This is a genomic window from Dasania marina DSM 21967, assembly GCF_000373485.1.
In the GTDB taxonomy this organism is placed as follows: Bacteria; Pseudomonadota; Gammaproteobacteria; order Pseudomonadales; family Dasaniaceae; genus Dasania; species Dasania marina.
The window spans coordinates 461,372-506,754 of record NZ_KB891586.1; the positions used below are offsets into that span (position 1 = coordinate 461,372).

Genomic DNA, 45,383 nt, shown 5'->3' on the forward strand with positions numbered 1-45,383 from the left:
ATCTCTAACTCTAGATTGCTGGCAGGTAGGCCGGTGCGCTGCAGTATTTTACGTACTAAATCGGTAATGTTTTTTTCTTTAAACTGGCGGGCCGCGACATTAACTGCCATTTTGGCATCAATCAAGCCCTCATCCAGCCAGCGCTTGGCCTGCACACAGGCGGTTTCCAGCACCCAAGTGCCCAGCTCGACAATTTGCCCAGTATCTTCAGCAACTGAGATAAATTGATCGGGCGGAACCATGCCTTTAACCGGATGAAACCAACGCACCAAGGCTTCGAAACCGCATATGGACTGGTCTACTGTTGATATTTTAGGCTGATAAAATAATTCAAACTCGTTGGTATCCAGCGCGCGACGCAAGTCCCCTTGTATGGATAAATGGTTGGAAACCTTGGCCACTAAGTCGCCGCTGTATTGGCGTATCTCATTGCGCCCTTCGGCCTTGGCCTCATGCAGCGCTAAATCAGCCTGTTGAATGATGGTTTCGGCGGAGCTACCGCCTGATTCAGAATAGGCATAGCCTATACTGGCGGTAACGAATAGCTCTTGGCCACGATAAATAAAAGCCTGCTGAAAGCTGGATTTTATCTTGGCGGCAAAATCGGCCACCTGGTGACTTTGTCTGTCCGCCAACGGCAATATGGCGATAAAGGTATCGGAGGCTATGCGCCCTATAATCTCGCTATCGCCAGAATTAATGGTTTCTTTGGTAGTAGATAGGTTTTCTAACACCACGTCCGGGGCAGCAACCTTAAACATCAGTTTTAGACGCTCAGCTAACTGCAACAACACCTCATCACCGGCAGCGTGACCCATGGAGTTATTGATACGGCTAAACATGTCTAAATCTAGCACCATCACCGCCACGCATTTGCCACTGACATGGGCCCGCGGTATCGCTTGATCCAGCATGGGCTCCAATAGTGAACGGTTGGGCAGGCGCGTAAGCCGATCAAAATAAGCTAAGCGTAGGATTTCTTTTTCAGACTCTTTACGGGCAGTGATATCAACACCCAGACCCAGCATATGGCTTTCGTTATTGCGCTCATCACGCATCAGATTTAAATGCAGCTCTATATAGTGCACCTGCCCCCGCGGGGTCACAAAGCGGTGCTCTATACGGGCTTCTTTGCGCTGTTTGATCGCCCTGGCCACCGTGGCCTCTACCCACTCTTTATCATCGGGGTGGCAATGCTTATCTAACAGCGCTTTATCATCAGGGCTACAGCCCTTACCCAGTTCGTATAAACTGAACATCTCATTGGTAATCGTAAAGCGCTCACGGCCAAAGTCGTACTCCCAGTAGCCCAGTTTGGCGATAAGCTGGGCATTTTCCAGCGACTGGGTGCTAACCCGCAGCTTATCCATCATCGCCCTAGAGCGCAGGTGGTAACGTATGCGGTGTATCAGCATATTGTGATTGATAGGCTTGGTGAAAAAGTCGGTAGAGCCTACCTCATAGGCGCGGTTAATCGAGTCCACATCATCTAGGCCAGTAAGCATCAATATGGGCAGATAATAACCCTTGGGGTGTAAGCGCAACTCGCGACAAACATCAAAACCGTCAATGTCCGGCAGCAAAGCATCTAATAACACTAAGTCGGGCTGGTAGGCTTCCATAGTTTCCAGCACTACGCCACCACAGTCTACCGCTACCACCTCAAAGCCGGCATTGCGCAGGATTTTGCTCACTAATTGACGTTCAACAGGATTATCTTCTACAACGAGGATAATCGCTCGATCCTGTTCGCTGGTGGTAGCTGATGGAGTGATATCGACCAATGGAAACCTCAAAAAAACGCCTATTAAATAGGCTGTTATACCTTCTACTGAAAAGCCTGAACCAGAAGCATAGATGACAGAGCCTCATAGGGCTAATTTATTCCTGTGCAGCAGCCCCGTTTATTGGAAAAACCGCCCTATACACAAATAGTTAGCTTAACAGCTTTGGGGGTTATTAAGCTGCCCCAGCAGACTAACAAAATCGTATTCCAAATCATCAGCTAAACCTATCCAGTCCTGACGCTGTTGAGCATATAACATGTTCATTGAAATTTGATGAAACTGCGGTAAACAGACTGGCGGCACCGTTAACAGCAGCGCTTCAAAAGACTCAGTATGACTAATAATTCTATTGCTAGCCTCCAGGTGCTTACCTAGACGATACAAATGTGCTGTTGCTATTAACTGCTCAGCTAGCTCACCGGTATCTATCATAAACTCACCTCATCTAAATAACAGGTTCCAGCGATAGCCGCCCCTAAGCGAGAACTGTTATAAACCTTAAGATGCTTATGCGCCTCCAAATACAGCTCTAAACTTGACAGATAGCTAGCCAAATTGGGCACGGATTGTACTCGTTCGCCATGGCCGTTTAGCAAGTAACAGCTAGACATGGCCTGTTGCGTATGTATGCCCAACTCTTCATCGCCCCAATAACTATGAGTTTTATTATCAATAAAGCAAAAATCACAACCAAATAAAACCAACTCTTGCACCGCCATTTGTTGGGCCAAATCGATAGTCGGGTGAATCACGCTGCCCCCTAGATACAAACGACCTTTGGGGTATAGCGCGCACAAGTCATGGTATAGAGAAATATCCCCATATGCTGCATAGCGAGTCCCCTGCCACGCTGTCAGCAAGCTGTTTTGCACCACAGGGAAATAAACTAAATGGCATTGCTGACTGCTCGCTATAGCCAAGTGATCCTCGTGTATATAACGATCTATGCAACAGACAATATCGGGAATAACCCCAGCGCCATGCAGCGCCCGCATGGCCGTATCAACAGCAATTACCAGCGGAGGATTCCCCTCCTCCTGTAGCAAGGACTGCAATTGCGCAATATTCCGCTCGAAGGACGGCCCGGCGCCAACAATAATGGCTCTTGAGTAACGCCCGCTATACTCGGCGATCAATTCACGTACATCACCATCCTGCTGTAATAGCGGTGTGTTTTGCTGAAAACGAGCCTGCACCACGTTCTCATCCTCTATGGTTTTACGCTCTAGCCAATACTGCTGCAAGTGGGCGCCTACCCTATTAGCTAGCGATATATACCTGTCGGAAGCCAGTTGCATATCGGCTGGCAAAGCAATAAAAGGCCTATATATCCTAGCTGAGATATCAGCGAAATGCAGTTGAACCCTGGGGTTAGTTAACCAAAAGCGTTGATCGGTATGTGATATAAGCAACTTAAAGACCGCTTCGCTTAAGATATAGACATGCAGTTGCTTAAGTCCTGGCCGCGCCAATAAAACACGCTGAACATCCCCCATGCCAGTGCCGTATAAATAGACATGGCTAGCATTTTCCGGTACTGCCAGTGCCTGCAACTGCGCTTCTGCCTCACGATTATGGCGGCTACACAGCTGCACCTGCTCTATGGCAAGGGTTTGCTCCTGCCCCTGAATAACATTGGCGTTAAGCTGAGTACCGCCACTCTCATTAAGTAAAGCAAGTAGCGTCGGCCAGCGATTTTCAATAACCGCAAGATTCTCTGATAACATATTCATTATTATTTATTTTTAGCGTAGTTATTATGTTTACAAACGCCTTACTATACGACATTCCATCGTGCAGTCTAAGCAGATAAAACAAAAAAACGATTTTGATAACCGGCACAGATTATGCATCTGGCGAGAAGGTCGTTTATTTTTTTGACTATGCACCACCACAATACTTAGGAACAGTAATGACAGCGGCCTCGAATATACTGCAAAAAACTCACTGCAATCGCTTTAGTGATACTTATATACCTGCGATTACCCCCGAGGAGCTTGAACGTGAGGGAGCCCAGCACGTATTCCAAAAACATTTCAAAACACAACTATGGCTAACACATAGCTTGCATATAGTAATAGGTAGTGATTCAGGCCTATTAATTAAACACCTGATTAAGCAAGGCTTGCCCAACAGCGCTGTTTATCTGTTTGTTGAGTTAGATCACCTTATAGATACCGTTAAAGCCATTACTCCGGAGCTGCAACAATGGCCAGAACATATTACTTTATGCAAGCTCAGTGATTTCATTCAACAGACCGACAGAATTTTTATTGACCAATATATTTTTAACAACGCAGTACATGTACACAACTCCATAGCTGCTGCCGACAAATTAGACCCAGGCTACCACCAGCTGACTACAGACTTAAACGAGCAGCTACAAGAAAAAATATACCAAGTTGAATATGTATTGTGCGAAGAGCTTTATACCGCCTGCCAATTAAAAAACCTTTCCGAAAATAATATTTCGGCAAAGCTACTCAGTAATCAATACAATGGTGAAACCTGCTTAGTGCTAGGTGCAGGCCCATCATTAGAGCAGCATATAGCGTGGATTAAAACGCATAGAGAAAAACTCACTATTTTTGCCGTATCACGGCTATCAAATCGCTTGCTTAATGAAGGCATCATACCCGATATCATAGTCTGCGCCGACCCCATGGCCATCAGCTTTGATATCAGCAAAGAACTACTACTATTCCCCTCTGACACACTATTTATTAACGCCTATCATGTAGTTCCCACCCTACTGTCACAATGGCATGGCAAAAACGCATTTTTAGGGAGTCGCTATCCTTGGGAAAACACTATGGATGCAGAGGCCGCAGCTCTCGCAGGGCCTACAGTGACTAACACGGCGCTGTGTGCAGCAGCCGAAATGGGTTTTTCCCGCATATTACTGGCAGGGGTAGACCTGTGTTTTGCGGCCGATGGCAGCAGCCATGTACAAGGGGGTAAAGAGGGTGTCATGACTGCCCACCTGGGCTTTGAAGGTGTAAACGTGACCACCTATGCCGGCAACCAAGCAACAACCGACAGGCAAATGCAGCAAGCCGTACAACACCTCGAGAAGCAAGCTGACATAATTGCGCAAATGGGGAAAACCCTGATCAACATTTCATCAAGTGCGGCTGCCGTAAGCGGCATAGAACATATAAACACTGCAAATATAGACTTAACAACAAGAACAACCCTTAGACCCTGCCAATTAGTTCCTGATATTAGTCGCGAAGCGTATATTCAAGATAATCTGGCAGTCATTTCAGAACTAGAAAAAACAGTAAAAGAACTTGATAAAATATTAAGTCTCTGTAAAGACGCTATTAAACACAATAAAAAGATATTTAAACTAGACCAGAATGGTAATTACAACCTCAAAGCCAAACAAAAAGTTGATAGCATACAACGCACTCTAGACAACAATTTTCAGCACCTAACAACGCTCTTAAAAACTATGGGGGTAAAGTTTTTTATTGATTTTTTAAAGCCAGACGACCAAAATACCAGCAGCGACAAAGAGCTAGAAAACAACGGCAAGTCTTATTATCAAGCCTATATGAAAAGCGCTGAATCTTTAAAGTGGCATATTAATTCCAGCATTATCAGAGTAAATAGTCGTCTGCAAGAATGTAATAAATCAGCCAATGTTGAGCAACTCATTAACCAGTGGCAAGCTGACCAACAACCCGGCAGAGCACAACTTTGGATAGACAGAAATCCTGAAATCTATAAACAGCTAAGCCGGCAACAACAGCAAACCTTGCAACAACTTTGCGCAGAGCTTCAGCAGACTATCAACGCAACAGAAACCAGCTATTCAAAAGCCTATGCTGCTGTCGACCACACGACCGGCACCGAGGATAAAATATACAGCATGGCGTTTAAAAACGATCATGGTGAACTACTAAAAATTGCCAACGAATTAAAAAGTAATAGCTCGCTTGATGCGAATAGCATAGAACAACATTTGTATTTCTTAGCTCTAGCCTTTTATCACTTATGCTTTAACGAACCACAAAAGGCACTGGCCTCTTTTTCAGAAACCAAACCGGAGCAACTTAGAGAAGACGCCTTAAAAGCCATTTTGAATCTAAGCTTAGGGGAGCAAGACACAGGAAAGGCGGAAAACGCCTTACTGCTGCTCTCTAATATTTCTCACCTATATACGCCACACTATGCCAATATTTTATATTTAAATAATAAAATCAATGAATCCATACAAATCTATACTAGCTATTTGCAAGAGCACCCCGACGACGTACCTTGCTGGATTAGCCTAGGCAAGGTTTATATAGCCATAAAGGAAGACGACATGGCCGACATGGTGCTCAATCATGTGCTAGAGATAGATCCTGAAAACACCCTAGCCTTAGAATTAAAAGCTTAATGAATATACGAGAGAAAACCCAACAAGCATTTATTGATGGCGACGAGAAGGCGTTTTTAAGCGCCACTTTTGATGAGCTGTGGCCGATCACAAGAAGTATTAGTGGCCCGGGCATAGAAGAGTCGCTAGCTGTATTTAAACGCCACATGCCTATACAAATAGAAAAAGTCGCTACCGGAACAAAAGTCTTTGATTGGGTGACACCTCAAGAATGGCATTTTAAACGTGCTGTTCTCACCGCCCCAGACGGCAGTATTATCTGTGATAGCAACGACAGTAACTTGCATGTGCTTAACTACTCTACCAGCATAGATAAAAAGCTTGACCTAAATGAGCTACTGCCGCACCTATACAGCCTACCAAACCTGCCTACGGCAATCCCTTATGTCACCAGCTATTACAAAAAAAATTGGGGTTTTTGCATTAGTGACCAAAAAAAGAAAACACTAACAGCTGGAACCTATCACGCCAAAATTGAATCTGACTTTGTAGACGGCGGTATACCTTTTGGGCAGTGCTTATTACCAGGAGAGAGCAAAAAAGAAATATTATTAAGTAGTTATCTCTGCCACCCCTCTCTCGCCAATAACGAGCTGTCTGGGCCGCTGGTACTACTAGCCCTATACCGACGCATTCAAAAATGGCCGAAGCGGCGCTATAGTTATAGATTTTTGCTCAATCCAGAAACTATAGGCGCACTATGTTTCTTACACACGCATGGGCAGAAACTTAGCCAAAACATAATCTCCGGCATGGTACTAACCTGTCTAGGCGGCCCTGTAGAGCAACTGCGTTACAAAGCGAGCCGCAACGATAACAGCTTATTCGACAAGGTGGCCAACGCTATCACCGGTAAAGACCTATCCATAGCTGAACCTTTAGACTATGAGCTTTATTCACCATTAGGCGGTTCTGATGAACGGCAATACGGTTCACCAGGCTTTAATTTGCCCGTTAGCCAAATCGCCAGAACTTGCTACGGAAATTATGATGGCTACCATAACTCTTTAGATGATAAAGCTTTTATGGATATCAACAGCCTGATTAAAAGCGTTGATAGCATTGAACAGTTTTTATTGTATGCAGAGGTTTGCGGCAAGCCTATCAACCTAGCCCCCTATGGCGAACCTCAGCTAGGCCCCAGAGGGCTGTACCCCAATGTTAATGCCGCCAGCACTCGAGCAAACTCTGATGATAAAGAAGTAGATGGCCGTACTCGCCTGCACCATATTTTACAACTACTGAGCTTAGCTGACGGCCAGCATGATTTATTTTATATTGCTGAAAAATGCCAATGCAGCATTGATGAACTTAAGCTGGTTGTAGAGCTATTAGAACAACATCAATTAATGAGTTACTAACAAAAAAATATGAATATATTATTTTTAACCGGCTCCCATCCTAGGCACAGCCATATTGCACGCCAATTACATGAAGCAGGCATGTTAAATGCCCTAATCATAGAGCAGCGAGAAGAGCACTTACCCTCACCACCGGCAGACTTAGCCGATCAGACCGCCAAGCTTTTTAGCCATCATTTTTTACAGCGAGCCAACACAGAAGATAAATTCTTTAGCTCTAAAGAATTCCCTGCGGTAAAAACCTTAAACGTCAGTATGGATGAACTTAATGGCAACAAAACTGCTGAATTTATCAAACATATTAACCCTGACATCGTCATCAGTTATGGCGTGCACAAACTAGAGCCACATATACTAGCCTGCGCCAAAGGCGAAAAGTGGAATATTCATGGCGGCCTTTCCCCTTGGTACCGAGGCGCTATCACCCACTTTTGGCCTAGTTATATGTTAGAGCCACAAATGACTGGCATGACCGTACACGACTTAAGCCAACAATTAGATGCCGGCTCCGTTATACACCAAAACGCCGCCCCCATGGTGCGTGGCGACAAACTACACGACATAGCCTGCAGAGCCGTTAGCGATATCGCTTATGAGTTACCCAAAGTCATAGAAAAATTTTACCGTGACAAAACGCTAATCAAAAAACCACAAACAAGCTCTGGCAAGCTCTGGCTGGCTAGCGATTGGCGGCCCGCTCACTTGCATATGATTTATGATTATTACAACGATCAAATTGTCGATGCTTTTTTAGATGGTAATTTCCAAATAAAAAACTACGAATTACACAGGCAATTCGCACTTTAATGTTGATCTAACAAGCCAGCAATAATATCAACAGTACGCTTAACGCCACCACCTATGGTAAAATCGGCCATGGCAGCCACTATTTCTTGCCTAACACTACCTTCCAGTAGTAACCCATTGATTTGCGAAAAGTCCTGCCTCTTAATCAATAATGCTAGTTTGTTATTAACTACCACATCAATTTCGGCTTGGCTCACCATACCCTCGGGCAACAACACAGCAGACGGCACTTGGGCTGCCAGCAACTCAAAAAAACTAGCGCCATAAACACTTATCGCCGCATCGCATTGCTCCATTAATGGCTGCAGAGTATCGGGGGATTGTATTAACTGCCAACGCAACCGCGGCTGTTCGGGCAGCTTGGGCCCTTGCGCATAGGGGCCCTGCACCCACACCACCGTCGTGCCGGCGGTAAGCTGCTCATCCAATAAGCAAGGTAAAAACTGGCCGTAGTGAAAAGCATCACTCCCCCCCGTTAGCACCAGCAAATTATTCGATTTAATAGTGGCATGATTAGTAGGGCTAGACTGTGAAAAAATATACTCTGGGCCAGCATATATATGGGGCAATTTTTCACCGCCATAGGCCAAGGTAGGCACCATGATCGCGTCAAAATATTGCGGCCATTGGTAGAGCTGATCTAGACCTAGTAGCTTTATGTTGTTGGCTTTCAACGCAGTTAAAACATGCTGCCACTGCTGCGGCTGAATTAAGCGCTGCGGGAATACATCGACAATAACAGCACTAACATCAACATTGCTCAAATGCTCACATAGCGCCGATTCACAACTAAACCATGAAACATGATTAAATCGTAAACTTGGTAAATCCAATTTATCACCCAGCACCAAAATCTCTGTGCCCAGGCCCGTCTCTTCTTGTAATCGCTGTGCAATACTAAGCGTACGAGTAAGTTGACCTAAACCTTTTTGGCTAGAAGCCTCACAAACAAATACAACTTTACCGTATTTTTTATAGCCACTTTTTTGCATAACATGCTGATTGATATTTTTAAAACTTGGGTCGGCAGCCAGCTCTGCCTTTAACCAAAGTAAGTCCACCAAACTATCCACGGGGTTGCTTGCATACCAACGCTGATAGACTTGATTCATAAATTGATAATCAGCCACCGTATCTACCGATATTCTATGCTTAAAACAATAACGCTCATCAACGGTAATAGATCCTACATTCAGAATGTCGCCCCCCGCAACAGCTAGGGCCACATGCTCTCTATGTAAGGGTGTAATACTATGCTGCACAACTTTTTTCCAGCCTGCATAGCTAAAAGGTAATATGCCCTCATGTATCAAACGATGATGTATGGCAGGGTCTATAGCTACACCTTCCCAATCCTTATGTGCTGATAAAGTTTGCAGCAAACTATCGGTAAAGTCTGGGTCTACCAGTGGGCAGTCACCACAAACATAAACCATACGTTTAGGCTGATAGTGCTCAACCACAGCATCTACTCTGGCCACCAAATCATTAACATCACCTTGATAGGTGAACACCTCTACACCAAATTCTCTAGCCCAGGAAATTAACGGTTGGTTATAATCATCTGCCGTTGTCGCCAACACTAATAGAGGCTTACTCTTGCAGGCTTGCAGACGCTTAAAAACCTGTTCTATTAATGGCCGCCCCGCCAAGGGCAGTAAATGTTTTTGCGGTAGTCTACTGGAATTGAGCCTGGCCCCTACCACAATTAACTCCGTAGTCATGGCTCGCCCCGCCATGCTTCTAATGAGAAGCTAAAATCTAACAGCTTACCCCCAGCTTGCAGGCTTTCGTCAATTTCTACTAAAGAAAAAAACAAACGCGTCATTCTTTCTTGGCCTATTTTTTTGTTGTACAACATGGGGATGGCAGCGCAAGACTCTTGAGGCCAGGAAACCTTAACTCCCCGCCCCGGCCAACCAAACCACAACACCCCCTCTGTTGCCCCTAAGCAGTTATTAGCAGACACCAAGGTTGAAGCGCCTTGGCCATAATCCACATCCTCTGCCAGCACCATCGTTTCCGCATATTCACCGCCGTGGTGACAAACCACTGTAGTCTGCTCAGGACTCGTATCCAACAAGGTCAACCAGCCTAAACGCAAGCTACCTACGGGACGCTGCCAACCCGAAAAATGATAGTGGCAATGTAGTGCGGTGGCGGTAACTTGATAACACTTTACCAAGGGGCCCAACGCTGTTGTTAGGTTCATCTCCAACCACAGGCTATTGGCCTGCTGGTAAAGGCAAAACTGCACAGGTTGTAAATCCGTTACGCGCTGCCTTTGCGTAGGCAGCTCTACCACGAGGTGATTACTGTAAAAATCGGCCCCCAGCTCTATGCGAGAAAAATGGCCATGCTCTAAAGTCCCCAAGACCGGCTGTTCTGCCTCAGAGAAAGACAAACTCACCAAACTACCGCCTCTGGATAAATTAATAACGGCAGTTAAACCTTGATAATTAACATGTAAAAAATTTCTTTTTTCATCTAAGTAACAACCATGCTCAGCGTATTGATTTTCGCTAATGACTGACTTTTTTTCGCCTACAGCTTCTGTTATTACCTCAGCTTCCATAGCAGCCACGTCTGCCAATAAAGCCTGATAACGTGTCTCGGTAAGATGGGTACGATAATCACTAGCCCATAGCCGACACAAATGCTGCCATGATTTTTCATCAGACGAATCTTGCGCCAGTAGCCGTTTGTATTCGGCAAAGCACAGGGTGTTAAGCCATAAATCATTTCTACCGGTTATTGCCCAACGGCTTAAATTATATTTACGCTGTTTTTTTACCGCTACCGGGTGGGCGCTATTCACCAATTCAAGCAGCGGCAATGCCGTCTGGTTATCGGCTAATAGCTGACTAGGTAAGACCCAGCGGTAGCGCTCAGCTAAGGCTTTAAAGGTATGGGATATTAGCGACCACTCTGAGCGTTTTTTTAATGCCGCCTCCTCACCAAAGCGCCCCGGTCTAAAGTCAAACACCTCGGCATCATTACCATAAATAGGGAAGCATTTTACATCTACATGGTGCGCAATCGTATCGTCAACAAAGGCCAAATAATCATCATTAAATAATTGACCATGGGCGACTCTTTGTAATTTCTGGAAAGCAATACTCCAATTCCATAAAACAGCAATAGCTCTACCACTAGCCGCTTTTGCCTGCACTGGTGAAAACAACCACTGCTCTGGCCACTCGGGGTTTAACGCTCGAGCATTATCCCACTCAACAACTACCGCCTTAAAACCACAATCAATATAAATATCTAACAAGCCATTTGATACCGCCTGTTCATTAATATAGGCGATAGAGGGTTGGTAATTTAAAAGCTCACGGTACTGTTTTAAACCCAGTAATAAATTTTTGCGGTTAACCGCTGCGGGTACTAAAGGCCCTATGATTTGACTGTCGCCACTGGCCAACAACTCACAACGCCCTAGCTCCAACAACTGTTTAAATTTACTAATCCATAAGGGGTCTGCATTAGCGATACATTCTAAGGTGTAGGCCGTTAACTCTAGCGCCAAAGGTATTTCGCTTTCTTCAACTAAGCGCAACAACGGCCAATAGCAATGCTGAATAACCTCTTCATGCTGCTTTTCATCTATGGATGAAAATGCCAGATTTAAATGAAAGATGGCATATAGCGAGGGCATTAGCTCTCCACCTCAAACGTTATCGCTTGCACCGCACCCTCGACGCGTTGTTTTGCCTGTTGATAATTATCCGCCTCACAAATAATAGTTCCTGCTCTCGCACCATGGTTATCAATAGTGGCCTGCATATCACCCACCTGCGCATAAATATCTAACATATTGACATAGGGTAGCTGCAAAACAGTGTCTACATGTTTAATAGCGGTAATTTTGCCTGCTGGCGGGAAAAAATAACGCACCCCTAGGTATCTTTTATGCTGCTCAGTTAAGCGTTCCCGGGCTATGGCTTTACCCATACACAAATCAATTAATACACCTACCAAGTCTATGCCATAGGCCATAGGTATATGATGCGTCGCTAAGTAATTACCCGACAAACGCCCCGCTAATTCTATAATTTCTGGCCCCTGCTCGGATAACACAATATCGGCCTTAACTGTGCCCCACTGCAAACCTAATGCTAAAGCACCGCGCTCTATCAGATCCCGAATTTGTTCTAACAACTCACCCTCAAACCGCGAGGGGATAATACCGCCGTCTTCGACTATATAAGGCTTGGTTGCCTGCATGTTTTCATAATTACGGTCTGCATAGGCAACAGCTTGATAACTATCACCCACAAACATACCCTCTACACTCAATTGCGGACCAGCAACAAAGCGTTCCAGTATCAGATAGCCATTAGCACATGACTGCATCGCGTGAGCAAAAGCCCAGGCTAAATCGCAGCCCGGCTCCAAATACAACACCCCTCTAGAGCCTCTGCCATCACTGGGTTTTAATATTAGCGGGGCAGGAAACAACTGCTGCACTTGCAGCTCTAATTGCGCCAAGGTTTGTATAGGCCAAAACTCCGGGGTTGCTACCCCCGCCTGTTGAAAGTCGGCTTTCATATGCAATTTATTGGTTAAGCGCTGCACCCCTGCGCTGGCGGCACAAGGTAAACCCAAAGACTCAGCCACTCGTGCCACGGTATAGGGCACGTCATTGGCAATAGTCATCACCCCGTTGATTTTATGCGTTTTATCGAATTCGCTAACAACGGCCAAGGTTTGCTCAACATTTCTAGCGCTACAAATAAGGGCATGGTCTGCCGCTTTCAAGCCCGGTGCATTGGGGTCTATATCGGTACCCACCACCGTATAACCTTTTTGTTTTGCCAACGCATAGGCTGGCACTTGTTCACGGCCAGCGCCGATAATTAAAAGTGTTTCCATTATTCTTAAGGCTCTAGTGACATTAATGTTGCACTGAATAGCGGTTTGCAGTTCATAATACACAGAAAAGTTGCTACTATCGACACCGATTATCAAGGCTAACTATTTAAAAAATATGGAGTTTTTATAGCCTTAGCTAAAAATAAATGGCCAAAACTAGTACCCATACGGCCCTTTGTTTAGACGAATTGATTACATAGATTTAGCTTTCTGCCGATGACTACTCTATCGGCAGCAACGACAAAACATCCATTAAATAGCTAGCCCTCAACCCGGCAACTTTTAACCCACAAAACGGTGAAAAAATGTACAAAGACTACCAGTATCTACAGGAAATCATGACACCGGAACAGGTTAAAGCCGTTCCATTAACTGAGCTGCCGCAGCTTTGTGATGAATTACGGCAAGAGCTTATCGCCATTATTGCCACTACAGGCGGCCATATAGGCGTCAACCTGGGTGTTATTGAGCTCACCGTTGCCCTTTATTACAGCTTCGACTTCCCCAACGATGGCTTGGTATGGGATATAGGCCACCAGATTTATATACAAAAAATGCTTACTGGCCGGCTGCCCCTGCTAAAAGAGATACGCCAAAATGGTGGCTCGCCCGGCTATGCCTATCGCCCTGAAAGCGAATTTGAGCGCGTTACCTCTAGCCATGCCGGCGCATCATTATCATTAGCCTTAGGTGCCAGCATGGCCAACCGGCTAAAGGGTAATACGCAAATGAGCATTGCCGTTACCGGCGATGGCTCTTTGGTTGAAGGCTCTATACAAGAAGCCTTAAACCATATGGCCGCCGACAAGGGCAGAACCCTATTAATTATTAATGATAATGAAATGGCTTTGGATAAAAATTTTGGTGGGCTACATGAACACCTGAAAGCGATTAGCCGCAACCCTGAGAAAAGCAGCAATGTTTTTACCGAATTAGGCCTACAGTACCAAGGCCCTATCGATGGCCACGATGTTATTGCCTTGGTGCAGCTGTTTAAACACTACGACAAGGAGCTGGACGCCCCCGCGGTATTACATATAAAAACTATTAAGGGCAAAGGTCTGGAAAGCATGGCCGATAACAGCCCAGTACGCATACACTGGAACTTCCCTTTTAATACAGAAACCTTAGAGAATACCGAAGGGCCTAAGTCGCCTTCTCACGCAGGAGCTTTTGCTCAAAGCTTAGGGGAGCTACTAGAACAAGATGACAAGGTTTTTGTGATCACCCCCGCCACCTTACAAAACACCGGTATTTACAAACTATCGCAGCAATACCCTCAGCGCGTTATTGATGTAGGCATGGCAGAGCAGCACTCCATTACCCTGGGCTGCGGCATGGCACTAGAAGGGATTAAACCTATTATTTGCTTTGAATCCACCTTTCTACAACGCGTGTATGATCAAATCATTCACGATGCCTGCATATCAAACATCCCCATACTGATGGTCGCTGCCCGCTCAGGGCACACCGGCCTAGATCATTGCACCCACCACTCACTTTTAGACTTATCTTATTTACGCATAGTGCCCAATTTGCGCGTGCTATACCCTGCCGATCAAGAAGATTTAAAAGCCTGCTTAAAAAGAGAAGCCGCTAATCTAAACGGGCCCACGCTTATTTTATTCCCCTATGGCGGCACCATTGATGACCCACAGAAACCGCTAGAGCTAGATTACCAACTTAGCGAACAAGCCGCTGAAAAGACCCTAATACTCAGCGTAGGTATGCAGCACTTAAATGCGCAAAAAGTGCGGGCCCAGCTGCAAGCACAAAATATTAACAGCCGACATATTGCCGTTACCTGCCTATCCACTATGGAACCTAAACTTAAAGCGCTGCTGCAACAGGTTGAAACCATTATCACCCTGGAAGAAAATATTCTCGATGGCGGCCTAGGCTCTTTTGTTTTTGAAAACATAGAAAATGGCAGCAAGCGCCCCACAATTTTGCGCTATGGTTTTCCGAAGAAATATATTGAACATGGCACCCGCGATTGGATTTATAAAAAATACCATATAGATGCAGAGAGCATCAGCCTATCCGTTAGTCAACATTTTGCCCAACAGCAACAAGGTTAAAATCATGAAAACCCTAGCCGCAAAACTTGTTGCAGCCCATCGCTTTGAAGTAACGGAAGTAGAATTACCTGCACTAAACAGCGATCAGGTTTTAATCGATGTCAGCTCCTGTGGCATATGCTCCTCTGAAGTACCTATTTTTGACGGCTCCACCGTAGGCACTCCCGGGGTTTCATTTCGCTATAAAGAGTACCCCGCTGATTTAGGCCATGAAGTGGTAGGCACAATTATCGACAAAGGCAAACATGTACAAAACTTTGCCCTAGGCGACGTGGTCACGGGTTTAACCTATAGTGGCTGCGGCTTTGCCCAGCACTTTATAGAAAACCAGGATATGCTGGTAAAAGTGCCCGACAATTATTTAACACGCTCGCAGTTTGCTGTAGGCGAACCCTTGATGGCGACCATTAATATTATTAACCAATGCCAGCCACAATACGGCGATAGCGTTTTAGTGGTTGGCGATGGTTTTATGAGCCAATTACTTATTGCCGCACTAGCAAAGCTACCTTTGGCACAGTTAATTGTGGTGGGTCATCATGAAAACCGGCTAGCCATGGCAAAACGTTTTGGCGCTACCGCTGTTATCAACAATAAAACCAGCGATGCTTGGCAACAAGTGATGACACTCACCCAAGACTTAGGCGCAGACATCGCTATAGACTATGCAGGCACCTCCTCGGCACTGGGCTTGGCCGCCAGCCTCTGTAAGGCTAAAGTGAGAGCCAAGTTAGTATTAGCCGCCGCCTACGATAACAACATGCCTATTACCATAGGTAACTACCTGCAAAATCGTGCACCGGTATTAATACCTGCCTACCCCAATCAATCGCAAAACAAGCAATTAGATTTGGAGCGCGCCATGTGGGCATTATCGCAAGATATTTTCCCTATGGAAGAGCTAATCACTCATCAATATAGCTTGAGCGCAGTAGGACAAGGCTACCAGGAGAGTATTGCCCGATCGGGAGATTTCATTAAAGGCATAGTGCTACCGCAACAGGTTTAACTCGGTAGCGGCGCTGTTGATATGGCTATTTCTGCAACCTGCCCCTGCATATGCTGCAATAAAATAGGTGGGTTGGCAGGCCTAGCCATTTGGCCTTTTACCGAATATAAAGAAAAACCAAAATACTGCTGGGGGTCGCGCAGCTGCTCCCCTACTGTTGTCAGCAATTCATAAGAGGCATTGGCATAGGGCAAATGCACAGCATTAATTTTGTTATTTTTTAGCCAGTTGCGCCTAGTCACCGAAGCTTCAAAATCATGGCTAATACCGGCGTCAGTTAAAAATACTTTATACCCCTGCTGCTTAGCTCGCAAACAAAATGCTACTTCTTCTAAACCATAGGGGTAATAATTAGGTTCATAACCGCCCAACTCCCTACGAAAAACAAAACATAAAGCCGAAGCATAATCGACTTCAACAAAATTATTTTTAATCCAAGCACAACGCTGCGGCCCGTTGACATTGCCTACGGGCAACACCCAGAACGGATATTCTAAACCATCGGCATTTTCAGGGTCTGCTAAGGAGAAACAATAACCTCCAGTATAAGCACCCACTATACCCACTTCTGGCTTATCCTCTAATAGCTGCACCAACGGCGCTAATGGGTCTTTTTTTGAAAAAGCCAAGTCATCGGGCATTAGCGCTATATATTTGCCTTTAGCCACAGCTATACCTGCATTCATGCCGCCGCCATAGCCTAAATTTTCACGTGGATACACCAGCTTAAGATCATAAGCTTGTGACAGTTTATCGATAGCCGTATAAACACTGGCATCTTGTGAGCCATTGATAACAATCACTAACTCTAAACTCTTTGATGCGGGGAAATTTTCAGTAAAAGAACTGAGCATATCGACAAATTTATTATTATTATTTAGGCCCGTTAAGATAATAATAGATAATTGCTTCTCAAAATATTGTTGCAGCCCTGAAAAAGCTTTAGGCACCTCAATCCGCGCCATAGCCGCCAGAACATTAGACACTGGCGAACAATAAGAGAGTATAGTCGCGCCGCTATTAATTAAAGCCGATATACGAGAACTAACCGTTTCTGTTTCATTGACACGGTAGCCTCTAGCTCCCATCACCTCATAACTTAAAAAATAAACATGTAGGGCCTTATCGTGCACCGCAGCAAGTAACTCTTCAATACTGAGCTCTTCTAGCACCAATGCATGTTTAAATACTGAATGATTTTCAGCCACAGAAAACGTTTCACAAAACTCCGCCTTTGCTATCAGCACTAGCTGACCAGTCGCTTGACACGCATCCAGTTCGGACAAAATAGCTTCAACATTAACTGCTGCGAGACTATTTTTAAGTATGAGCTCTAATGCCGACATATATAAACCACGCTACTCTTCGGCCAGCATTGCTTTATAGCGCAAGATAGCTGACTCACTTGTATTTAACTGCCCGTATTGGCTAAGTAAGGTCGTATTAATTTTATAACACTGGATATTATTGGCCGCGCCTTCGTTATACACACAAGGATACCCACCCAACGCAGCCAAATCCGCTATGCGAACGCTATTATTAGCGGCCACATTAACAACACCCTTAAAACCAGCATTTAAAAGACGGTTCACGTGCACAGGGATATCATCCGTATAGATAAAATTTAATTTTGACTCGGCAGAAACAAATAACTTCTTATTAGGATTAAAATAATCAAACACGGGGTTTTTAGTTAAACCCGGCCCCAGCAGTCCTGGCAGCCTAACCACCATAGCAGAAGCAGAAAATTTCAGTACTATTTGCTCGGCTAAATATTTATGAAAGCCATAGACGTGCTGCTGCGCAGGATCAATTACCGTGTTTTCTTTGGTGGTGTCGCTACTACCCGGGTGACTATAAACATCAACACTGGAAATCAATACCGTCTTCTTAGCCTTAATAGCATGAACATAGTGCGCCACACTAGCCACCGAGGCCTCAAAATCTTTCGCTGGATGTTGGCCCGCAAAACCTTTATTCGCATTACCTAAGGCCAATACCAGCAGATCACACTCCGCACCGCTAATAGCGTGCATTTGCTCACGGCCAACAGTAATAAGCGCTGGTGATATTTGCGAAAAATACCGACAAAACGCCGAACCGACTAAACCGTTATAACCTACTACGATAACTTTCATACTAACCGACGAAATTGATCGACATATCAAAATCAGGATTAACGACATCCTCTAAAGCCAAATTCATTTGTATGTGCTTACAATACATACCGCAATTACTGGGTTTAACCCAGCTCTCTATATCTTTATTAACGGTATCCTCCCATATTTCTTGCATGGAGTTTTCATTAATATTGCCTATATAAAAATTTTCTTCACCACGGGCATTTTTACAAAATGCCACATGCCCTTCAGCTAATATAGCGATTTGAAAGAAATGCGCATAACAGGCAGAGGGTTTTTCAATTTGATCTTGATACCATACATAACCTGAAGTTAATAACTTAGTTGGCGTTGTTTTAAGATAGAGTTCGGCATTTGTAAAATAACCCGCCGCTAGCGGGCCATCCCAAAACGCCCCTTTGTCAGTAGTAAACTGATCGGGTGCTACTTGTATATAATTAATACCTATATCACCCAACAGCTTGGCTAAATTGGGCACACTGGTAACATTTTCTGGTGTAACTAACATCCTTGCACCGATATTAACCCGGCCAGCCATTTGCTCTTTAGTTGCTTGCATTAGAGCAATATTACCGATTATTTTTTCGAAGTGATTGATACCCTGAACTTTCTCATAACTCTCTTGGTCACCACCCGCGATAGAAATGCGTATCCAAGTCAAATGTTTAACCAAACTCTCAACATTTTTTGAGTGTATCGCGCTACCATTGGTTATCAAGCCGCAATCAAGGCCTATAGTCGCCGCATGCTCTAAGATTTTAATATAATCCTTATGCAGCATGGGTTCACCACCCCCTGTAAAGCTAACCCCTCTAGTACCACAGTCTTTTAGCTCGGTAAGGGTTTTTATAATAACATCGGTATTTAAGGTAGAACGGTCAGTGGCAATATGTTCGGCATAAAAACAAAAACTACAGCGATGATTACACTGGTTAGTTAAATCTATCTCCACAGTAACTGGAAAAGGCCTACCCCCTGACTTGAGCTCATTAACTCTGTCAGGGTGATAAAATATCTTTTTAGAGAAATCAAAATTTTCAAGTTTCATTATCAACTCCCATTCATCAATCTATGCACAGAACACTAACTATTCAACATCTGTGTATAGACCGATACAAACTGTTTTAACTCTTCACTACGGCATGGCTGCGGGTAAATAGAGCTATAATTAAAATCATCTGCTTGATTTGACGAGCCCAACTCAAGTGCCACAGGCGCACCTGTCTCTTTTTCTGCTATTTCAGCACAAAGGCCCGCAAACTCCCCCAAGCTCAACATACTGCTAGCTACTGGGTTGAGCACTTTATAGCCACTGCTCCCAGCTAATAACCATTGTTCAATTTCACCGGCTATGGCATCTGTCGAAATAAAATTTCTTTTAATCGCTGGCGAATTCACAGCTATACGCCCTTCGCAAACAGCCTTTTTTGGAAATAAAAACGGCACCAACTGCCAGCGAGTAAAACGTTTTTGATCAAAGCCCAAACCAAAAACCGCATTGGGCCTAATAATAAGAGCCTCTATACCCCGCTCCCTCACCAATCGTTGTAGAATTTGTTCGCTGGCATAATGCCCTATCGCATAATCAGACAGGGGGTTAACCGCTGTTGTTTCGTTTATTGCACCTACCATAGGGCCATAAACATGTGCAGTAGAGATATAAACAAATTTTGTTATTCCTGCACCTATAGCTTTAGAGAACAGGTCATAAATTCCTGTAGTTGAACGATTATAAGCTTGCGTACTATCAACGGTGAAATCTTCATCGCGAACGCCAGCAGCATGTATAAGTACGTCTAAACCTTGCAATTGCGTAGCGTCTATAGGTTTATTTAAATCCAGGCAACATTCATCCTGAGAGCGCCCTAAATAACGCAAGGTATGACTGGCAAGGCGAACTCTAATTGCAGAGCCTATTAATCCAAAACTACCCAACAGCCCTATATTCATTCGCTTAACACCGTAGGGCTTGACCAACGCAATTGCTCATCTAGCTGGCCGCTTTCTATTAATTGCCGCAAGCTATTTAAACGAATCAATAAGCTGGTTCGAAAATTCCCGTTTGAAAAACCTATCTTTTGAAAGTTTTCGACTAAGTCTTGAATGGTAGCCGGCATATCCCACTGCGGCTGATAATCAGGCGCAAGCCGCTGATAACGGCTAAAGTCTACTTGATAGCTGCGGTTATCTGGCGAAGCATCTTGCGCATAGGTCACTTTGGCATCACTAATAATAGTGGCCGTTAATTCTGCCAAGGCATTAACCCGCAGCGTCATAGCCGCTGAACCTATATTCACAACCTCTATCGCTACACCATCACGATGCAGAGCCCAATCTATAGCCCTTGCCATGTCTTCAACATGGATAAATGGTCGCCAGGCATTGCCCGAACTCAGCAAATAAATTTCTTTATTAGCAATGGATGACGCGACAAAATCATTAACCACTAAATCTAAACGGGTACGCGGCGCATAACCGCAAGCCGTACCAAAGCGTAAACAACTTACCTGAAAACTGTCATCGGCCAGCTGTGCTAATTGCTGCTCACTGTCGACCTTACTTCTGGCATAGGCGGTGAGAGGGTTTAGGATACCACTTTCATCGACCAACTCTTCAGCCGCTGCCCCATAAACACTGCAACTGGAAGCCAGCACAAAGCGCCCTACATGAGCAGATTTGGCTTTAGCCGCTAGCGCTAGCGTACCGGTTAAATTTATAGACTCGGTAGCCTGCTCAAAAGATTTCCCTATAGGGTCATTTGAGACTGCAGCCAAATGCACCACAGCATCAAAACCCTGCAACTGCTCAAGACTAATATCGCGTATATCGCAGCTTAACTGCCTGTCCAACAACAGCTCCGGAGGCGCATCCACGCTAGTCAACTGATCAACAAAGAAACCGCTATCGACACCTACCAACAGCGCCTGAGGATATTTTTCGCGCAGATAGCGAGTCAACACCCCGCCTACATAACCTAAGTTACCTGTAATTAAGATATTCATATTTTTTAGCTATCTTGGTTAGGCCATATACGCCATGGGGCTTGGTTGGTTTTCCATAGCTGGTCTAGCTTTTGCTGATCTCTTAAGGTATCCATGCACTGCCAGAAGCCGTCGTGGTGATAAGCCGATAACTGGCCATCTGCCACTAGCCTATTCATAGGCCCCTGCTCCCACATTTCATCGTCACCCTGCACATAGTCTAAGGCCTTAGGGTCTAGTATAAAAAAACCACCATTAATACGAGGTTTATCGGCTGCTTCAGGCTTTTCTTGAAAACGCGTCACTTTGCCATCTTCTATTTCTAAATAGCCATAACGTGAAGGGGGCACTACGGCTGTTACCGTAGCCAAGCCTTGGCTGCTTTGGTGCTGCGCAAATAAGGCATTGATATCAACATCGGCAACACCATCGCCATAGGTCATACAGAACGCTTGGCCATCTAAATAAGGTGCTATTTTCTTTAGCCTTCCACCTGTTGCTGTTTCTAAACCCGTATCTATCATGGTGACATTCCAGGGCTCGCAATTATTTTTTAAAAAGCTAGCCTTACCTTCAGCCAAATTGACACTAACGTCAGAGTTATAAGCATGAATGTTTAAAAAATAATCTTTAATAACTTCCCCTTTATAGCCGAGGCATAGAATAAAATCATTAATTCCAAACATGCTGTAATACTTCATAATATGCCACAATATGGGCCGCCCAGCCACCTCCACCATAGGTTTGGGGATAGTGCTGGTTTTTTCTTTTAAGCGGGTGCCAAAGCCACCGACTAATATTACTGCTTGCATTAGCCCTGCCTCCACGATTTTTCATGCGCCGGTATATCAAACGTCGGCCAATCGCTGTCTTTATCAGAGATTAATGCTGGCACCACAGGTAGCTCAATTTTTATAAAGGGATCATTGTAGGCAATACCTTGCTCCACACCAGGGCGATAAGACTGAGTTGCCATATATAAAACATCGGTATTATCTTCTAAAGAAATAAACGCATGGGCACAGCCCTCGGGCACGTAAAACATATTGCCCTCTTCTGCGCTGAGATAGGCACCACAAGCCTGACCAAAGGTTGGCGACTGAGGCCTCACATCTACCGCTATATCGTAGATGCTGCCGGCAACACAGCGCACTAGCTTGCCCTCTTGATAAGGCGGCAACTGAAAATGAAACCCTCGCAAGGTATGTTTCTTAGGGTTGCGTGATAAGTTCATTTGTTCAAAATGTGTGGGCAAGCCCTGCTCGGCAAACTCTTTTTCACAAAAAGCTCTAGCAAAAAAACCTCGCTCATCCACCATAGGATCCAGGCTAATTAATTGTACATCTGCAATAATTTCGCGCTTAAATTTCATCTTTAACTCTTTATCCGATATTACTTATTGGATCTTATTATTTATTAACCATGGATTAAATCATTAACAATACTGCGCACGCCCTCTTCACCCCACTCTATAGGGTGTTGCTTTAGCGGCCTAAATTTAAAACGCATCACATTATCAACCAGCTCATCGGCCAAACCTAACAACTGCTCATCAGCCAGCATGGCACTTAAGGGCTTGTTGAATCCCGCAAGGTTAATTAACGATTCTAGGTTTTTATTAAAGCTTGCAGCACTGGCTTGAGCACTGGCAAACACCTCGCTATCAAGACGAGCCAACACAGCACTGGCATGTTTTTCACTATGACGCATAACCGGCATAGTGGTAACCGCCACGGCTATCGCATGCGGCATTTTTGTTAAGGCCCCCAAGGGTTCGGCAATCGCGTGTGTGGTAGTCGTACCGCGATGAGAAATAGCCATGCCAGCCAAGGTGCTGGCATGGGCCATGTGTTGACGCAGATCCTTATCTTTTGGGTTGGCTAATACCGCCGCTAGGTTGTCGGCAATAATTTTCATAGCCTGCACACCAAACAGCTCAGCCATGGGGGCAGGTTTAGAAATATTAATCGTAGCTTCTAAGGCATGGGCAAAGGCATCTATGGCGGTACTGGCTGTTAATGCCTGCGGCATATTAGTCAGTAATGATGCATCAACAATCGCCAGTTTTGGAAAGATGGCCGGCTCTTGTATGGTGCCTTTTTGTTTCGTTTCGTTATTAGCTAATACCGCATAAGGTGTTACCTCTGAACCTGTACCAGAGGTAGTCGGAATAGTAATAACCGGCAAAGGCTGATTAGTAAGCGCTAATGGCGGGCGATTAGATAAATTAGCATACAGCCATATGGGCTCATCATGACTTAGCGCTATAGATAGAGCCTTAGCCAAATCCATAGCACTACCGCCACCAAAACCAACAATAAGATCAAAGCTAGCCTGCTGTTTCAGCTCCGCACTTAACTGATCAATATATTGGCAACTAGGCTCGGCTGGCTCGTGCTCTATTACCGTAAGCTTTGACCGGCTTTGCGTTAAGTTATCTATTATGGGCCTAGCCAAAGCAATAATATCTTTTGGACAGATAAACAGTATGCGATCACCATAAACCGACGCATGCTCTGCGAGTTTATCTATCTCATTAACACCAAATACGATTTGCGTGGGTAAATTAAAACTATAGGACATAAGACACTGCTATTAATAATTAAAAATAAAGGCCGCCATTCACATTAATGACTTGGCCGGTAATATATGAAGAACGGTCGGAAGCTAAATAAACGGCAGTATCTGCCACTTCGCTAGCGCTGCCCAAGCGTTTCATCAACACACTTGCTGCGGCAGCTTGTACTGCAGGACTATTCATTGCCCCTACCGCCATGTCTGAATGAATAAACCCGGCGGCCAAGGTATTAGAGCGCACATTTTTTTCCGCTAAAAACCGGGCAATAACTTGGCTTAAGGATATTAAGCCCGCCTTACTGGCTGCATAATGCGCCGTTCTCGGCCCGCCGTACTGGCCAGACACAGAACCTATATGGATAACACTGGCACTAGCGGCGGCCGTTAATAAGGACAGGGCTTCCTGCGACACCACAAACGGGCCTTTTAAATTAACGGCCATGATGTGATCCCAATCTTCATCGGTGATTTGATCAAAGTCGGTAGGCTTATTAATGCCGGCATTATTCACTAAAACATCTAAGCGGCCATGCTCACTATTAATCATCTGCATTAATGTTTTTATTTCAGCTCGCTTACTCACATCAGCCTGTACCACTCGCGACAAGGGCAGGCCCAGCTCTGATGCCGCCGCCTGGGCTGCCTTAGTATCAGTTGCGTAGCTCAACCAAAGTTCTGCGCCCTGCTGTATAAACGCTGTTGCAATAGCCTTGCCTATACCTTTAGTGCCGCCAGTAATCAATGCCACCTTGCCGTTTAATTCGCCATTAACTGACATCAGCCACCTCTTTATTAAGCAATGGTTTATTAACCAATGATTTTGCTGCCCGCGCCACAGATGCGGCATCGATACCATACATTGCGGGTAATTCATCGTGCTCACCCGACTTACCGAAACTATCTTGCACCCCCACTATCCGCATAGGCACGGGGCAGTGTTGAACCAAGTACTCCGCCACCGCGCTACCCATACCGCCATGCACGTTATGATCTTCAGCGGTAACTATGCAGCCGGTCTCGCGTGCAGCAGCCAATAACTCCTCACCATCTAAGGGCTTAATGGTTGATAAATTTACCACTCGCGCCTCTATACCCTGTTGCGATAAATCAGCTGCAGCTTCTAACGCTCTCGCTACCATTACCCCTGTTGCAATAATGGTGACATCGCTACCTTCTTTTAAGCGAGTGGCTTTACCAATTTTAAACGGCTGTTCAGCAGGCGTTATCACGGGCGCAGGACTTCTACCTATACGCATGTAGACTGGGCCTTGGTGCGCTAAAATAGCGGAAAATGCCTGCATAAATTCATTAGCACAGGAAGGGCTAATAACGACAACACCGGGGATGGCCCGCATGGTGGCAAAATCTTCTAACATCTGTGCGGTGGCACCATCGGGCCCCACATCTAAACCTACATGTGAGCAGCACAGTTTTACGTTACGCCCGGGATAGGCAATAGCCGTTCTAAATTGCTCATGGGCACGCATGCAACCAAATGCAGCAAAGGTAGACACTACAGGGATAATACCGGTATCGGCCATGCCCCCTGCTGCGGCCATCATGTTTTGCTCTGCTATACCAAACTGCTTTACTCTGTCAGGGTACTGCTGCACCAAAGGTTTGGCACCCGTCCCCCCCGCCACATCAGCATCCAACAATAACCAATCGTCTCTGCGTTCAGCCTCATAACATAAAACCCGGCCAAAACCATCGCGCAATGAAACTTCACTGCCTAGCTCAAAGTATTCTAATTCAGACATATTATTCTCCTAAGGCCGCTAGCGAATCAGCTAATTCTGCATCGGTCATCGTGACACTACCGTGCCAACGCAACACGCCTTCCATAAACGAAATGCCTTTGCCTTTTACCGTATCAGCCACAATAAAGGTGGGCTTATTTTTAATTGTTTTTGCCTCACTCAGGGCACTGCGTATCGCCTCAACATCGTGGCCATTAATTTCGATAACATGCCAGCCAAATGCAGCGACTTTGTCAGCCACATTACCTAAATCCATTTGCACTTTAACGCTTTCATCGCCCTGTAATTTATTGGAGTCATAAATAGCAACCATATTATCCAAGGCATGATGAGGCGCTGCCATAATAGCCTCCCAAGTATTGCCCTCCTGCATATCACCATCGCCTACGATAACGTAACTCCTAAACGTTTTTTGCAGATGCTTGGCGGCCATGGCCATACCCAAAGTTTGACTTAAGCCCATACCTAAGGAGCCTGAAGGTGCATCTATGCCCGGTATACGCACATCGGGGTGCCCCTCCATGCGACTATTTAACTTACGTAATTGCAGGGCTTCTTGCTCGGGGAAATAACCTTTAATAGCCAGCGCCGCATATAAAGCGGGGCAAGCATGACCCTTGGACAAAACAAAACGATCTCTATCCGCCCAGTTCGGCCGGGTAGGGTCTATATTCATTTCATCAAAATATAAAACAGCCAATATATCGGCTATAGAAAGTGAGCCGCCGGGATGCCCCGAGCGCGCCTCATACACTGCAGTAACAGCTAAGCGCCTGATATCTTGCGCTATAGATATTAATGACATACACATGCCCTTAGTTAATTAATAATTTATGTTCTATGTGTTTATCGTTTACGACAAACCATCATCATATTACCGCCCGCGGGGCTATTAGCAATAATGACCCGGCCCTGCTTTAGGCCTATCACTTCTTCCACCTCAAAATACGGCTGGCATAAGCCTTGCAACTCTTGGCGGGTATACTCTTTTAAGTGCACGGCATTAACCGGTATATGCCCTAAGGAATTTTGCGGCGTTGATAAAATAAACACTCCACCGCTTTTTAACACCCGTGAAATTTCTGACAAATAGGCTGCATCATCAACGTGCTCTATGGTTTCCATACTGACCACAGCATCAAAACTCGCATCGCCGAATTGCATAGCAGTAACGTCCGTCACACAAAAGCTGACTTGCGCATACTCTTTTGACTGCTGTTTGGCCTCGGCAATTACTTCCGACTCTATGTCGCCACCGGTTACCGATCTTTTATCACTGGCCATCATACGACTGCCATAACCGCCACCGCAGGCTATATCCAAAACCTGCCCTGCTTGCGGTAAATACTGCAAAGCCAGTTCGTAATGAAAACTCAGTTGATCACCCGCGCTAATTTTTTTATCACTGACTTCCATACGTGGTTCTATATAAACCGTTTCAGCCTGTTTTCTAACCTGGGTTAAAAAACCATCAGACAACACCGGCGGCTGATAAAAAGCGCAGCGATAGCTTACCGTATCGGCAAATAAAGCATATTTAGGGTGCACATGAAAAACAGCATCAATATCACCTGCCAATAACTGACGTAAAGCGCCTATGCGATACACGTCGGCGGAAAATTGCACGGGGTAATCGTCGGGAAATTTTATGCAATCTAGTTGTTCCAATTTTGCCTGTTCAAGCATAGCGACAACCGCGCCCACCAATACGGGGAAATGCAAACCATCTACCCTAATAATATAATCGCTATCCGCTAACGACGCTGTTGCATCAACAATGCGTTTTAATGGGCTAGCTGCATCGCCTTTAAAAACATGGCAACGCGTTGCTAAACGACTATCTATTAACGCGCAAAAATCCACACCCTTATCAAATTCTGGTGCAGCTATAGTGACAGATACCGCTGGTGAATGATTAAGAAATTTTTCTATGGTGGTTTTAACCACAGGCTGGCCATTTAAATGATTCATACATAAATCTGCACCGCCATGCCAGGAGGTAGAGCTGGCTTGCACAATTACATTAATATCGGTCATTAGCTTTCTCTTTATTTATTATCAGGCTTTTGCGCATAGACTATAGCAAGACGGCCATAGCCCGCCGCCGCCATAGCTTCGTAAAAACGCTCTAAAGCTTGATCTTGGCCATAACCATGCAGCTGCAAATCAAAGTTTTTACGCCAATTGTGCAACTGCTTGCCTAGCACGGGATTTTGAGTGTAGTCCTGGCCCATTAACAAAAACATTTCCATGGGGAAATTGGTAGAACGAGACACTAAATTTAAGCCGCTACGCTGTAATAGCAACTCTAGGCTATCGAAGGAAAAATAATTAAGATGATGGTCAGGAACTACCCACCACTCTGACTGCGCATGGCTATTAACCAAGGCCTGTTGAAAATCGTTAAAGTCATTAGGTACCGAAACCGTTAACAGGCCGCCGGGCTTGAGACACTTAACTGCAGCAGCCAACACTTCAGCCGGGTTGGGTATATGCTCTAGCACCTCACTCATGTGCACCATATCAAAAACACCCAGTTCGGCTAACATGGCTTCTGAAAAAAAGCCTTGGCGTATATCCAGGCCTTTTTCTACACCAAATTCTACCGCTACCGGTGAAGGCTCCACCCCAACCGCCTCCCAACCGCGCGCTACCGCCGCATCAAGAAAGCTTCCCGGGCCACAGCCTATGTCTAATACTCGTGGTGTCATCCCTGCGAGCAAAAAACCTGCAACTTTATCCAACCTAGTGCTAAAACTGAGCTGCAACCACTGCTGATCATCTTGCGAAGCTTGTAAATAATCAGGCCGCTCTTGCTGATAAAATTGCTGTTCATAAAATTGCTGTAAATGCAGGGTATCGGGTAAGGGTATTAAATGTTTATAGCCACAACTTTCACAGGCAATAACACTCTGTTCGCCCCGCTGCCACGACACTTGACCACTATGTTTACAACCTGATGGCGATGTCCAGTGCTGGTTTATTGCTAGCTGTTCGATAGTCATAAACCACTCGTATTCCAATTTTTTCTTTTTGCTAGTAATGGCCGCAAACCATCTCGCGGGTCAGCACGCCAATCCCTATCAGGCAATTCAGAGGCCGCTACTGTTTTTATGCCGTTGCCATCCATAGGCGGTGCCGGCTGATAAACGCTGGTGACTGCACTAATTTGCTCGGGCAACCAACAATGGCCGGCTTGGTATTCCTCACCTTGGCCATCTAAATCTATATGAAACTCTATAACTTCAGCCCGCCATTGCTGGACAGCTCTATGTAACACCGCTGGCTGACGGCTGTGATCTGACCATCCCACCGCGCAGTGATAACGCTGCCTTAATGTTTCTATAACCGCTAAATTGCACTCGTCAATCGGCGTAGGGTAAGCCGACACACAATGCAACAGGGTTAACTGCTGGCAACCTGCCTGCTGCAACACGGCTACGGCATGGTCAATTTCTTCTATGGTGGCCATACCCACAGATAAAATCACGGGTTTGTTAGTTTTGGCACAGGCTATTAATAAGTCATCCCATAACAATTCATAAGACGCTATTTTATAAAAGTCGACAAAGGGCTCTAATGCTTTAACCGCATCTAAATAAAAAGGCGTACAGGAAAACTGTATTTGCTGCTCGCGACAACGCTGCGCTATAGGCGCTAAATAGCCTAAGGGCAGTTCCCATTCTTTACGGCGCCTATGCTGCTCACTACCGGCCAACACTTCCGGTGAAAACAGCTGATCAATTTTGAATAATTGAAATTTAACCGCAGCGCAGCCCGAGGCCGCTGCCACATCCACAAACTCCAAGCAGCGCGCTAAGTCTTTGTGATGATTGCTGGAAACTTCAGCAATAAATAAGCAACTCATGACGAGTCACACTGCAGGCAAATAGCGACTACCTTCGCCACATCGACGGCATCCAGGTCGGGGAAAAGCGGCAGTGATAGCGACGCTTCAGCATAATGACTGGCATTGGGATAATCATCAGGGCTGAAACCCAAGTTTTGATAATAGGGATGGCCGGGGATGGGAAGATAATGCAGGTTAACACCAAAGCCTGCAGCCCTTAGTGCGTCAAAACAACGATTACGTGTACTGATATCGGTAAACTGCACTATATAAAGATGCCAAGCCGAGGAGCAATCCTCCTGCACCAGCAAAGGCTGAATGGCCGAGTGCTGAAAAGCAGCGTTATACTGTTGCACCAAAGCTTGCTTGCGGCTGATAAAAGTATCTAAACGCTTAAGCTGGGAAACACCCAATGCCGCGTGTATATCACTTAAACGATAATTAAAGCCCAACTGCTGCTGTTCGTAATACCACTCGCCCGGCTTATCTGCCAGGCAATGCTCCGCGTCTTTAACAATCCCGTGAGATGCCAGTAACCGCGCTTTTTCAACCAACTGCCCATTCTGGCTAACTAACATACCGCCTTCGCCGCTGGTAATAGGTTTTACCGGGTGAAAACTAAACACGCTACAAGCACTATATTGGCAGCAGCCGATAGTTTGTTGCTGGTAGGTACCACCCAGCGCATGGCTAGCATCTTCAATAATGGCAATATCTAATGGCCCACATAACGCTGCCAGTGCCTGCATATCGCAACTCTGACCTGCGATGTGCACTACAATCAAAACCTTGGGCAGAGACTTGCCCTGTTGTTGATAGCTGGCGAGTTTCTCCGCCAGCGCAGCTACTGATATCAAGCCAGTACGGCTATCAATATCCACAAAATCGATATCGGCACCGCAGTATAAGGCGCAGTTTGCCGACGCCACAAAACTGGTTGCGGCCACCCAGACAACATCACCCTGCGCCACACCTAAGGCCAAGCAGGCTAGGTGTAATGCCGCGGTAGCATTACACGTGGCAACCGCATGCTCAACGCCGCAGTATTGTGCCACCCCCCGTTCAAACTCGCTTACCATAGGCCCTTGGGTAAGAAAATCAGACTTCAATACATCAACAACCGCACTTATATCCTCGTCAGCCACTTGTTGACGGCTGTATGGCATCATAGGCCAACACCATCGTGCAGTGTTCTAATATCCTCTACGGATAAAAAGTCGGGGTTGGATCCGGAGTCATAGCAGAACCCAGGCTCCGCATAGTTACCCCGCTCACCACAGACGTTTCTGCAGTAATCCACATCACCATCGGAAAACTTTATACTGGGAGTAATAACATAGTGGTCATCAAATTCTATGGTGCGGTAGCTATCGTCCCTAGGCACCATTTTTTCATGCATTTTTTCACCTGGTCTCACTCCTACGATTTCATGCTGTAGCGATGGCGCCACGGCTTCGGCAACATCCGTAATTTTAACCGAGGGGATTTTAGGTACAAAAATCTCACCGCCGTACATGCGCTCAAAGCTCTTGAACACAAAATCAACACCTTGCTGCAGAGTGATCCAAAAGCGTGTCATATTAGCATCTGTAATCGGTAGGGTTTGCTCACCCCCCTTCAGCAAGCCTTTAAAAAAAGGTACTACCGAACCTCTAGAACCCACGACATTTCCATAACGCACTACCGAAAACCGCGGGCAGTCGGCACCGACCATATTGTTGGCAGCCACGAATAACTTATCAGAGCACAATTTAGTGGCGCCGTAGAGGTTTACTGGGTTGGCCGCTTTGTCCGTAGATAGCGCAATGACTTTTTGCACTTTATTAGCAATAGCCGCATCAATCACATTTTCAGCACCATTGATGTTGGTTTTAATGCATTCCATGGGGTTATATTCAGCAGCAGGCACCTGTTTGAGTGCCGCCGCATGAATAATATAGTCGACGCCATTACAAGCCTGCATTAAGCGACTCTTATCCCTCACATCGCCGATAAAATAACGCATGCAAGGCGCATTAAACACCTGCTGCATGTCAAACTGCTTTAGTTCATCGCGGGAGAATATTATGACTTTTCGGGGCTGGTAACGGGATAGCAAAGTCTCGACACACTTTTTGCCAAATGACCCTGTACCTCCCGTGATTAAGATAATCTTTTTATTAAACACCGCCATCCCCAATAGTAATATCACGCCAATTATTTGGCATCATTTATATCAGCAATGCAGAAACTGTGCCAGCGGTATTTATATAGAGGGAAATTCGAGAAAAATTGACTGGGTAATTAAGCAGCAAAACATAAAAAAGCGATCAACTACCCAGCAGATAAAGCACCCACGCATATAACGGGGGTAAAGATACTGACGCTAAACCGCTTCTGCAGCTATTTCATCCCAACCAGATTTAATCGTCTTAATTATAGCCAGCGCCTCATCTAGCTTAGCTTCATCATTTTTCGCATTGGCAGTCATTAGGCATTCCACCACATAACCATAGAGGCTATCTAAGTTAGCAGGAATGTCACTATCTACCTCTAAATTTAAGCTATCACTCAAGCCACCCACTATAGAAATAGCCTTACCTATAGATAAGCCTTTCTGGGCAATATCGCCACGCTGCATGGCACCCTTGGCGACAGCTATACGTTCTACAACACCTTCCATCAACATTTGAATTAGGCGATGAGGTGAGGCCCCACTTATTGCCTCATGTGCATTAATCTGCTGATATTGATTAAGCGCTTTTTGTAAAGACATGTGCAAAACATCCTAAATAATTCACGTAAAACAAAAGGACTAATTCATCCCCACTAACTATAGCGGCTATTACTTTATATTCATTAACTAAAAACGAAAAAAATTATTACCGCACACATTATTTTTTTCAAAATAACGGTAAAGATAGAAAAATATAGTTTTTAATTAAAAAATAACTATATATAAATCAATAGCTTAATTGATTAAATTGCTTTAAAACTATTTTTTCACACAATTTACCTAAAGCCATTTTCACTCCTGCCGTTAACTATTTCGAGCCGGAAACACACCTCAAGCCTTAGAGTAGCCTGAGGACATAAAGTAAATTTATTTTAGGAGTGACCGTCATGTCACAGGTCGTAGCAACAAACCTCGCATCGATTAATGCGCAGCGTAATCTTTCAAAAAGCGGCAGCAGCCTAGCAACATCACTGCAGCGCTTGTCTTCTGGCCTCCGTATTAACAGCGCTAAAGACGATGCCGCAGGTTTACAAATTTCCAACCAGCTAACATCGCAAATCCGCGGCACTACTGTAGCGGCGCGCAACGCTAGCGACGGCATCTCGTATGCACAAATCGCTGAAGGCGCATTAGACGAAATTGGTAACATTTACCAGCGCATGCGTGAACTTGCAGTGCAATCTGCCAACGGCACCAACAGCACCAGCGAAAGAACCGCATTAAACTCCGAATATACTTCACTCAATGCAGAAGTCACTCGCATCGCCGCCCAAACCCGCTTTGGCAACACCACTGTATTTACTGGCACAGCTACAGCACTACAAGTGGGTGACAAAGCAGGCGAGACTATTAGCTTTACTATAGGCACTGTCACCGCCAACGGTGGCGCCATAGCTACTGCCGCTGGCGCCAGCGCAGCCTTAGGCACATTAACAACCTCCATAACAGGTATAGATGCTAAGCGAGGCACCTTAGGCGCCATTCAAAACCGCCTAGAATCGACGATTGCAAACAGCAGAAGCATTATAGAAAATGCCTCCGCTGCACGCTCACGTATTCGTGATGCCGACTTTGCTGTTGAAACCGCCAACTTAACTCGAGCACAGATACTGCAACAGGCAGGAACCGCAATGCTCACCCAGGCCAATCAGATACCTCAAGGGGTGCTTTCACTACTACAATAGTGGCGTAGTCACGTAGAGAGTTGACAACGCATACCTATAAAGCCGAGCTGGCAATCACGCCAGCTCGGCTTTTATCTTTTTACCTCCCTTTATAGCCTTCTATATAGCCTCTCTTTATAGATGCAGATAAAGCTTCCGAAAAGCGCAACTCCCTCTCTTTCTTGAAAAAATAAAAACGATAAAAAACAATAAGTTAAAAGCTTTTATTCACCCTCCAGCAAGAAAAACCCAAATAAAGTCTAAAGCAAGCCTCAATACGGCCGATAAGATATGCGTACGAGAGAGAAAGTTTCACCTTCGGGTGATAAAAGACAAGCATATTAGGAGTGACCATCATGGCACAAGTCGTATCAACCAACCTTGCGTCTCTTAACGCGCAACGTAACCTGAACAAAAGTGGTAACAGCTTAGCAACCTCGTTGCAGCGTCTATCTTCTGGATTGCGTATTAACAGCGCAAAAGATGATGCGGCAGGCCTGCAAATCTCAAACCAATTAACCTCACAAATCCGCGGTATGACTGTTGCTACACGTAATGCCAGTGATGGTATATCGTTTGCGCAGATAGCTGAGGGCGCGTTAGACGAAGTAGGTAATATTTACCAGCGCATGCGTGAGCTAGCGGTACAATCTGCTAACGGCACCAACAGCACCAGCGAAAGAACCGCTCTAAATGCTGAGTACACTGCGCTTAACAGCGAAGTCACTCGTATAGCTGGGCAAACACGCTTTGGTAACACCGATGTATTCACCGCTACAGCAACTGCCTTACAGGTAGGTGATAAAGCAGGCGAAACCATTAGCTTTACCATAGGCACCGTAACTGCCAATGGCGGCACCATCGCTACAGCAGCTGGCGCCAGTGCGGCACTTGGTACATTAACTACGGCAATTACCGCCATAGATACCAAGCGTGGTAACTTAGGTGCGATACAAAACCGTCTAGAATCTACTATCTCTAATGGTCGTAGTATTATAGAAAACGCTTCAGCAGCTCGCTCACGTATACGTGATGCCGACTTTGCCGTAGAAACAGCTAACTTGACACGCGCGCAAATCCTGCAACAAGCTGGTACCTCAGTGCTGTCTCAGGCTAACGCTATACCCCAGGGCGTATTGTCGCTACTACAATAGGGTAAAACCTTCTGGTCTGGTGTAGGATAACACCGGACCCGATAAAAATAAGGTGAGCAGCATTATGACAACCAGTATATCTAATTTGTCAGACAGGCTCTCAGGCAGCATTCAAGTAAGTACTTCCTCGGAGCCTTCTTCACCACCCAACGTGGTAAAAGAGGGCTCTGTTGCCGTTGCAAACGCTAACAGCTCTTCTGTAGCAAAAAATGAAGAGTACAGAGCGGTTAATGGGGTTATCAACCCCCAAGACAAAGCTCAAGTTGAAGAAGTTCTTAAAAAAATGAATTTAGCCGTAGAGCAGATTCAAAAAGGCCTAAACTTCAGTATTGATGAAGATCGTGGTGGATTTATCATTAAAGTTATTGATCAATCTACCGATGAAACTATTAGGCAAATCCCCTCCGAGGAAATGCTCAACATTTATCATCGTCTCAAAGAAGTCAATAGCCTTTTATTTGACGACATCAAAGCTTAGTCGTAGTCACTGGCATATTAAGCGGGTAAAATCGCTACCATGATCTATTTCGCTTAATATCCCAGCTTAACGTTTTATTACTCTTGTGAGGTTAGTCCATGGCTTCTATCAGCGCCTCAGGTGTCGGTTCAGGTATAGATATACTCAGCTTGGTTTCACAACTTGTCGAAGCAGAAAAACTAGGCCCAGAATCATTATTAGACGCAAGAGAAAGTGAGCTAAATAGCCAAATATCCGCGGTAGGCACTTTAAAAAGTGACATCGCCACTTTCCAAGACAGCCTGGCTAAACTTACTGATCCCGATGATTTTGTTATTTACGCCAATAACTCTAGCAACGAAAATACAGCAAGCTTTACCTCTAATAGCTTTGCCAAAGCAGGCAGTTTTGATATTACCGTCATCAAACTGGCCGCAGCACACAAGCTCAGCACTGCCGGTTTTGCCGACTCAGACACCACCGAAGTAGGCACAGGCAATCTAACTCTCGCCAATGCCGACGGTGACAGCTTTGCACTAAGCTTTGCTGGTGGCGGAGATAACACGTTAAACCAAGTGCGCGACGCGATAAATAATGCTGCAGATAACTTTGGCGTTACCGCCACAATTATCAATATAGACGACGGCGTCGGTGGCACCCTAAGTAAATTACAAATCACCGCCAACGACACCGGCACCAGTAATGCGCTAACGCTTACCGCCGACCCCAGTCTTAGCGCCTTAGACTCAGCCAATTTAACCCAAATTAAAGCCGCTGATGACGCTGTTATCCAAATAGATGACCCCAGCAATCAATTTACCAGTGCATCCAATACTATTTCAGGGGCTATTAGCGGCATAGAAATTACCGCCAAAGCCGTTGGCACCACCACCATATCTACGACCCCAGATCAAACGGGTATTGTTGAAAATGTACAGGGTTTTGTTGATGCCTATAACAAACTACAAAGCACATTTAATACGGTAAGCTCTTATAACGACGGTAACCCTGGGCCACTCTTTAGTGACTCCACCATCCGCAGCATAAAATCACAAATTACCAGCATAGTTTCCAATAGCGTAGCCTCATCAACATCCAGCTATAATTCTTTATCGGCCATAGGTATTACCACAAATAATGTCGGCTTATTAGAACTGGACCAGGATGATTTAAAAACGGCTTTAAATGCAAATTTTGCTTCGGTCTCTACTGTATTCACCGCCACAGATGGCATAACTGCTAGATTAGATACCGTACTAGAAGAATATACCAAGTTTGCAGGCTTGCTTGATACCAAACGCGATTCGCTAAATACTCGCCTATCGCTAATTGGCGAGTCTAGGGATAAGTTGGAATACCGCATAGGCAAACTTGAAGCGCGTCTAACCGCTCAGTTTATCGCAATGGATGGTTTGGTTGCCTCTTTGAACTCTACAGGGAGCTTTTTAACCCAGCAACTAGCCAACCTACCGGGCTTCACTAGATCCTCATCATAAGTAATATGAATACACTCAAAAAACTACAAACCATTAACAAACTGGGCGACAATATTTTTAAAGCCTTAGCTGAAGGTGATTCAGAAAAAGCACAAAAAACAGCCGACAAGCGCCTTGCAACCATGCAAAGCCTTCATATAGACGAACTAAGTCAGACAGCTGACAATCAACTAAAAATAGAAATAGAACGATTTGAAAACAACAATCAGAGTTTGATTGATGCCAGCACGGCAATAAAAACCTCTCTGATAGAGCAACTTAAAAAAATCAAAAAAAGCCGTGCCGCCACAAAAACTTACCACGACATCGATAGTGTTTAAACACGATTCACCACCTACTCCATTAAAGAAAATACCCTAACGGCCGATATATTATTTAGCCAACGTATTGATATCTAGATAGCAACGCTACCATCTAGAGAGAGTAGACCCCATGAACAGCAATCCCCCAAAGCAAAGCTCAAAAACAACACAGTTATCAAACAGAAATGTGTTGATAGATAGCGCTGCCCTTAATGCAAAAATAGATAAAAAAGACGAAATATTTTCTTTGAACAGGCATATACAAAACATACAAAGAAATCTGAACTTCATCTACTCTGAAAAACAAAAGTACATAAGTATTGTTGTTTCAGATCGCCACTCAAGATAGAGTTATCTTAATGTCACTATCAGCCAGCAGTAGCAAAAACGCCTCAGTTAGCAGCGACATACACGACAGCTGGAAGGATATAAAAAAGATAGAAGCCCTGCTGCTCGATTCAGCACAAAAACAAGAGTGGAAGGAAACACTAAAAATATACCGATCAAGAAACGAGATTATCAACAAACACTTCCAGACTCACCCCGTCAGCCCTGCAACATCATATTTTTACCGATCTTTATTAAACGACCACCTTAAAACAGACAATGATATAGAAAAATTAAGGAAATATGCCGTAAAAAAAAGCTTAACACTTATACACTCATCACTATAAAAAATTAAATAACGATAAAGAGTTAACTCGACTAAAAGTTTTCTGCGCCGCCTCTAGAACAAACGTTTCTTGACTCAAGCGACTAATAGCTTCCGCATAATCTAGATCTCTTATTTCGGACAATAACCCCTCATTCAAAATCCCTATACCTTCATGCAAGTTACGCACACTTTCAACGGTATTTAAGCGTGCGCCAACCTCCGCCAACACTTGCGCAACACTATCTTCAGAGTTTTTAATATTTATTAATGAATCGCTAACCAACTGATCCAGCGCTATTTTATCGGCGGTAGAATCCGTTAAAGTATTTAACCCCTCAGCCAGCTTAGCCAAGGTGGCAATCATGCTTTGCTTACCTGAAGATTCTATATAAAAATCATCACCTGCAGCCGGAGTGCCTGAAATAGTAATCTCTACGCCATTGAATGTTATGGGCGCCCCTGACGTATACGCCTGCCCCACTAATAGAGGCACACCATTTTCATCATTAACATCAAACGTTGCAGGCCCGGTAAAGGTGATTTCATAATCTAACGGATAACTTGCATCATAAGTAGTTTGATTAACGACCCGCTGAGATGACACTACCGCAGCAGCGCTATTAGTATCCGTAAAGAAGGTATTCTGGGACGAATTTATATTTTCAAAAATACGGTAGCCACTATCGCTAATAGGTACTTTTGTCCCATTAGCCACAGTGATTTGACGCTGCCCTTCGTCACCCTGATAAACATATTCACCCGCAGAGTCCTGCACAAAGGGAATAGTCCCCCCCTGAAAGCCAGAAAAAATATATTCTCCGTTAGCATCCTGACTGTTGGCGATAGAAACCAATTCTTCCATACGCGTTTTTATTTCGGCCGCGAGTGCCTGACGCTGCGGAAAGGCATTGGTGCCATTAGCCGCTTGTAACGTTAGCTCTTTCACCCTTACCAATAAATCATTAACACTAGATAGCCGCACTTCTTCTATCTCTAAGCGACTTTCAGCGAAATTAATGTTCTTTTTAAACTGCTCTAACTGCGATTGCTCTTGATCCAGCTGTATCATCCTGGCTGCACCTACGGGGTCATCAGCGGGCGTAGAAATACGCTTACCAGTAGATATCTGATTTTGGGTATTAAAGCTCTGTTCCTGTATGCGTAGCATACTGTTTAAGCTTTGGGTAAAACCTTGTAAAAATGAAAGCCTCATAATATGACTCCTCGGCTATCGAAAGGCGGCTAGCAGCGTATCAAATATTTGCTGCGCTACAGTAATTATACGTGCCGATGCATTGTAAGCTTGTTCAAACTTAATTAAGTTGGCAGCCTCTTCATCGAGGTTAACGCCAGAAACACCATCGCGACTTTTTTGCGACTGCATTAACAGCGACTCGGAGGCATCACGGCTAATTCTCAGCTGCGCTGTTTTTGCGCCCAGCTCTTCTAACAAACGGCCGTAGGCATCTTCAAAATTCAAGGTGCCGTTATCTAAACCACTGGCTAAGCGCAAGCCACCTAAGGCAACGCCATTTCTATTATCGGACACGCCGTTAACATTATAGTCTACGGTAAACTCATCACCCAGTGCTGGCGCACCCTTTAACTCGACACTATAAGCAGCATTTGGCGAGGTATAAGTATTAACCGTATTGGGCACAAAGGCATTACCACTGCTAATAACCGCTTTGCTAGCGCTATTAATGACGTTATAGCTAGTGGCTGAGGTGAACACAAAAGTCACTGGCGTGGTAATATCAGCCATAGCTGCACCGGTTACCGACAATACCGTACCACCTGATATTAGCCCTGTACCGGTATTACCTAAACTAGCACCCGTCACTATCGGTGAGGCATAGGCAAACTCTTGCGGCCTAGTAATTTCTAAAGCGATATCCTGCGCGGCTGTTTTGGTTGGGTTTAAATAATATTTATCACCGGCATTAGGGCTAGTGGCGATAGCAAGATCAAAACCATCAACATTAATGGTAGCGGGAAAGGCGCCTATAACACCCGAACTCACTACCGCCTTATCAGACTCGCGCACTATTTGATAGGTAGAACCGGTACCACTGAAATCAATAAAATAATCGCTGGTAGTCAATTGATTGATATCACTAATAGACAGCGCTAATGCCGCTGACCCAGTATTTGCGGTATCTGCAATAACACGGCTTTGAGTTAGCGCGCTGGTATTAATATCGGTAAATATATCTGCGCCAAAATTACCTTCTAAATCTATACCTAATTTATTCTGCTGATTCATCGAATCGGCAATGCCTAAGGAAATACGCCCCAGCGAGTTATAAATACCCGGCAATGTATCTTTTTGATAGCTGACCAAGCCTCCCAATTTACCACCATTGATTAAACTGGTGATTTGCTGGGTTCCGCCTAGACCACTGATATTGATTTCTAACTGACCGGGGTTTTTAGTGCTATTGCTAGTCACTAATTCATTGTAATTACCGCCCAACACCAATGCTTGACCGCTACCCACAAATACGGAAACAGCACCATTATCTTCGGTTGCCGTTCGCACAGTTACCAGCTCTGACAATTGCGTAATTAAACGATCGCGCTCATCTAACAATTGATTAGGCTGTCCCTTACCTCTGGCCATTTCTTCCGTTATTGAGACGTTTAAATTCGCGATACCTTCGGATAAAGAACTTACTTGGGAGCTAAAGGCTTTAACCTGCTGATTAATACTATCTTGTTGGCGCTGTAATCGCTGATATAAGGTATTAAAACGCTCTACTAGACCCTCCATATCACTTAACACCAATTGCCTAGATGGCATGGAGGTGGGATCTTGTGCGCCGGCCTCTATATCAGAGAACACACTATCTAAGGCAGGACTTAAGCCACTAAAGCCATCCGCCAATAAAGTATCCATTTCTTCTATGCTACTAACATAGGCAGATAAATTATTAAAAGCGGCGGTATCCGACTGTAATTGGGAAATTAAAAAACCTTCCACAATTCTCGAGATGTCGGTAACACCAGCACCAGAGCCAATAAACCCCACACCCTCAAAAAACTCTGGTCGTGTTGATATTTCTGCGCGTTGACGGCTGTAGCCTTCCACATCGGCGTTGGCAATATTATTACCCGTAACCTGTAAGGCTGTTTGGTTAGTGCTTAAGCCACTAACGCCTATGCTTAATAACGACATGACTATTTAACCTCTACACTAGCAATAGCGTTTTTCATTACATCACTATTCGCTATACGGATAATTTTTTCAGCATACTGGGGGTCGGTAGCATAACCGGCCTTTGCCAATTCTTGTATATACTGCCCACCATCTTCAGCTTCTAGCGCTTTGTCATAGCGGCCGCGCCCCATAATAAAATTGACATAGTCATCAAAGCTTTGCTGGATGTTGTCATAGGATCTGAAATTAGCTTGCTGCTGTACCGGTATGTTATTGCGAAACTCTAACGTGGAAACGCTTACCGCTTCCCCCTGCCAGTCTGCACTCGCTTTAATATTAAACAAATTAAACGAGCTTGTGCCTTGACTGTCTTGGGTGATCTTTTTACCCCAACCTGTTTCCAAGGCCGCCTGCGCCAATAAATCTTTAGGTTCTATTGCCAGTTTTTCTGCGGCTGTTTTTGCCATAGCATAGAGTTTGCTGACAAAATCAACAGCACTGCCATCAAAGTCCAATACTGATTTTTCACTGACTTTTGCACTGGCCACCACAGCAGGCTCTACAACTGTAGTGTTTTGCGAGAGACGAACTGGGGCCACGGATATTGCCTTCTCTGGCCTAGTAAAGAGTTTGGGTTCAGTGGCTGTTGCCGCTGCCTGCTCAGTGCCAAAACGCTGTTGTAATTGTTTGACCATGATATCGCCTATACCCATACCGCCGCCCTTGCTTAAGGAAACCGCGAGTTGGTCGTCGTACATCTGCTGGTACATAGCGGTGCTGGCGCTGGATAACATATTACCCTCGGCAAAGACTTCATTGGCATCACGCATGCTTTTCATCATCATGCGTACCAACATAGACTCAAATTGTTTAGCAACCTCTTCTAACGCGGCGTTTTTATCCGTACGGCCCAAGCTGCGTATATTATTAAGACTATTGAGGTCGGTATAAGCGTCGCTACTGGCACTGCGTTGTAAAACCGAAGACTGCATTATGACTGCCTCTTAAATTACAATTAAATCAGCTTCTAGGGCGCCTGCTTGTTTTAGCGCCTCTAAGATAGCCATTAAATCACCGGGGGCGGCACCTACCTCATTAACCGCACGTACAATCTCATCCAAAGTAGTTGAGCCTCTCAGCTCAAACATTTTGTTGTTTTCCTGAGTTACCGTAACTTCTTCAGTTTCAGGCACCACTACGGTTTGCCCCTCACCAAACGCGTTAGGCTGGCTAACCTCATTACTTTCTGTAACGGTTACCGTTAAGCTACCGTGAGTCACAGCACTGGCAGCCACTGTCACGTGCTTGCCTACCACTATGGTGCCGGTGCGAGAGTTAATAACGACTCTAGCAGGCGCCTCACCCGGGTTAACAGTAATATTCTCCAGTAATGACATATAGGATACTCGTTGATCCATATCCATAGGCGCAGTCACACGCACCGAGGAGGCGTCCATTGCTCGGGCAATATCGGGGCCTAACATCTCGTTAATATTTTCAGCTATGCGGCGCGCAGTGGTAAAATCAGCACGGTTCAAATTAAAAATCAAATGGTCACTACTGGTAAAGGCATTGCTCACTGCTCGCTCTACAATAGCGCCATTTGGAATACGGCCGGAACTGGGGATATTGATAGTCACTTTTGAACCGTCCCTGCCTTCCGTACCAAAACCACCTACCACTAACTCGCCTTGCGCTATGGCATAAATATTGCCATCGACACCTTTTAGCGGTGCCATCAACAAACTACCCCCCCGCAAACTTTTTGAATTAGCTATAGAAGCTACTGTTATATCCATTTTTTGACCTGGCTTAGCAAAGGCTGGCAGATTGCCATGTATGGTTACTGCCGCCACATTTTTCAGCTGAAAATTACTACCCTCAGGAATGGCGACGCCTAATTTATTCAACATAGATCTGAACGACTGCGCAGTAAATGGCGCCTGTGTCGTTTTATCACCAGTGCCATCCAAACCTACCACCAAGCCATACCCTATCAAGGGATTATCCCTAACGCCGGCTAGTGTGGTGATATCTTTTATACGCTCTGCATAAGCATTAGTCACCGTTAAAAGTACGATTAACACGGTACTGATTAGCATTTTTTTGTCGTTCATCATTGTTCTCATTAGAGAATTCTCGGCAAATAAAGCCATTTAAAAAGGCCACCATTTAGAATTGAAGAAGCGGTTACCCCAGCCCTGCTTACTGGCATCAGCAAAATCGCCAGTGCCACTATAGGTAATGCGGGCATCGGCTAATTTGGTAGATGACACGGTATTATTAGGGCTTATATCTTCTTGCCGTACCAAGCCCTTAACCCGTATAAATTCCTCACCATTGGTCAAGGTCATCCATTTTTCACCGCGCACGGCCAACAAACCATTGGGTAAAACATCCGACACAGTGACGGTAATACTGCCTTGTAAACGATTACTTTGATCGCTTTCAGCATCACCTTTAAATTCTCTATCTTGAGTGACGCCAGCTGACAAAATCTCGTCACCGTTATAGGTGATATTGCGGCCAAATAAAGTGCCAGCATTAAACGCCATATCACTTTCTTTTTTAATTTCAGTTTCACTTTTTTTAGAAGAAGAGGTGCGCTCATCCAATAATATAGTCAACACATCACCTACTCTGGCAGCACGCTTATCACTAAACAACGAGCCTCTATAACCTGCTTGATAAAGGCTGCCACTGCTAGTAACGACGTGCGCATGTTGGTTGTTTCCCAGCACTGGCGCATACGCCGGATCATTGGGCTGAGGGTCCGCCGCTATACAGGCTGTTAGGCTTAATGCCAACAAACTATAAACAGCCACCTTAGTACCTACACCATAACTCAACATGTTTAACACCTTATTTACTAACGCTGCTATAAGTTTTGCGAAACAAACTGCAACATTTGATCGGCCGTAGAAATCACTTTTGAGTTCATTTCATAAGTACGCTGCGTGGTTATCATATTAACCAGCTCTTCCACGGTATCGACATTAGAATTTTCTAAAGCGCCTTGCTCGATACTACCTATTCCGTCTTCACCAGGGGTTCCGGCTGTAGGTGCACCACTAGCGCTGGTTTCCAAATACAAATTGGTACCTATAGCCTGCAAGCCCGCTGGGTTAATAAAGTTAGTCACGGTTAGCGTACCCAAACCTTGCACACCGGTCTGACCAAATACGGTAGCTTCAACAATGCCATCACTGCCTACCGTGACACTCTGCGCATTATCGGGGATAGTAATGCCCGGCTGTAAGGGATAGCCGCGTGCATTAACAATGTCGCCATTGGCATTAACTTGAAATTGACCATTACGGGTATAACCAGGGCTACCATCAGGTAACAGCACCTCAAAAAAACCGCGGCCGACTATAGCCAAGTCCAAAGGCTGTTCAGTAATTTCTACACTGCCGCTGGTAAATTCTTTGGTAGTACCTATAACGCGGACACCGGTACCAATTTGCACACCGGATGGCAGCTGCGTGCTTTCGGATGATTGCGCACCGGGCTGGCGCCTAATTTGGTATAACAAATCCTCAAATACCACAGAGTCGCGTTTGAAGCCCACTGTCGCCGCGTTAGCTAAATTATTTGAAATTGCTGACAAGCGTGTATCTTGCGCACTTAACCCGGTTTTACTAATCCATAATGCCTGAATCATACTGCACCTCTATAACGGTTTAACGCCTAACTATTTTTTGTAGGCATTACCATGAAACATTAATAATTAACTGCTCTTTAATAAACTGGTGGCCGCCTGGCTATTTTCATCCACGGTTTTCATCAGCTTAATATTAATTTCGTATTGTCTGGCCATGGCCATAATTTGCGTCAACTCGTCGACGGTATCGACATTACTACCTTCCAAAAACCCGGACTGTACTCTCACTCTGGGATCGGGTTGCTCTTCTTGACCGTCCTTGCGGCTGACTAAACCATCCAGCCCTTTTTGTAAATCTTCATAATTTGGGCGTACCAACTTAATTCTATCGACTATCGCTAGCACCCCTGCCGCCTGCCCTTCCGGCTGTATGGTAATGGTGCCGTCGGCACCTAAGGTAAGCTTGTCAAAAGGCGGTATGGAGATAGGGCCGCCGTCACCCATTACCGGCAAATTATTGCCGGTAAGCAATTGTCCGGTAGGGCTTAACCGCAACGAACCGCCACGAGTAAACGCCTCACGGCCATCTTGTGCCTGCACGGCTAACCAACCATCGGTGTCTACAGCCACATCTAAATCCCTGCCGGTGTCTATTAAGGCACCGTGGTTAAAATTGGTACCAGGGCTTTCTGTCATGGCATAGGCCCGAGTACTGTGGCCATCACCGTAGTACACGCCCATAGAGCGGGCCTGAGCAAAATCAGCTTGGAAACCCGTGGTATTGGCGTTGAGGCTGTAGAAAAACTTAATATTCTCGGTGTTTTTTGATAAAATACGGCATCTACACGGAGAGTCTACATGCCAAATTTCAAATCCTACGATTACAACCAAACAGCCATGGTTGTTATTAACTTCGAAGAGCAGCTTCAGCCCAATACCTTCGAATATACACTTCATCATCTCATCAGCAACCGCCTTGATTTATCTGCCTTCAACGACAAATATAAAAACGATAAAGGCGGCCGATCAGCCTACGACCCAGCGGTACTGTTAA

43 protein-coding genes (1 of these 43 cut by a window edge) are annotated in these 45,383 nt (G+C 45.1%); 13 read left to right on the forward strand and 30 right to left on the reverse strand.

Features of this window, described 5'->3' with window-relative positions; genetic code table 11:
• From B067_RS0114990 to B067_RS0115000, 3 genes are all read right to left on the reverse strand, one after another.
• Positions 1-1,796, reverse strand: the 5' portion of a protein-coding gene (locus B067_RS0114990) for a putative bifunctional diguanylate cyclase/phosphodiesterase (protein WP_083921436.1). It extends 412 nt beyond the left edge of the window; the window shows 1,796 of its 2,208 coding nt (coding positions 1-1,796); the start codon lies at positions 1,794-1,796; its stop codon lies off the left edge, out of view.
• Between the two features lie 144 nt (positions 1,797-1,940).
• Positions 1,941-2,219: a hypothetical protein gene (locus B067_RS0114995; RefSeq protein WP_019530907.1), complete on the reverse strand. Its 279-nt coding sequence runs from the start codon at positions 2,217-2,219 to the stop codon at positions 1,941-1,943.
• On the reverse strand, positions 2,216-3,520 hold the full coding sequence (locus B067_RS0115000; protein WP_019530908.1) for a motility associated factor glycosyltransferase family protein: 1,305 nt from the start codon (positions 3,518-3,520) through the stop codon (positions 2,216-2,218). The genes B067_RS0114995 and B067_RS0115000 overlap by 4 nt, the downstream gene beginning before the upstream one ends.
• Before the next feature lie 179 nt (positions 3,521-3,699).
• Here B067_RS0115000 and B067_RS0115005 point away from each other — a divergent pair, with 179 nt between their 5' ends.
• The 3 genes from B067_RS0115005 to B067_RS0115015 are packed head-to-tail and all read left to right on the forward strand — an operon-like array spanning position 3,700 to position 8,345.
• Entirely contained in the window at positions 3,700-6,177 is a 2,478-nt protein-coding gene (locus tag B067_RS0115005; protein ID WP_019530909.1) for a 6-hydroxymethylpterin diphosphokinase MptE-like protein, read from the forward strand.
• Positions 6,177-7,538 carry a DUF4910 domain-containing protein gene (locus B067_RS0115010; protein ID WP_019530910.1) on the forward strand — a complete coding sequence of 454 codons (1,362 nt, stop codon included), beginning with the start codon at positions 6,177-6,179 and terminating at the stop codon, positions 7,536-7,538. Before B067_RS0115005 ends, B067_RS0115010 begins: the two co-directional genes overlap by 1 nt.
• Positions 7,539-7,547: 9 nt before the next feature.
• Entirely contained in the window at positions 7,548-8,345 is a 798-nt protein-coding gene (locus B067_RS0115015; protein WP_019530911.1) for a formyltransferase family protein, read from the forward strand.
• Here B067_RS0115015 and B067_RS0115020 read toward each other — a convergent pair.
• Genes B067_RS0115020 through B067_RS0115030 form a run of 3 tightly spaced genes read right to left on the reverse strand, consistent with a single transcriptional unit; the run spans position 8,342 to position 13,223 of the window.
• On the reverse strand, positions 8,342-10,069 hold the full coding sequence (locus B067_RS0115020) for a cytidylyltransferase domain-containing protein (RefSeq protein WP_019530912.1): 1,728 nt from the start codon (positions 10,067-10,069) through the stop codon (positions 8,342-8,344). The two genes, B067_RS0115015 and B067_RS0115020, sit on opposite strands and share 4 nt — an antisense overlap.
• Positions 10,066-12,006 carry a hypothetical protein gene (locus tag B067_RS0115025; RefSeq protein WP_019530913.1) on the reverse strand — a complete coding sequence of 647 codons (1,941 nt, stop codon included), beginning with the start codon at positions 12,004-12,006 and terminating at the stop codon, positions 10,066-10,068. Before B067_RS0115025 ends, B067_RS0115020 begins: the two co-directional genes overlap by 4 nt.
• Positions 12,006-13,223 carry an ATP-grasp domain-containing protein gene (locus B067_RS0115030; RefSeq protein WP_156820853.1) on the reverse strand — a complete coding sequence of 406 codons (1,218 nt, stop codon included), beginning with the start codon at positions 13,221-13,223 and terminating at the stop codon, positions 12,006-12,008. The genes B067_RS0115025 and B067_RS0115030 overlap by 1 nt, the downstream gene beginning before the upstream one ends.
• A 305-nt stretch (positions 13,224-13,528) precedes the next feature.
• Between B067_RS0115030 and B067_RS0115035 the strand changes: the two genes are divergently transcribed.
• Together B067_RS0115035 and B067_RS0115040 are read left to right on the forward strand one after the other, a co-directional pair.
• Positions 13,529-15,304, forward strand: coding sequence for a 1-deoxy-D-xylulose-5-phosphate synthase (locus tag B067_RS0115035; RefSeq protein WP_019530915.1), 1,776 nt, complete (start codon positions 13,529-13,531; stop codon positions 15,302-15,304).
• 4 nt (positions 15,305-15,308) lie between these two features.
• On the forward strand, positions 15,309-16,313 hold the full coding sequence (locus tag B067_RS0115040) for a zinc-dependent alcohol dehydrogenase (protein ID WP_019530916.1): 1,005 nt from the start codon (positions 15,309-15,311) through the stop codon (positions 16,311-16,313).
• Here the strand turns inward: B067_RS0115040 and B067_RS0115045 are convergent.
• The 17 genes from B067_RS0115045 to fliS form a co-directional block, all read right to left on the reverse strand.
• Positions 16,310-17,659, reverse strand: coding sequence for a glycosyltransferase (locus tag B067_RS0115045; RefSeq protein ID WP_019530917.1), 1,350 nt, complete (start codon positions 17,657-17,659; stop codon positions 16,310-16,312). The two genes, B067_RS0115040 and B067_RS0115045, sit on opposite strands and share 4 nt — an antisense overlap.
• A 12-nt stretch (positions 17,660-17,671) precedes the next feature.
• Complete coding sequence (locus tag B067_RS21425; RefSeq protein WP_019530918.1) at positions 17,672-18,451, reverse strand: NAD-dependent epimerase/dehydratase family protein; 780 nt, start codon at positions 18,449-18,451, stop codon at positions 17,672-17,674.
• A gap of 1 nt (position 18,452) precedes the next feature.
• Positions 18,453-19,502 carry a radical SAM protein gene (locus B067_RS0115055; RefSeq protein WP_019530919.1) on the reverse strand — a complete coding sequence of 350 codons (1,050 nt, stop codon included), beginning with the start codon at positions 19,500-19,502 and terminating at the stop codon, positions 18,453-18,455.
• Positions 19,503-19,537: 35 nt separating this feature from the next.
• Complete coding sequence (locus tag B067_RS20645) at positions 19,538-20,404, reverse strand: NAD-dependent epimerase/dehydratase family protein (RefSeq protein WP_019530920.1); 867 nt, start codon at positions 20,402-20,404, stop codon at positions 19,538-19,540.
• Positions 20,401-21,456, reverse strand: a complete 1,056-nt coding sequence (locus B067_RS0115065) for an NAD-dependent epimerase/dehydratase family protein (protein ID WP_019530921.1) — start codon at positions 21,454-21,456, stop codon at positions 20,401-20,403. The genes B067_RS20645 and B067_RS0115065 overlap by 4 nt, the downstream gene beginning before the upstream one ends.
• Before the next feature lie 5 nt (positions 21,457-21,461).
• The gene (rfbF, locus tag B067_RS0115070) at positions 21,462-22,247 is read right to left on the reverse strand and encodes a glucose-1-phosphate cytidylyltransferase (RefSeq protein ID WP_019530922.1); all 786 of its coding nucleotides are present in this window, start codon (positions 22,245-22,247) and stop codon (positions 21,462-21,464) included.
• Positions 22,247-22,807 (reverse strand): dTDP-4-dehydrorhamnose 3,5-epimerase, encoded by a 561-nt coding sequence (gene rfbC, locus B067_RS0115075; RefSeq protein WP_019530923.1) that lies wholly within the window; start codon positions 22,805-22,807, stop codon positions 22,247-22,249. The genes rfbF and rfbC overlap by 1 nt, the downstream gene beginning before the upstream one ends.
• A gap of 44 nt (positions 22,808-22,851) precedes the next feature.
• Entirely contained in the window at positions 22,852-24,018 is a 1,167-nt protein-coding gene (locus B067_RS0115080; protein WP_019530924.1) for an iron-containing alcohol dehydrogenase, read from the reverse strand.
• A 19-nt stretch (positions 24,019-24,037) separates the two neighbouring features.
• A complete protein-coding gene (locus B067_RS0115085; RefSeq protein WP_019530925.1) occupies positions 24,038-24,790 on the reverse strand; it encodes an SDR family NAD(P)-dependent oxidoreductase in 753 nt (250 codons plus the stop codon).
• Positions 24,780-25,772, reverse strand: coding sequence for a transketolase family protein (locus B067_RS0115090; RefSeq protein WP_019530926.1), 993 nt, complete (start codon positions 25,770-25,772; stop codon positions 24,780-24,782). The genes B067_RS0115085 and B067_RS0115090 overlap by 11 nt, the downstream gene beginning before the upstream one ends.
• Before the next feature lies 1 nt (position 25,773).
• Positions 25,774-26,577 carry a transketolase gene (locus tag B067_RS0115095; RefSeq protein WP_019530927.1) on the reverse strand — a complete coding sequence of 268 codons (804 nt, stop codon included), beginning with the start codon at positions 26,575-26,577 and terminating at the stop codon, positions 25,774-25,776.
• Positions 26,578-26,618: 41 nt separating this feature from the next.
• The gene (locus tag B067_RS0115100; RefSeq protein WP_019530928.1) at positions 26,619-27,809 is read right to left on the reverse strand and encodes a methyltransferase domain-containing protein; all 1,191 of its coding nucleotides are present in this window, start codon (positions 27,807-27,809) and stop codon (positions 26,619-26,621) included.
• A gap of 11 nt (positions 27,810-27,820) precedes the next feature.
• Positions 27,821-28,777: a class I SAM-dependent methyltransferase gene (locus B067_RS0115105; RefSeq protein WP_019530929.1), complete on the reverse strand. Its 957-nt coding sequence runs from the start codon at positions 28,775-28,777 to the stop codon at positions 27,821-27,823.
• Complete coding sequence (locus tag B067_RS0115110; RefSeq protein WP_019530930.1) at positions 28,774-29,640, reverse strand: N-acetylneuraminate synthase family protein; 867 nt, start codon at positions 29,638-29,640, stop codon at positions 28,774-28,776. The genes B067_RS0115105 and B067_RS0115110 overlap by 4 nt, the downstream gene beginning before the upstream one ends.
• Positions 29,637-30,791 (reverse strand): UDP-4-amino-4,6-dideoxy-N-acetyl-beta-L-altrosamine transaminase, encoded by a 1,155-nt coding sequence (gene pseC, locus B067_RS0115115; RefSeq protein WP_019530931.1) that lies wholly within the window; start codon positions 30,789-30,791, stop codon positions 29,637-29,639. The genes B067_RS0115110 and pseC overlap by 4 nt, the downstream gene beginning before the upstream one ends.
• Entirely contained in the window at positions 30,788-31,795 is a 1,008-nt protein-coding gene (gene pseB / locus B067_RS0115120) for a UDP-N-acetylglucosamine 4,6-dehydratase (inverting) (RefSeq protein WP_019530932.1), read from the reverse strand. Before pseB ends, pseC begins: the two co-directional genes overlap by 4 nt.
• A gap of 192 nt (positions 31,796-31,987) precedes the next feature.
• Complete coding sequence (fliS, locus tag B067_RS0115125) at positions 31,988-32,377, reverse strand: flagellar export chaperone FliS (protein WP_019530933.1); 390 nt, start codon at positions 32,375-32,377, stop codon at positions 31,988-31,990.
• A 347-nt stretch (positions 32,378-32,724) separates the two neighbouring features.
• Between fliS and B067_RS0115130 the strand changes: the two genes are divergently transcribed.
• From B067_RS0115130 to B067_RS0115165, 7 genes are all read left to right on the forward strand, one after another.
• A complete protein-coding gene (locus tag B067_RS0115130) occupies positions 32,725-33,522 on the forward strand; it encodes a flagellin N-terminal helical domain-containing protein (RefSeq protein WP_019530934.1) in 798 nt (265 codons plus the stop codon).
• 335 nt (positions 33,523-33,857) lie between these two features.
• Positions 33,858-34,655 carry a flagellin N-terminal helical domain-containing protein gene (locus B067_RS0115135; protein WP_019530935.1) on the forward strand — a complete coding sequence of 266 codons (798 nt, stop codon included), beginning with the start codon at positions 33,858-33,860 and terminating at the stop codon, positions 34,653-34,655.
• 64 nt (positions 34,656-34,719) lie between these two features.
• On the forward strand, positions 34,720-35,133 hold the full coding sequence (locus tag B067_RS20650) for a flagellar protein FlaG (RefSeq protein WP_083921440.1): 414 nt from the start codon (positions 34,720-34,722) through the stop codon (positions 35,131-35,133).
• 98 nt (positions 35,134-35,231) lie between these two features.
• Positions 35,232-36,608, forward strand: a complete 1,377-nt coding sequence (gene fliD, locus B067_RS0115150) for a flagellar filament capping protein FliD (protein ID WP_019530938.1) — start codon at positions 35,232-35,234, stop codon at positions 36,606-36,608.
• 5 nt (positions 36,609-36,613) lie between these two features.
• On the forward strand, positions 36,614-36,928 hold the full coding sequence (locus B067_RS0115155) for a hypothetical protein (protein ID WP_019530939.1): 315 nt from the start codon (positions 36,614-36,616) through the stop codon (positions 36,926-36,928).
• A 112-nt stretch (positions 36,929-37,040) separates the two neighbouring features.
• Complete coding sequence (locus tag B067_RS0115160; RefSeq protein WP_019530940.1) at positions 37,041-37,259, forward strand: hypothetical protein; 219 nt, start codon at positions 37,041-37,043, stop codon at positions 37,257-37,259.
• Between the two features lie 10 nt (positions 37,260-37,269).
• Complete coding sequence (locus tag B067_RS0115165; protein ID WP_019530941.1) at positions 37,270-37,584, forward strand: hypothetical protein; 315 nt, start codon at positions 37,270-37,272, stop codon at positions 37,582-37,584.
• Here B067_RS0115165 and flgL read toward each other — a convergent pair.
• The 7 genes from flgL to B067_RS0115200 all read right to left on the reverse strand — a co-directional run bounded on the left by flgL (position 37,579) and on the right by B067_RS0115200 (position 45,220).
• Complete coding sequence (gene flgL, locus B067_RS0115170; RefSeq protein ID WP_019530942.1) at positions 37,579-38,778, reverse strand: flagellar hook-associated protein FlgL; 1,200 nt, start codon at positions 38,776-38,778, stop codon at positions 37,579-37,581. The genes B067_RS0115165 and flgL overlap by 6 nt on opposite strands.
• A 15-nt stretch (positions 38,779-38,793) precedes the next feature.
• Positions 38,794-40,743, reverse strand: coding sequence for a flagellar hook-associated protein FlgK (flgK, locus tag B067_RS0115175; RefSeq protein WP_019530943.1), 1,950 nt, complete (start codon positions 40,741-40,743; stop codon positions 38,794-38,796).
• Positions 40,744-40,745: 2 nt separating this feature from the next.
• On the reverse strand, positions 40,746-41,717 hold the full coding sequence (gene flgJ, locus B067_RS20655) for a flagellar assembly peptidoglycan hydrolase FlgJ (protein ID WP_019530944.1): 972 nt from the start codon (positions 41,715-41,717) through the stop codon (positions 40,746-40,748).
• A 12-nt stretch (positions 41,718-41,729) separates the two neighbouring features.
• On the reverse strand, positions 41,730-42,842 hold the full coding sequence (locus B067_RS0115185; protein WP_019530945.1) for a flagellar basal body P-ring protein FlgI: 1,113 nt from the start codon (positions 42,840-42,842) through the stop codon (positions 41,730-41,732).
• A gap of 39 nt (positions 42,843-42,881) precedes the next feature.
• Positions 42,882-43,577, reverse strand: a complete 696-nt coding sequence (flgH, locus tag B067_RS0115190) for a flagellar basal body L-ring protein FlgH (RefSeq protein ID WP_019530946.1) — start codon at positions 43,575-43,577, stop codon at positions 42,882-42,884.
• A gap of 26 nt (positions 43,578-43,603) precedes the next feature.
• Complete coding sequence (gene flgG / locus B067_RS0115195; RefSeq protein ID WP_019530947.1) at positions 43,604-44,389, reverse strand: flagellar basal-body rod protein FlgG; 786 nt, start codon at positions 44,387-44,389, stop codon at positions 43,604-43,606.
• Positions 44,390-44,455: 66 nt separating this feature from the next.
• Positions 44,456-45,220, reverse strand: a complete 765-nt coding sequence (locus tag B067_RS0115200) for a flagellar basal body rod protein FlgF (protein ID WP_205619984.1) — start codon at positions 45,218-45,220, stop codon at positions 44,456-44,458.
• Between B067_RS0115200 and B067_RS21690 the strand changes: the two genes are divergently transcribed.
• A partial coding sequence (locus tag B067_RS21690) for a transposase (protein ID WP_420806529.1) occupies positions 45,188-45,383 on the forward strand: 196 nt, incomplete at its 3' end. The genes B067_RS0115200 and B067_RS21690 overlap by 33 nt on opposite strands.

Excerpts from the sequence above, each read along its gene's own strand:
- B067_RS0115035 (WP_019530915.1), top strand. The coding sequence starts at position 13,529 with ATGTACAAAGACTACCAGTATCTACAGGAAATCATGACACCGGAACAG.
- B067_RS0115105 (WP_019530929.1), bottom strand. The coding sequence starts at position 28,777 with ATGACTATCGAACAGCTAGCAATAAACCAGCACTGGACATCGCCATCA.
- fliD (WP_019530938.1), top strand. The coding sequence starts at position 35,232 with ATGGCTTCTATCAGCGCCTCAGGTGTCGGTTCAGGTATAGATATACTC.
- B067_RS0115015 (WP_019530911.1), top strand. The coding sequence starts at position 7,548 with ATGAATATATTATTTTTAACCGGCTCCCATCCTAGGCACAGCCATATT.
- B067_RS21425 (WP_019530918.1), bottom strand. The coding sequence starts at position 18,451 with ATGAAAGTTATCGTAGTAGGTTATAACGGTTTAGTCGGTTCGGCGTTT.
- B067_RS0115055 (WP_019530919.1), bottom strand. The coding sequence starts at position 19,502 with ATGAAACTTGAAAATTTTGATTTCTCTAAAAAGATATTTTATCACCCT.
- flgL (WP_019530942.1), bottom strand. The coding sequence starts at position 38,778 with ATGAGGCTTTCATTTTTACAAGGTTTTACCCAAAGCTTAAACAGTATG.
- B067_RS0115080 (WP_019530924.1), bottom strand. The coding sequence starts at position 24,018 with ATGTCCTATAGTTTTAATTTACCCACGCAAATCGTATTTGGTGTTAAT.
- B067_RS0115130 (WP_019530934.1), top strand. The coding sequence starts at position 32,725 with ATGTCACAGGTCGTAGCAACAAACCTCGCATCGATTAATGCGCAGCGT.
- B067_RS0115010 (WP_019530910.1), top strand. The coding sequence starts at position 6,177 with ATGAATATACGAGAGAAAACCCAACAAGCATTTATTGATGGCGACGAG.
- B067_RS0115160 (WP_019530940.1), top strand. The coding sequence starts at position 37,041 with ATGAACAGCAATCCCCCAAAGCAAAGCTCAAAAACAACACAGTTATCA.
- pseC (WP_019530931.1), bottom strand. The coding sequence starts at position 30,791 with ATGATGCCATACAGCCGTCAACAAGTGGCTGACGAGGATATAAGTGCG.
- B067_RS0115100 (WP_019530928.1), bottom strand. The coding sequence starts at position 27,809 with ATGACCGATATTAATGTAATTGTGCAAGCCAGCTCTACCTCCTGGCAT.
- B067_RS0115030 (WP_156820853.1), bottom strand. The coding sequence starts at position 13,223 with ATGGAAACACTTTTAATTATCGGCGCTGGCCGTGAACAAGTGCCAGCC.
- flgG (WP_019530947.1), bottom strand. The coding sequence starts at position 44,389 with ATGATTCAGGCATTATGGATTAGTAAAACCGGGTTAAGTGCGCAAGAT.
- flgK (WP_019530943.1), bottom strand. The coding sequence starts at position 40,743 with ATGTCGTTATTAAGCATAGGCGTTAGTGGCTTAAGCACTAACCAAACA.
- rfbF (WP_019530922.1), bottom strand. The coding sequence starts at position 22,247 with ATGCAAGCAGTAATATTAGTCGGTGGCTTTGGCACCCGCTTAAAAGAA.
- B067_RS0115025 (WP_019530913.1), bottom strand. The coding sequence starts at position 12,006 with ATGCCCTCGCTATATGCCATCTTTCATTTAAATCTGGCATTTTCATCC.
- B067_RS0115135 (WP_019530935.1), top strand. The coding sequence starts at position 33,858 with ATGGCACAAGTCGTATCAACCAACCTTGCGTCTCTTAACGCGCAACGT.
- B067_RS20645 (WP_019530920.1), bottom strand. The coding sequence starts at position 20,404 with ATGAATATAGGGCTGTTGGGTAGTTTTGGATTAATAGGCTCTGCAATT.
- B067_RS0115065 (WP_019530921.1), bottom strand. The coding sequence starts at position 21,456 with ATGAATATCTTAATTACAGGTAACTTAGGTTATGTAGGCGGGGTGTTG.
- B067_RS0115090 (WP_019530926.1), bottom strand. The coding sequence starts at position 25,772 with ATGTCTGAATTAGAATACTTTGAGCTAGGCAGTGAAGTTTCATTGCGC.
- B067_RS0115155 (WP_019530939.1), top strand. The coding sequence starts at position 36,614 with ATGAATACACTCAAAAAACTACAAACCATTAACAAACTGGGCGACAAT.
- B067_RS0115095 (WP_019530927.1), bottom strand. The coding sequence starts at position 26,577 with ATGTCATTAATATCTATAGCGCAAGATATCAGGCGCTTAGCTGTTACT.
- B067_RS0115110 (WP_019530930.1), bottom strand. The coding sequence starts at position 29,640 with ATGAGTTGCTTATTTATTGCTGAAGTTTCCAGCAATCATCACAAAGAC.
- B067_RS0115000 (WP_019530908.1), bottom strand. The coding sequence starts at position 3,520 with ATGAATATGTTATCAGAGAATCTTGCGGTTATTGAAAATCGCTGGCCG.
- B067_RS0114995 (WP_019530907.1), bottom strand. The coding sequence starts at position 2,219 with ATGATAGATACCGGTGAGCTAGCTGAGCAGTTAATAGCAACAGCACAT.
- B067_RS0115005 (WP_019530909.1), top strand. The coding sequence starts at position 3,700 with ATGACAGCGGCCTCGAATATACTGCAAAAAACTCACTGCAATCGCTTT.
- rfbC (WP_019530923.1), bottom strand. The coding sequence starts at position 22,807 with ATGAAATTTAAGCGCGAAATTATTGCAGATGTACAATTAATTAGCCTG.
- pseB (WP_019530932.1), bottom strand. The coding sequence starts at position 31,795 with ATGGCGGTGTTTAATAAAAAGATTATCTTAATCACGGGAGGTACAGGG.
- B067_RS0115085 (WP_019530925.1), bottom strand. The coding sequence starts at position 24,790 with ATGTCAGTTAATGGCGAATTAAACGGCAAGGTGGCATTGATTACTGGC.
- B067_RS0115040 (WP_019530916.1), top strand. The coding sequence starts at position 15,309 with ATGAAAACCCTAGCCGCAAAACTTGTTGCAGCCCATCGCTTTGAAGTA.
- flgJ (WP_019530944.1), bottom strand. The coding sequence starts at position 41,717 with ATGCAGTCTTCGGTTTTACAACGCAGTGCCAGTAGCGACGCTTATACC.
- flgH (WP_019530946.1), bottom strand. The coding sequence starts at position 43,577 with ATGTTGAGTTATGGTGTAGGTACTAAGGTGGCTGTTTATAGTTTGTTG.
- B067_RS0115165 (WP_019530941.1), top strand. The coding sequence starts at position 37,270 with ATGTCACTATCAGCCAGCAGTAGCAAAAACGCCTCAGTTAGCAGCGAC.
- B067_RS0115185 (WP_019530945.1), bottom strand. The coding sequence starts at position 42,842 with ATGAACGACAAAAAAATGCTAATCAGTACCGTGTTAATCGTACTTTTA.
- B067_RS0115020 (WP_019530912.1), bottom strand. The coding sequence starts at position 10,069 with ATGACTACGGAGTTAATTGTGGTAGGGGCCAGGCTCAATTCCAGTAGA.
- fliS (WP_019530933.1), bottom strand. The coding sequence starts at position 32,377 with ATGTCTTTACAAAAAGCGCTTAATCAATATCAGCAGATTAATGCACAT.
- B067_RS20650 (WP_083921440.1), top strand. The coding sequence starts at position 34,720 with ATGACAACCAGTATATCTAATTTGTCAGACAGGCTCTCAGGCAGCATT.
- B067_RS0115045 (WP_019530917.1), bottom strand. The coding sequence starts at position 17,659 with ATGTCGGCATTAGAGCTCATACTTAAAAATAGTCTCGCAGCAGTTAAT.